General features: G+C 59.8%; 55 protein-coding genes, 1 tRNA gene and 1 riboswitch (2 of these 57 only partly in view). Of the genes, 14 read left to right on the top strand and 42 right to left on the bottom strand.

The genetic code is table 11. The annotated features are described in order from the left end of the window. The 8 genes from ACR0J0_RS02855 to ACR0J0_RS02820 all read right to left on the bottom strand — a co-directional run. Positions 1–1179 carry the 5' portion of a 3-hydroxyacyl-CoA dehydrogenase NAD-binding domain-containing protein gene (locus ACR0J0_RS02855; protein WP_480661180.1) on the bottom strand. The gene continues 1023 nt to the left of window position 1, outside the view, so the window shows 1179 of its 2202 coding nt (coding positions 1–1179); the start codon lies at positions 1177–1179; the stop codon falls past the left edge of the window. Then, positions 1172–1660, bottom strand: a complete 489-nt coding sequence (locus ACR0J0_RS02850) for a cupin domain-containing protein (RefSeq protein ID WP_480661179.1) — start codon at positions 1658–1660, stop codon at positions 1172–1174. The genes ACR0J0_RS02855 and ACR0J0_RS02850 overlap by 8 nt, the downstream gene beginning before the upstream one ends. Further along, the gene (locus tag ACR0J0_RS02845; protein WP_480661178.1) at positions 1660–2871 is read right to left on the bottom strand and encodes an acetyl-CoA C-acetyltransferase; all 1212 of its coding nucleotides are present in this window, start codon (positions 2869–2871) and stop codon (positions 1660–1662) included. Before ACR0J0_RS02845 ends, ACR0J0_RS02850 begins: the two co-directional genes overlap by 1 nt. 11 nt (positions 2872–2882) lie before the next feature. Then, complete coding sequence (locus ACR0J0_RS02840; protein ID WP_480661177.1) at positions 2883–3521, bottom strand: glutathione S-transferase family protein; 639 nt, start codon at positions 3519–3521, stop codon at positions 2883–2885. A gap of 135 nt (positions 3522–3656) precedes the next feature. Then, positions 3657–3869 carry a hypothetical protein gene (locus ACR0J0_RS02835; protein ID WP_480661176.1) on the bottom strand — a complete coding sequence of 71 codons (213 nt, stop codon included), beginning with the start codon at positions 3867–3869 and terminating at the stop codon, positions 3657–3659. A gap of 54 nt (positions 3870–3923) precedes the next feature. After that, entirely contained in the window at positions 3924–5705 is a 1782-nt protein-coding gene (locus ACR0J0_RS02830) for an acyl-CoA dehydrogenase C-terminal domain-containing protein (protein WP_480661175.1), read from the bottom strand. Positions 5706–5754: 49 nt separating this feature from the next. After that, on the bottom strand, positions 5755–6156 hold the full coding sequence (locus ACR0J0_RS02825) for a MerR family transcriptional regulator (RefSeq protein ID WP_170417747.1): 402 nt from the start codon (positions 6154–6156) through the stop codon (positions 5755–5757). Between the two features lie 285 nt (positions 6157–6441). Beyond that, the gene (locus ACR0J0_RS02820; RefSeq protein ID WP_480661174.1) at positions 6442–6810 is read right to left on the bottom strand and encodes a MerR family transcriptional regulator; all 369 of its coding nucleotides are present in this window, start codon (positions 6808–6810) and stop codon (positions 6442–6444) included. 117 nt (positions 6811–6927) lie between these two features. Between ACR0J0_RS02820 and ACR0J0_RS02815 the strand changes: the two genes are divergently transcribed. From ACR0J0_RS02815 to ACR0J0_RS02805, 3 genes are read left to right on the top strand one after another with little or no spacing between them, the layout of a single operon-like run. Then, positions 6928–7347: a PaaI family thioesterase gene (locus ACR0J0_RS02815; RefSeq protein ID WP_480661173.1), complete on the top strand. Its 420-nt coding sequence runs from the start codon at positions 6928–6930 to the stop codon at positions 7345–7347. Then, complete coding sequence (locus tag ACR0J0_RS02810) at positions 7347–7865, top strand: PaaI family thioesterase (RefSeq protein ID WP_480661172.1); 519 nt, start codon at positions 7347–7349, stop codon at positions 7863–7865. Before ACR0J0_RS02815 ends, ACR0J0_RS02810 begins: the two co-directional genes overlap by 1 nt. A 6-nt stretch (positions 7866–7871) precedes the next feature. Beyond that, positions 7872–9188: an MATE family efflux transporter gene (locus ACR0J0_RS02805; protein WP_480661171.1), complete on the top strand. Its 1317-nt coding sequence runs from the start codon at positions 7872–7874 to the stop codon at positions 9186–9188. On the opposite strand, the gene arsC is transcribed toward ACR0J0_RS02805, so the two are convergent. The 4 genes from arsC to ACR0J0_RS02785 are packed head-to-tail and all read right to left on the bottom strand — an operon-like array spanning position 9185 to position 11344. Beyond that, entirely contained in the window at positions 9185–9526 is a 342-nt protein-coding gene (gene arsC, locus ACR0J0_RS02800) for an arsenate reductase (glutaredoxin) (RefSeq protein ID WP_480661217.1), read from the bottom strand. The genes ACR0J0_RS02805 and arsC overlap by 4 nt on opposite strands. Further along, a complete protein-coding gene (locus tag ACR0J0_RS02795; RefSeq protein WP_480661170.1) occupies positions 9523–10581 on the bottom strand; it encodes a quinone-dependent dihydroorotate dehydrogenase in 1059 nt (352 codons plus the stop codon). Before ACR0J0_RS02795 ends, arsC begins: the two co-directional genes overlap by 4 nt. Further along, positions 10578–11009, bottom strand: coding sequence for a DUF1330 domain-containing protein (locus tag ACR0J0_RS02790; protein ID WP_480661169.1), 432 nt, complete (start codon positions 11007–11009; stop codon positions 10578–10580). Before ACR0J0_RS02790 ends, ACR0J0_RS02795 begins: the two co-directional genes overlap by 4 nt. Then, on the bottom strand, positions 11006–11344 hold the full coding sequence (locus tag ACR0J0_RS02785; protein ID WP_480661168.1) for a DUF952 domain-containing protein: 339 nt from the start codon (positions 11342–11344) through the stop codon (positions 11006–11008). Before ACR0J0_RS02785 ends, ACR0J0_RS02790 begins: the two co-directional genes overlap by 4 nt. Positions 11345–11452: 108 nt before the next feature. On the opposite strand from ACR0J0_RS02785, the gene ACR0J0_RS02780 reads away from it, so the two are divergent. The 3 genes from ACR0J0_RS02780 to mnmH all read left to right on the top strand — a co-directional run bounded on the left by ACR0J0_RS02780 (position 11453) and on the right by mnmH (position 14945). After that, complete coding sequence (locus tag ACR0J0_RS02780; RefSeq protein ID WP_480661167.1) at positions 11453–13030, top strand: bifunctional metallophosphatase/5'-nucleotidase; 1578 nt, start codon at positions 11453–11455, stop codon at positions 13028–13030. Between the two features lie 154 nt (positions 13031–13184). Further along, on the top strand, positions 13185–13850 hold the full coding sequence (locus tag ACR0J0_RS02775; RefSeq protein ID WP_480661166.1) for an SOS response-associated peptidase: 666 nt from the start codon (positions 13185–13187) through the stop codon (positions 13848–13850). 42 nt (positions 13851–13892) lie between these two features. Further along, positions 13893–14945: a tRNA 2-selenouridine(34) synthase MnmH gene (gene mnmH, locus ACR0J0_RS02770; protein ID WP_480661165.1), complete on the top strand. Its 1053-nt coding sequence runs from the start codon at positions 13893–13895 to the stop codon at positions 14943–14945. Here the strand turns inward: mnmH and selD are convergent. The 7 genes from selD to ACR0J0_RS02735 are packed head-to-tail and all read right to left on the bottom strand — an operon-like array spanning position 14936 to position 23028. Next, complete coding sequence (gene selD, locus ACR0J0_RS02765; RefSeq protein WP_480661164.1) at positions 14936–17095, bottom strand: selenide, water dikinase SelD; 2160 nt, start codon at positions 17093–17095, stop codon at positions 14936–14938. The two genes, mnmH and selD, sit on opposite strands and share 10 nt — an antisense overlap. 5 nt (positions 17096–17100) lie before the next feature. Continuing rightward, on the bottom strand, positions 17101–17487 hold the full coding sequence (locus ACR0J0_RS02760; protein WP_480661163.1) for a Na+/H+ antiporter subunit G: 387 nt from the start codon (positions 17485–17487) through the stop codon (positions 17101–17103). Positions 17488–17494: 7 nt separating this feature from the next. After that, positions 17495–17764, bottom strand: a complete 270-nt coding sequence (locus ACR0J0_RS02755; RefSeq protein WP_239336430.1) for a K+/H+ antiporter subunit F — start codon at positions 17762–17764, stop codon at positions 17495–17497. Continuing rightward, complete coding sequence (locus tag ACR0J0_RS02750) at positions 17761–18261, bottom strand: Na+/H+ antiporter subunit E (protein ID WP_480661161.1); 501 nt, start codon at positions 18259–18261, stop codon at positions 17761–17763. The genes ACR0J0_RS02755 and ACR0J0_RS02750 overlap by 4 nt, the downstream gene beginning before the upstream one ends. Next, positions 18258–19802 (bottom strand): monovalent cation/H+ antiporter subunit D, encoded by a 1545-nt coding sequence (locus ACR0J0_RS02745; protein WP_480661159.1) that lies wholly within the window; start codon positions 19800–19802, stop codon positions 18258–18260. Before ACR0J0_RS02745 ends, ACR0J0_RS02750 begins: the two co-directional genes overlap by 4 nt. After that, positions 19799–20158 (bottom strand): Na+/H+ antiporter subunit C, encoded by a 360-nt coding sequence (locus tag ACR0J0_RS02740; protein ID WP_480661157.1) that lies wholly within the window; start codon positions 20156–20158, stop codon positions 19799–19801. The genes ACR0J0_RS02745 and ACR0J0_RS02740 overlap by 4 nt, the downstream gene beginning before the upstream one ends. Beyond that, positions 20158–23028: a monovalent cation/H+ antiporter subunit A gene (locus ACR0J0_RS02735; RefSeq protein WP_480661155.1), complete on the bottom strand. Its 2871-nt coding sequence runs from the start codon at positions 23026–23028 to the stop codon at positions 20158–20160. The genes ACR0J0_RS02740 and ACR0J0_RS02735 overlap by 1 nt, the downstream gene beginning before the upstream one ends. Positions 23029–23249: 221 nt before the next feature. On the opposite strand from ACR0J0_RS02735, the gene ACR0J0_RS02730 reads away from it, so the two are divergent. Together ACR0J0_RS02730 and ACR0J0_RS02725 are read left to right on the top strand one after the other, a co-directional pair. Continuing rightward, complete coding sequence (locus ACR0J0_RS02730; RefSeq protein ID WP_480661153.1) at positions 23250–23723, top strand: rhodanese-like domain-containing protein; 474 nt, start codon at positions 23250–23252, stop codon at positions 23721–23723. Further along, on the top strand, positions 23720–24535 hold the full coding sequence (locus tag ACR0J0_RS02725) for a CE1 family esterase (RefSeq protein WP_480661151.1): 816 nt from the start codon (positions 23720–23722) through the stop codon (positions 24533–24535). The genes ACR0J0_RS02730 and ACR0J0_RS02725 overlap by 4 nt, the downstream gene beginning before the upstream one ends. Here the strand turns inward: ACR0J0_RS02725 and mdoH are convergent, their stop codons facing one another. From mdoH to cbiE, 13 genes are all read right to left on the bottom strand, one after another. Further along, positions 24536–26404 carry a glucans biosynthesis glucosyltransferase MdoH gene (mdoH, locus tag ACR0J0_RS02720; protein WP_480661149.1) on the bottom strand — a complete coding sequence of 623 codons (1869 nt, stop codon included), beginning with the start codon at positions 26402–26404 and terminating at the stop codon, positions 24536–24538. After that, on the bottom strand, positions 26401–27900 hold the full coding sequence (locus ACR0J0_RS02715; protein ID WP_480661147.1) for an OpgD/OpgG family glucan biosynthesis protein: 1500 nt from the start codon (positions 27898–27900) through the stop codon (positions 26401–26403). Before ACR0J0_RS02715 ends, mdoH begins: the two co-directional genes overlap by 4 nt. Then, positions 27897–29114: an OpgC family protein gene (locus ACR0J0_RS02710; RefSeq protein WP_480661145.1), complete on the bottom strand. Its 1218-nt coding sequence runs from the start codon at positions 29112–29114 to the stop codon at positions 27897–27899. The genes ACR0J0_RS02715 and ACR0J0_RS02710 overlap by 4 nt, the downstream gene beginning before the upstream one ends. Before the next feature lie 31 nt (positions 29115–29145). Beyond that, positions 29146–30516 (bottom strand): tetratricopeptide repeat protein, encoded by a 1371-nt coding sequence (locus tag ACR0J0_RS02705; protein WP_480661143.1) that lies wholly within the window; start codon positions 30514–30516, stop codon positions 29146–29148. A 181-nt stretch (positions 30517–30697) separates the two neighbouring features. Beyond that, positions 30698–31882, bottom strand: a complete 1185-nt coding sequence (locus tag ACR0J0_RS02700) for a CaiB/BaiF CoA transferase family protein (protein WP_480661141.1) — start codon at positions 31880–31882, stop codon at positions 30698–30700. Next, complete coding sequence (locus tag ACR0J0_RS02695; RefSeq protein ID WP_480661139.1) at positions 31869–33488, bottom strand: thiamine pyrophosphate-binding protein; 1620 nt, start codon at positions 33486–33488, stop codon at positions 31869–31871. The genes ACR0J0_RS02700 and ACR0J0_RS02695 overlap by 14 nt, the downstream gene beginning before the upstream one ends. Positions 33489–33566: 78 nt before the next feature. After that, positions 33567–34025 (bottom strand): DUF302 domain-containing protein, encoded by a 459-nt coding sequence (locus tag ACR0J0_RS02690; RefSeq protein WP_480661137.1) that lies wholly within the window; start codon positions 34023–34025, stop codon positions 33567–33569. 114 nt (positions 34026–34139) lie between these two features. Beyond that, positions 34140–34883 (bottom strand): precorrin-6A synthase (deacetylating), encoded by a 744-nt coding sequence (cobF, locus tag ACR0J0_RS02685; RefSeq protein WP_480661216.1) that lies wholly within the window; start codon positions 34881–34883, stop codon positions 34140–34142. Then, positions 34876–35604, bottom strand: a complete 729-nt coding sequence (cobA, locus tag ACR0J0_RS02680; protein ID WP_480661135.1) for a uroporphyrinogen-III C-methyltransferase — start codon at positions 35602–35604, stop codon at positions 34876–34878. The genes cobF and cobA overlap by 8 nt, the downstream gene beginning before the upstream one ends. After that, positions 35601–36923, bottom strand: coding sequence for a cobyrinic acid a,c-diamide synthase CobB (locus ACR0J0_RS02675; protein WP_480661133.1), 1323 nt, complete (start codon positions 36921–36923; stop codon positions 35601–35603). Before ACR0J0_RS02675 ends, cobA begins: the two co-directional genes overlap by 4 nt. Then, positions 36910–37704, bottom strand: a complete 795-nt coding sequence (gene cobM / locus ACR0J0_RS02670; protein WP_480661131.1) for a precorrin-4 C(11)-methyltransferase — start codon at positions 37702–37704, stop codon at positions 36910–36912. The genes ACR0J0_RS02675 and cobM overlap by 14 nt, the downstream gene beginning before the upstream one ends. Continuing rightward, entirely contained in the window at positions 37701–38069 is a 369-nt protein-coding gene (locus tag ACR0J0_RS02665) for a cobalamin biosynthesis protein (RefSeq protein ID WP_480661215.1), read from the bottom strand. Before ACR0J0_RS02665 ends, cobM begins: the two co-directional genes overlap by 4 nt. Further along, positions 38066–39265: a precorrin-6y C5,15-methyltransferase (decarboxylating) subunit CbiE gene (gene cbiE / locus ACR0J0_RS02660; protein WP_480661129.1), complete on the bottom strand. Its 1200-nt coding sequence runs from the start codon at positions 39263–39265 to the stop codon at positions 38066–38068. The genes ACR0J0_RS02665 and cbiE overlap by 4 nt, the downstream gene beginning before the upstream one ends. On the opposite strand from cbiE, the gene ACR0J0_RS02655 reads away from it, so the two are divergent. Beyond that, entirely contained in the window at positions 39264–39995 is a 732-nt protein-coding gene (locus tag ACR0J0_RS02655) for a cobalt-precorrin-6A reductase (protein WP_480661128.1), read from the top strand. The genes cbiE and ACR0J0_RS02655 overlap by 2 nt on opposite strands. On the opposite strand, the gene cobJ is transcribed toward ACR0J0_RS02655, so the two are convergent. The 8 genes from cobJ to ACR0J0_RS02615 form a co-directional block, all read right to left on the bottom strand. Continuing rightward, complete coding sequence (cobJ, locus tag ACR0J0_RS02650) at positions 39986–40750, bottom strand: precorrin-3B C(17)-methyltransferase (protein ID WP_480661126.1); 765 nt, start codon at positions 40748–40750, stop codon at positions 39986–39988. The genes ACR0J0_RS02655 and cobJ overlap by 10 nt on opposite strands. Further along, positions 40747–41475 (bottom strand): precorrin-2 C(20)-methyltransferase, encoded by a 729-nt coding sequence (locus tag ACR0J0_RS02645; RefSeq protein ID WP_480661124.1) that lies wholly within the window; start codon positions 41473–41475, stop codon positions 40747–40749. Before ACR0J0_RS02645 ends, cobJ begins: the two co-directional genes overlap by 4 nt. Further along, positions 41472–42101: a precorrin-8X methylmutase gene (locus ACR0J0_RS02640; protein ID WP_480661122.1), complete on the bottom strand. Its 630-nt coding sequence runs from the start codon at positions 42099–42101 to the stop codon at positions 41472–41474. The genes ACR0J0_RS02645 and ACR0J0_RS02640 overlap by 4 nt, the downstream gene beginning before the upstream one ends. Beyond that, positions 42101–43228 (bottom strand): precorrin-3B synthase, encoded by a 1128-nt coding sequence (cobG, locus tag ACR0J0_RS02635; protein WP_480661120.1) that lies wholly within the window; start codon positions 43226–43228, stop codon positions 42101–42103. Before cobG ends, ACR0J0_RS02640 begins: the two co-directional genes overlap by 1 nt. Then, positions 43225–46518, bottom strand: coding sequence for a cobaltochelatase subunit CobN (gene cobN / locus ACR0J0_RS02630; RefSeq protein WP_480661118.1), 3294 nt, complete (start codon positions 46516–46518; stop codon positions 43225–43227). The genes cobG and cobN overlap by 4 nt, the downstream gene beginning before the upstream one ends. 3 nt (positions 46519–46521) lie before the next feature. Then, a complete protein-coding gene (cobW, locus tag ACR0J0_RS02625; RefSeq protein WP_480661116.1) occupies positions 46522–47577 on the bottom strand; it encodes a cobalamin biosynthesis protein CobW in 1056 nt (351 codons plus the stop codon). Further along, complete coding sequence (locus tag ACR0J0_RS02620; RefSeq protein ID WP_480661114.1) at positions 47574–47954, bottom strand: DUF1636 family protein; 381 nt, start codon at positions 47952–47954, stop codon at positions 47574–47576. Before ACR0J0_RS02620 ends, cobW begins: the two co-directional genes overlap by 4 nt. A 94-nt stretch (positions 47955–48048) precedes the next feature. Beyond that, positions 48049–48257, bottom strand: a riboswitch (cobalamin riboswitch). 72 nt (positions 48258–48329) lie between these two features. Next, a complete protein-coding gene (locus ACR0J0_RS02615; protein ID WP_480661112.1) occupies positions 48330–49214 on the bottom strand; it encodes a LysR substrate-binding domain-containing protein in 885 nt (294 codons plus the stop codon). Positions 49215–49327: 113 nt separating this feature from the next. On the opposite strand from ACR0J0_RS02615, the gene ACR0J0_RS02610 reads away from it, so the two are divergent. Beyond that, the gene (locus tag ACR0J0_RS02610) at positions 49328–50284 is read left to right on the top strand and encodes an NAD(P)-dependent oxidoreductase (protein WP_480661111.1); all 957 of its coding nucleotides are present in this window, start codon (positions 49328–49330) and stop codon (positions 50282–50284) included. A gap of 43 nt (positions 50285–50327) precedes the next feature. On the opposite strand, the gene ACR0J0_RS02605 is transcribed toward ACR0J0_RS02610, so the two are convergent. Further along, a tRNA-Cys gene (locus ACR0J0_RS02605) sits at positions 50328–50401 on the bottom strand. A 227-nt stretch (positions 50402–50628) separates the two neighbouring features. On the opposite strand from ACR0J0_RS02605, the gene ACR0J0_RS02600 reads away from it, so the two are divergent. The 3 genes from ACR0J0_RS02600 (at position 50629) to ACR0J0_RS02590 (ending at position 53644) form a co-directional block, all read left to right on the top strand. Beyond that, complete coding sequence (locus ACR0J0_RS02600; RefSeq protein WP_480661109.1) at positions 50629–51282, top strand: protein-L-isoaspartate O-methyltransferase family protein; 654 nt, start codon at positions 50629–50631, stop codon at positions 51280–51282. A 95-nt stretch (positions 51283–51377) separates the two neighbouring features. Then, positions 51378–52796: a TolC family outer membrane protein gene (locus ACR0J0_RS02595; RefSeq protein WP_480661107.1), complete on the top strand. Its 1419-nt coding sequence runs from the start codon at positions 51378–51380 to the stop codon at positions 52794–52796. Positions 52797–52870: 74 nt separating this feature from the next. Next, complete coding sequence (locus ACR0J0_RS02590) at positions 52871–53644, top strand: hypothetical protein (protein WP_480661105.1); 774 nt, start codon at positions 52871–52873, stop codon at positions 53642–53644. Between the two features lie 3 nt (positions 53645–53647). Here ACR0J0_RS02590 and ACR0J0_RS02585 read toward each other — a convergent pair whose 3' ends face one another. Next, positions 53648–55105, bottom strand: coding sequence for a cobyric acid synthase (locus ACR0J0_RS02585; protein WP_480661103.1), 1458 nt, complete (start codon positions 55103–55105; stop codon positions 53648–53650). 60 nt (positions 55106–55165) lie between these two features. Here ACR0J0_RS02585 and ACR0J0_RS02580 point away from each other — a divergent pair, with 60 nt between their 5' ends. Then, positions 55166–55543, top strand: the 5' portion of a protein-coding gene (locus tag ACR0J0_RS02580) for a cobalamin biosynthesis protein CobQ (RefSeq protein ID WP_480661101.1). Its footprint extends 192 nt past the window's final position; only the first 378 of its 570 coding nucleotides appear in the window; its start codon is at positions 55166–55168; its stop codon lies beyond the right edge, outside the window.

Here is a 55543-nt window from a genome sequence, read left to right as displayed (position 1 = left end):
GGCCAGCATGGCTTCTTTTTTCTCAGCCGTGACCTTGCCGCGCTTCATACCTTTGTCCAGGTAGCTCTCGGTATAGGCCTTGCCCTTGTCCGCAGCCTCTTGGTCACGGTCGACCAGAACCACTTCCATTCCAGCCTGAGCCGACACCAGCGCGATACCGGCGCCCATCATGCCTGCACCCAGAACACCGATCTTCTTGACCGATTGGTCCGGAACGCCGGCAGGACGCACAGCGCCTTTTTCCAAAGCTTCCTTGTTCAGGAACAGCGACCGGATCATCGCGCCCGAGGATGGGTTCATCAGCACGGAAGTGAACCAACGCGCCTCGATTTTCAGTGCAGTGTCGAAATCGACCAGAGCACCCTCGTAAACCGCGCTCAGCAGAGCCTTGGCCGCAGGGAATGCGCCTTGGGTCTTGCCGTTCACCATCGCCGATGCACCAACGAAGTTCATAAAGCCAGCAGGATGGTAGGGGGCACCGCCGGGCATCTTGTAGCCCTTGGCGTCCCACGGCTTAACGATGTCTGCGTCCTTGGCGTTCAGTACCCATTCCTTAGCTGCGGCCATCGGGTCTGCCGCGATCTCGTCGATATAGCCAGCGCCCTTGGCTTTCTTGACGTCCAGCATCTTGCCTTCCAGCAGCAGCGGAGCCGCTGCAATCGCGCCAACTTTGCGGACCATCCGTGTGGTGCCACCCGCACCGGGGAAGATGCCGACCATGATCTCGGGCAGGCCGTATTTTGCCTTGGGGTTTTCGGCGGCAAAGATGCGGTGCGTGGACAGAGGCAGCTCCATGCCGATCCCCGCAGCGGTGCCTGGAAGAACGGTGGCAATCGGCTTGCCGCCCTTCTTGGTTTTGGGGTCCATGCCTGCCATCTCGATTTTACGCAGCAGGGCGTGCATCTGCATTGTGCCTTCGAACAGACCTTTTGCCGGGTTGTCGCCCGCCTGTTCCTTCATCACGGCCAGCAGGTTCAGGTCCATGCCCCCAGCAAATGAACCTTCCTTGCCCGAGGTGATGATGATGCCTTTGACCTCGTCATCGGCCAGCGCCTGGTCGATCTGATCGCTCAGCTGTGCCAGCCCGTCAAAGGACATCACGTTCATGGTTTTCCCGGGCACATCCCAGGTAATAATGGCGACGCCGTCCGCGTCTTTCGTCAGAGTGAATTCAGTCATTGTCATCTCCAATCTGGTCAGCCGTCAGCGGGCTGCCATCCTTGCGGGTGAAGGCGAATCCGTTCTCATCATCCTTCACCATCATGTCTATGTCGCTGTAATAGCCGGTCTCGGTCGGGGTCCGTGTGCCCACCACCAGAAAGGTCGCGGGCGCATCGGTTTTGTTCACAAGGTGGTGGCCATTGGCCTCACCTGCGGGCCAAGCGGCGCAATCGCCGGGCTGCATCTCATGCTCACCATCGTCATCAATCAGCACGCAGGTGCCGCTGAGCATGATGGCGAACTCGTCCTGCTCCATGTGGTAATGGCGCAGCGAAGACATGCCCTGCGGCTCAAGCCGCACGATGTTGACCCCGTATTGGGTCAGCCCGCCTGCATCACCGACACGCTGCACGAAACGACCTGCGGTCGCCTCGGCCAGCTTGCCGGGATAGGCCGAGCCGCCCTTGAACGGGATCTGTGAGAGATCCAGCTTGGGCATCAGACCCGCTCGATAATGGTTGCTGCACCCATGCCGGACGCGATGCAGAGCGTGGCCAGACCGGTTTCTTTGTCCTGACGCTCCAGCTCATCCAGCAGCGTGCCGATGATCATCGCACCGGTTGCGCCCAGCGGGTGACCCATCGCGATCGAGCCACCATTGGGGTTGACCAGCGCCGGATCCACGTCAAACGCCTGTTGGAAGCGCAGCACGACCGAGGCGAAGGCTTCGTTGACTTCGAACAGGTCCAGATCGCCGATCTTCATGCCGTTGTCGGCCAGGATCTTCTCGGTCACCGGAACAGGGCCGGTCAGCATGATGGTCGGGTCGGTGCCAATCTTGGCGGTTGCCTTGATGCGCGCGCGCGGCTTGAGGCCGTACTTCTCACCAAATTCCTTGTTGCCGATCAGAACGGCGGCCGCACCGTCCACGATGCCCGAGCTGTTGCCGGCATGGTGGATGTGGTTCACTCGCTCAAGATGCGGATATTTCAGCATCGCAACCTTGTCAAATCCGGGCATCTGCTCGCCCATCATCTGGAACGACGGGTTCAGCGCTCCGAGGCTCTGCATGTCAGTGCCCGGGCGCATGTATTCGTCGCGGTCCAGAATGGTCAGGCCGTTCTGGTCTTTGACGGTGATGACCGACTTTTCAAAACGGTTGTCGGCCCATGCTTCTGCGGCGCGCTTTTGCGATTCAACCGCCAGCGCGTCGGCGTCATCACGAGAGAAACCGTACTCAGTCGCAATGATGTCGGCCGAGATGCCCTGCGGAACGAAATAGGTATCCATCGCCAGCGAGGGGTCAACGGCAATTGCAGCACCGTCGCTGCCCATAGCCACGCGGCCCATCATCTCGACACCGCCAGCGATGTAGGCTTGGCCTGCGCCGCCTTTGACCTGGTTTGCGGCCAGGTTCACGGCTTCCATGCCGGAGGCGCAGAAGCGGTTGATTGCCAGACCGGGGATAGACTGATCCAGATCAGAGGCCAGAACCGCCGAGCGCGCAAGACAACCGCCTTGCTCCATCACTTGGGTGACGTTGCCCCAGATCACGTCTTCTACGGCGTGGCCTTCGAGGTTGTTACGCTCTTTCATCGCGTTCAGGGTCAGGGCGGACAGGCGCACCGAGGTTACCTCGTGCAGGCTGCCATCCTTGCGGCCCTTGCCGCGCGGGGTGCGCAGGGCGTCATAAATATATGCTTCGGTCATGGGTCTTCTCCTCAAGCTCGATCCGACGGGTTGCCGGGCATCAGGTCATAGGGGTGTTTCCAGCCAGGCTGCTCGGACAGACGAGTCAGCCAGGCGTCGATATGGGGCCAGTCGGCGCGGTCGAAACCGAATGGTTCGGGATAAAAAAGATAACTGCAACAGCTTAGATCGGCGTTCGTGACATCGTCGCCAACAATCCAGTCGCGGCCGTCCAGATGATCGTTCAACACTTGGTAAGCGGCCTTCAGGCGCCCCTGATTGAAAGCGATCACATCAGGATTGCGGTGCTGTTCCGGGAGGAAATTGATCAGGAAACGGGTCAGGCCGGCCATGGAGCTGAGCTTGTGATTGTCCCACAGCACCCAGCGCAGAATATCATAGTTTTCTTCCCGGGTCTTGCCGCCGAACTTGCCAGATTTTTCGGTCACATAGGCCTGAATGGCACCGGATTGACTGGTGCGAAAATCGCCGTCGATTAGAACGGGCGCTTCACCCATTTCATTGACTTCGGCGCGGTATTCGGGGGTACGTGTCACGCCTTTGAAGAAGTCGACAAAAACCGGTTCCCAATCCAACCCGGACATCTCCAGTGCCAAGGCAGCCTTGTAGCTGTTTCCGCTCTCGCCGAAGCAGTGAAGTTTTATGGTCATGTGATCGCCCCTCCCAAGGCGCATGGTGCGAAATCGAAACTCGCGTATTTCGAGAAAGACCAACCAATCGGCCATGTGCCGCCGGGGATGGTCTTGCCGAAAACACGCCCACCTAATTGCAGGTGGCTGATGTCCTTAACGTTTCCGATCGTCCAGTTCGGAATTGAAGATCCGTAAACGGTGGGTCAGATTGTCCTCGTTAATCACGCTTTTGAAGTTCTCGAACAGAAACGACAGTGCCTCTCCTTCGTCCAATCCAGCCTCGCGCGCGAATGCTTTGAGCTTGCGATACCCGTCCTCGGTCATTGCGACGGGAAAGCGGCGGGTCAGTCGAAAACGTTTTGGCATGTGGTTCCTCCGGTAAGTTGGGTCCGGGCAATGTTACCCGGACCCAGACTGTGATCAGAAGTTCGCTGCGTCCAGAGCCATGACCGTATCAGCACCCGTCTGGATGCGCGCCAGGTGCATCGCTGTCGCGGGCAGGCGGCGGGCCATGTAGAAACGGCCGGTGTTGATCTTGGTCTCGTAGAACTCTTTGTCCGAGGCTCCTCCGTCCAGGGCTTCCTGAGCGGCCTTGGCCATCTGCGCCCACATCAGGCCCAGGCAGACATGGCCGAACATGTGCATGAAGTCATAGGAACCGGACAAAGCGTTGTTCGGGTTCTTCATGCCTTCCTGCATGAAGTACATGCCAGCGGATTGCAGGTCCTTGGACGCAGCTTTCAACGGTTCGATGAACGCCTTGTCATAGGCTTCGTCCTTGCCACTGCTTTCCTTGCAGAAGGATTTGACCATTTCAAAGAAGGCCATGACATGCTTGCCGCCATCCTGTGCCAGTTTACGGCCGACAAGGTCCAGCGCCTGAACGCCGTTTGCACCTTCGTAGATCATGGCGATGCGGGCGTCGCGGGTGTACTGTGACATGCCCCATTCTTCGATGTAACCGTGGCCACCATAAACCTGCTGTGCCTGTACGGTCATGTCGTAGCCTTCATCCGTCAGGAAGCCCTTGATGACCGGCGTCAGCAGCGAGATCAGCCCGTCCGCGTCCTTGTCACCCGAGCGGTGCGCCTTGTCGATCATGGTCGCGCCCCACAGGATGAACGCGCGCGCGCCTTCGGTGAAGCTCTTCTGGTCCATCAGGTTGCGGCGGATGTCGGGGTGAACGATCAGCGGATCGGCGGGGCCGTCCGGATTCTTTGCACCGGTCACATCGCGACCCTGCAAGCGGTCCTTGGCGTATTCGACGGCATTCTGGTAGGCGGCTTCGGCCTGAGACAGGCCCTGCATGCCCACACCCAGACGCGCTTCGTTCATCATGGTGAACATGGCGCGCATGCCTTTATGCTCCTCACCCAGCAGCCAGCCGGTGGCTTCGTCATAGTTCATGACGCAGGTCGAGTTGCCGTGGATGCCCATCTTCTCTTCGATCTTGCCGACCGAAACACCGTTTCGTTCGCCTGGCGTACCGTCTTCATTGACGATGAACTTTGGCACGATGAACAGCGATACGCCCTTGATGCCCTCGGGGCCACCCGGGATCTTGGCCAGCACCAGATGGATGATGTTGTCGGCCATGTCGTGATCACCTGACGAGATAAAGATCTTCTGTCCCGAAATCTTGAAGCTGCCGTCACCCTGTGGTTCCGCCTTGGTGCGCATCAGGCCCAGATCGGTGCCGCAATGCGGTTCGGTCAGGTTCATGGTGCCGGTCCATTCACAGCTGACCATGTTGGGCAGGTACTTGTTCTTCTGCTCGTCGGTTCCGTGGGCGAGGATTGCCGACGCCGCGCCGTGCGTCAGGCCCTGGTACATCACGAATGCCTGGTTTGCAGCCGAAAACATTTCACCAACGGCGGTGCCCAGAACGTAAGGCATGTTCTGGCCGCCATACTCTTCCGGCATGTCGAGGCCAGTCCAGCCACCTTCTTTCATCTGCTCGAAGGCGTCTTTGAACCCGGTGGGGGTATAAACGATACCGTTTTCCAGACGGCACCCTTCGGTGTCCCCCACTACGTTCAACGGATGCAGAACGTTGGTGGCAACCTTGCCTGCTTCTTCCAGAACCGCGCCGGTGAATTCGGCTTCGAGCTCGTTGTAGCCCGGAACATCGGACTCCGAGACTTTCAGAACATCGTGCAGGATGAACTGCGTATCTTTGGTTGGCGCGTTATAGACGGGCATGTGAAGCTCCCTTTAATTCATATGTCCGGGTGGCAGGCAGGCGAGGGGGTTACTCGGCAGCCTTTTTGTCTTGTTTCATCGAGGCGATAACTTTTTCGCCCCAACGCAACTGTTCTTTCAGGTCGTCGATGGCTTGCGTGAGCTCTTCACGGCGCGCTTCCATATCCTCCAGACGTTCGCACGCGATTTCGTAGGTGCGGGATATCTGGGTCAGTTGCTGGTCGCCTACATGGTAGAGATCCAGAAGCTGGCGGATTTCCTCAAGGCTGAAACCAAAGCGCTTGCCGCGCAGGATCAGTTTCAGGCGGGCACGGTCACTTTTGGTGAACAGCCGTTTTTGGCCTTCACGGATAGGAAACAAAAGCTCCTTGGCTTCGTAGAACCGCAAGGTGCGCGGCGTGACATCATATGTCTCGCACATTTCGCGGATGGTCATCAGATCTTCGGTCATGGTCTTAGCACTCTCGTCACTGGCGTCTATGAAAGTCAGGTGCGCAGTCGATGCGCACGTTACAACACGTAGATGACGTTCACGTAATGCGAACGCTGCGTCACAAATTAAGTTTACGTAACATCCTCACGCGTCAAGGCGCGGATTGCCGACTTTTTTCGGGTTTGACGTAACGGAACTCTGGGCGAGGAAAGACGCGCCACGACGCTGGCGCACCCGAAGGTACACCCGGAGCTACCGGAGTTCGCGTCATTTTCTAGGTGCCAAAAGGCGGCGGGGTGAGAATCAATTCAGCGATTTGGCTGTCTGATCGCGCATGTGGGTCAGGGCTTCGATCGCTTCATCCAGCTGTTGCCTTTGCTTATTCAGCTCGACGATCTGTTTGTCTGCCACTTCAACAAAGGCCTGCATCTGGACCTCGTTGCCTTCGTTTTCATAGATCAGCAACCACTGTCGTATATCTTCCAGCGAAAACCCGTATTTGCGGCCGCGCAGGATCAAGGTCATGCGCGCGCATTCCCTGGGGCCATAAAAACGCGACCTGCCTTCCCGGTCGGGCTGCAGCAGCTCGATGTATTCATAGTAGCGCAGGGTACGCGGAGTCACGTCGAACTCAGCGCACATCTCTTTGAATGACAAACGGTTGTCGGACATTCCTGATCTCCTCTGCGGCAGCCTATGTTTTGTCCGCGGCAAGCGCAACCGGTGGGCTTGCTCTTTTGGCGGACACAGGCTCATAAAGGGATAAACCAAATTAACGGATTCAAGTACATGGTCGACAAAGCCGCAATTGCGCGCCAGTTCATCGAGGCGATCCCGCATGCCAGGGCATTGGGTTTGAAGCTGACCACAATCGGCAATGGCGAAGCCGGGATAACTATGCCCTACAGCAAGGAGTTGGTCGGTGACCCGCGAACCGGCGTTATTCATGGCGGCGCGGTTTTTGCAGCTTTGGATACCTGTTGCGGCGCAGCGGTCATGAGCCACCCTTCCGCCCCTGGCGGTACGGCGACAATTGACCTGCGGATCGACTATATGCGCGCTGCAACACCGGGGCAAACCATCACGACGCATGCGACCTGCTATCACATCACCCGGAACGTCGCCTTCGTCCGAGCCACGGCGATGGACGAAGATGAGGGCCTTCCGGTGGCCACCGCTGCGGGCTCATTCACTGTGGAGGGCTTGTGATGGCGCGTCCTCGTCCCGAACCCGTTCAGGTCGTCAAACAGCGCCGGGATGCGGCGTTGAATGCGATTGTCGAAGGCGTGCCTTACATTCGTTTCCTCGACATCGGCTTTGACCGCCGGGGCGATGAATTAACAGGCGTTTTGAACTTCGACGAAAAGCTGATCGGAAACCCTCTGCTACCCGCGCTGCACGGCGGAGTCACAGCGGCCTTCCTCGAGGTCACGGCTGTTATCACGCTCAGTTGGGACTATTTCCTGCCAAAAATTGAAAGCGGTGAGCTGGATGCCAGTGACATTGCCGGATATGAGCGGGTGCGCTTTCCCAAGACAGTCGATTTCACCGTCGATTATCTGAGATCCGGCTTGCCGCGAGATGCTTACGCCCGCGCATTCATCAGTCGGGCAGGGCGGCGTTATGCTTCGGTGCGCGTTGAAGCCTGGCAGGACAATCACTCGCGGCTGTTTGCACAGGCTTCGGGGCATTTCCTGATGCCGCAGCCGAAACCCACCGACAAGTAGGGAAAGATGCAGGACGCCTCGGCACCCATCACGCATAAGCGGGTGCTCAAGATCGCAGCACCGATCGTCTTGTCCAATGCGACGGTCCCAATTCTGGGCGCCGTGGATACGGGTGTCGTAGGGCAGATGGGCCAGGCCGCTCCGATCGGCGCCGTCGGTATGGGTGCCGTCATTCTGGCGACGATCTACTGGGTCTTCGGGTTCCTGCGCATGGGGACCACGGGACTTGCCGCGCAGGCGCGCGGGGCGGGGGACACGGCCGAAACCGGTGCCCTTTTGATGCGCGGGCTGCTGCTGGGCGGAGCAGCAGGTGCGTTCTTTGTCCTGACACAAATCTGGGTGTTTTGGGGTGCATTTGCCCTGTCGCCGGCCAGCGCCGAGGTCGAAGCGCTGACCCGCGCCTATCTGGAAATCCGCATCTGGGGCGCGCCGGCCACGATTGCGCTCTATGCCGTGACCGGTTGGCTGATCGCGGTCGAGCGTACAAAAGGCGTGTTCGTTCTGCAGGTCTGGATGAACGGGCTCAACATCCTGCTGGACCTTTGGTTCGTCCTCGGTCTGGGTTGGGGCGTCGAGGGTGTTGCCATTGCGACGCTGATTGCCGAGTGGACCGGACTGGCACTTGGCCTTTGGTTGTGCCGCGATGCGTTCAGTGGAAACCAATGGCGTGACTGGCCAAGGATTTTCGACGCTGCCCGCCTGCGCCGGATGATGCAGGTGAACGGGGATATCATGGTGCGGTCGGTCCTGCTGACCGGTTCGTTTACGACGTTCCTGTTCGTCGGGTCCGATCTGGGGGATGTCAATCTGGCAGCCAATCAAGTGCTGCTGCAGTTTCTTGAGATTACGGCCTTTGCCCTGGACGGCTTTGCTTTTTCTGCCGAAGCGCTAGTGGGCGGCGCGGTTGGGGCGCGTGACCGCGTTCAGGTTCGTCGTGCGTCCATCATGGCGTCGCAATGGGGCGTTGGCGGAGCCTTTGCGCTGGGTCTTGTTTTCTTCCTTGCCGGACCGGCACTGATTGATGTGATGTCAACCTCGCCTGAGGTTCGGGTTGCCGCGCGCGAGTTCCTGTTCTGGGCTGCGCTTGCCCCGGTGATCGGCGTGGCCAGCTGGATGTTCGACGGTATCTACATCGGCGCGACTTGGACGCGTGCCATGCGGCAGGCGATGATCCAGTCCGTCGCGATCTATGTCGTGGCCTTGTTCGTGCTGGTCCCTACTTTCGGTAACCACGGCCTCTGGGCCGCGCTGATGGTCCTGAACATCGCGCGCGGGGTCACGCTGGGTTGGCGGTACCCCCGACTGGAAGCGCAGATTGCTTAAAGCAAGGCCATCAGGTTCTCCGGCGGCCGACCGATTGCCGCTTTGTCGCCGGCAGTGGCCAAAGGGCGCTCGATCAGGATTGGATTTTCGGCCATCGCCTTGATCAGATCATCCTCGGACGTGGTTTTCGTCAGGCCCAGTTCCTTGAACCGCTTCTCGCCGGTGCGCATCATACCTATTGCGGGAATGCCCAGTTGGGATAGTACGGCGCGCAGCTCATCTGCAGATGGCGCGTCCTCCAGGTACTTACGAACTTCGACAGATGCGCCGTTCTCTTCCAGCAGCGCCAGACCGGCGCGGGACTTTGAACAGCGCGGGTTGTGCCAGTATTCAATCACAGCCAATCCTCTCGCTTACTGCCAACGGCCTGATCGACCGATGAGAACCCGTCCTTAGCCAGCAAGTCGTCCAGCCCCCGGGCAATCTCGGCCGCCAGAGATATGCCGCCGTAGACCATTGCCGTATAGAACTGCACGGCTAAAGCTCCGGCGCAAATCTTGTCATAAGCCTGCTGGGCAGAGCTGATCCCACCGACCCCGATCAACGGGATTTGTCCGTCGGTCAGCTGACTCAGGTGCGCCAGAATACGGGTCGATTTCTCGAACAATGGCGCGCCGGACAGCCCGCCAGCCTGATCCTTGTGGACGCTGCGCAAACCGTCGCGGGACAGGGTTGTGTTGGTGGCAATCACCGCATCCACATGCGTTTCGCGCGCCACTTCGGCGATGTCTTGCAGCTCAGCTTCGGTCAGGTCCGGCGCAATCTTCAGAAAGATCGGCAAAGGCCGGGGCAAGGCGTCGCGCGTCTCGATCACGCCCCCCAGCAAGGCACCCAGCGCGGCCTTGCCCTGAAGATCACGCAGCTTTTCCGTGTTCGGGGACGAGACATTGACCGTGGCAAAATCCAGATGTTCGGCGCAATGGGCAAGCACTTTGGCAAAATCACCGGGGCGGTCATCGCTGTCCTTGTTGGCCCCAAGATTCAGACCGATCACTGCGTTTTTGGGGCGGTTGGCCAGACGGCGCGCCATGACCTCCATGCCTTCGTTGTTGAACCCGAAGCGGTTGATCGCAGCCGTATCTTCGGTCAGGCGGAACAGCCGTGGCTTGGGATTGCCGGGTTGTGGCCGCGGGGTCACGGCACCCACCTCGATAAAGCCAAATCCGGCCTGTGACAGAGGCGTCAGAACCTCTCCGTTTTTGTCAAACCCTGCGGCAAGACCAACTGGGTTCGGCAGGTCCAATCCTGCAACTCGCGTGCGCAGCCGAGACGACGTAACCGGCCCCGGCGTTGGGGCCAGCCCGGCCTTCAGTGCCTTGATAGACAGCCCGTGCGCGGTCTCGGGGTCCATCCGGTGCAGGGCGCTCAGGCCCAGTTTTTCGATCAGGTTCATCCAAAAGCCTCTCCGCCCCGGGCGGGGGTACAACGAATAAGGCGCGAGGTCGCCACAGCCGCCTGACGGTGAACAACGGCCTTTTGATAATCGGGGTCTGTCACCATTTCCAGAAAGGTGTGCGCCGTAGGATAGCTGGCGACAAAGACCTCGTCCCACGTTTCGTCCTGAGGTCCGATCAGCGTCGTCTGAAACGCGCCGCGCCACAGGATCGAGGCGCCAAGACGGGCAATGATCGGGGCGGTCTCTGCCCCATATTTGCCATACGCCTGCGCGCCGGTCAGACCCGCGCCTGCAAGTTCGTGATCTTCGGGATACTCTGCGTTGTCGCGGAATTTCACCAGATTCAGCATCTCGATCGGGTGGTCGCGATCCAGCCCCTTGAACGCCTCGAACTGTGCGCGGTCCGGGTCGATGAAGGCGGTCATTTCATATCCTGCGGGAACTGATGTGCGGTTCCGTCAAAGGGCAGGGCGCGCGACCAGACGACGTCTGTCATTCTGATCTGTCGATAAAGATGCGGGAACAAGGCGCCACCCCGCGAAACCTCCCATTTCAGGTCGTCGCCCATCGCGTCGGCGTCGCAGGCCAGCAGCGTCAGCCCCTCGACACCAGCGAAGTGTTTGGCCGCCGTTTCCTCGGCCTGTTCGGCCGTCGAGAAATGCACATACCCGTCGGAAACATCAATCGGCGCCCCATCTGATGCACCTTGCGCTTGCAGCGTTGCCCATTCGTCGGCACGGAAAATTTTGTAAATCAGCATGGGGTCGTGATGCACCGGGCCACGGGTAGAATCAAGCCGGATTTCCCCCTTTGACTCTTGGCGTTGCGCGTCGCAACATCGCCGCAATGAACAATAGGGAGTTAAACTATGCTCACCCGTCTTTTGACATCAGCCGCTGTACTGAGTTTGACATCAGGCATGGCGCTGGCCGAGTACAAGCTGACGATTCTGCACACTAACGATTTCCACTCGCGTTTCGAGCCGATCAACAAATATGACAGCGGTTGTGGTGACGAGGACAATGCTGAAGGCAAGTGTTTCGGCGGTTCCGCGCGTCTGGTTACCGCAGTAAACGACGCACGTGCACGGGCCGAGAACTCGATTCTTGTCGATGGTGGGGACCAGTTCCAGGGATCGCTGTTCTATACCTACTACAAGGGTAAGGTCGCGGCCGAGTTTATGAATAAGCTGGGTTATGACGCGATGACGGTGGGCAACCACGAATTCGACGACGGCCCCGAGGTTCTGCGCGGCTTTATCGACTCGGTCGACTTCCCGGTACTGATGTCCAATGCGGATATTGCCGATGAAGAGTTGCTGACCGACAAGATCAAGAAATCGACCGTTATTGAAGTCGGTGGCGAAAAGATTGGCCTGATCGGCTTGACACCAATCGACACTGATGAGCTCGCCTCGCCCGGTCCAAACATCACGTTCTCGGATCCGGTTCCTGCGGTTCAGGCCGAGGTCGACAAGCTGACCGGCGAGGGCATCAACAAGATCATCGTGCTCAGCCACTCGGGCTATGGGGTGGACCAACGTGTCGCGCAAGAGACGACCGGAGTTGACGTAATCGTTGGCGGTCACTCGAACACCTACCTGTCGAACACCTCGGACAAGGCTGCGGGCCCGTACCCGACCGTAGTCAACGGCGTCCAGATCGTTCAGGCCTATGCCTACGGTAAATTCCTGGGCGAACTGAACGTGACCTTCGACGATGACGGCAATGTCGTTTCAGCAGCGGGTGAGCCGCTGATCATGGATAACACTGTCACCGAGGATCAGGCCGCTCTGGACCGTATCGCCGAGCTGGCCGTGCCTCTGGACGAAATTCGCAACAAGGTGGTCGCAAACGCTGCTGACGCTATCGAAGGTGATCGCGCAGTTTGTCGGATTCAGGAATGCCAGATGGGCAACCTTGTGGCCGACGCCATGCTGGCGCGGGTCGCGGATCAGGGTGCTCAGATCGCAATTGCCAACTCGGGCGGATTGCGTGCCTCGATCGATCCTGGCGACGTGACCATGGGTGAAGTGCTGACCGTGCTGCCCTTCCAGAACACGCTTTCGACCTTTGAGATCACCGGTCAGGTCGTGATCGATGCGCTGGAAAACGGCGTCAGCCAGGTCGAAGAGGTCAAAGGTCGCTTCCCGCAGGTTGCTGGGCTGACCTTCACCTGGGATCCGAGCGTTGCGCCGAATGAAGGTCGTATCCAGGAAGTTATGGTCGCCGAAGGTGACGGGTTTGTTCCGATCGACCCTGCAGCAACTTATCTGGTCGTAACCAACAATTACGTCCGCAACGGCGGTGACGGGTACAAGATGTTCGAAGGCGACGACAAGAACGCCTACGACTTTGGCCCCGATCTGGCTGATGTCACGGCAGAGTATCTGGCAGAGAACGCGCCATACCAGCCGTACCTGGATGGGCGCATCAAGCAGAAGTAATTTTGCTTTGACAAACAACCCAAAAAGGCCGCGTTCGACGCGGCCTTTTCTATAGTAAAGTCGGATGTGATCCGAGTGCGTTCGAATAGCTTTGAGCCCGGTCAGGCTGCGCGGGCTGTATGAATCTGAAAGCAATGAAACAGGGGCAATGGCCATGTGCGGACGGTTTGCTGTTACGCTTCCCAACGATGCGATGGCGCAGCTGTTTGCGGCCCGTCCGGCGAACACTCTGCCGGCTGTGCCAAATTTCAACGTTTGCCCGACCAATCAGGTCCATGTGGTTCGGGCTGGAGAAAACGGTCGCACGCTTGATCCTCTGCGCTGGGGATTTCTGCCGCATTGGTACAAGGCGGAAAACGCCGGCCCATTGCTGATCAATGCGCGGGCTGAAACGCTGGCCGAAAAACCAGCCTTTCGCGCCGCATGCCGCGAGCGCCGCTGCCTTATCGCGGCTACCGGGTTTTATGAATGGACCAAGACGGAGCAGGGCGACAGGCTGCCGTGGTACATTTTCCGTCAGGACGAGGCACCGATCGCTTTTGCCGGTGTCTGGCAGGATTGGGGGCCCGAGGAGGCGCGACAGGGCACCTGCGCCATCGTGACGACCGCCGCCAACCGTCACCTCAGCGCGATTCATCACCGCATGCCACTGATCCTTGAGCCCGAAGACTGGGCACTATGGTTGGGGGAGGCTGGAAAAGGGGCCGCGCGTCTGATGCGGCCGGGGGCCGAGGATATCCTCAGCTTTCACCGCGTCGACCCGACTGTGAACTCGAACCGCGCCAGGGGGCCGGAGTTGATTGAACCGATCCAGGACTAGCCCCGCCTTTTCATTCTCAGCTTTGCGGGATAGACCACTGACATGGTTCTGAAATTCTCCAGCCTGCCTGATCTCTATGCGCATGACTTCGACACGGTAATCGATGTGCGCAGCCCGGCGGAATACGCCGAGGATCATCTGCCCGGCGCCATCAGCCTTCCCGTTTTGGACAACGAAGAACGCGCCCGCGTTGGTACGATCTATGTACAGGAAAGCCCTTTTCTGGCGCGTAAACTGGGGGCCGCGCTGGTGTTTCGGAACGCGGCCAATCACATCGAGAACAGACTGTCCCATCACGAAGGGGCGTGGCGGCCTTTGGTCTATTGCTGGCGCGGTGGGCAAAGATCGGGGTCGTTCACGTGGATGCTGCAACAGATCGGCTGGCGCGCCGAAGTGGTTGAGGGTGGTTATCGCACCTATCGTCGGTTGGTGAACCGCTACCTCTATGATGATCCGTTGCCGCATCGGCTGGTTGCGCTGGACGGTTATACGGGGACGGCCAAGACGGAATTGTTGGCACTCTTAAGAGAGCGCGGCGTTCAGGTTCTGGACCTTGAGGGGCTCGCCAATCACCGGGGGTCTCTGCTGGGCGAGATGCCCGGTGGCCAACCCAGCCAAAAGGCTTTCGAATCCGCTCTGGCCGCAGTGCTCTGCCGTCTGGACCCGTCGCGCCCCGTCGTGGTCGAGGCCGAGTCGTCCAAAATCGGGTCTTTGATCCTACCGCCAACGCTTTGGACCGCATTGCGCAATGCGCCGCGCATAGTGATTCAAGCTTCCACTCGGGCGCGCTCGGCCTATCTGGTGTCGGCCTACGACGATATCCTCTCGGACAAAGATCGCTTGCGCGACCGCCTTTCACCTCTGCGTTTTCACCGAGGCAATGAGGTCGTCGACAACTGGCTGGACCTGATCGATACCGGAGACAAGCGGGCACTGACCCAAGCCCTCATCGAGCAGCACTATGACCCGGCGTATGCCAAATCCAGCCGTACACGCCGCGCGGACGTAATCGCGCAGATCGACGCGCCCGCACTGGATGAAATTGGCTTGAATCAAACGGCCTCACGAATCCAAAGCTTTCTGGATCAGCTTTGAAGGCGCAGCCCCGGTGCGTCGGTCATCTGTCCGATGATCGTGGCCGAATATCCGGCTTTTCGCAGCGCGTCGCACACTGCGTGCGCCTGGTCTACCGGAACAGCTGCCAGTAAGCCGCCAGCTGTCTGCGGGTCGTATAGCAGGTCCGCTTTGCCGCCTGTCGGTAATTCAGGTACGACCGCGCGGTTGTCGTCGAATAAGGTTGAACGGATACCTTTCGCGCAAAGCTCCAGCGCTCCGGCCATTACAGGAATAGAGCCCAAATCAAGCGAGGCTCCGCAACCCGAGGCCTCGGACATGCCCAATAGATGCCCCGCCAATCCGAAACCGGTAACGTCTGTCATCGCGTGTGCGCCTGCCAACAAACCCGAGGCCGTGCCCTGCGGTTCAACCATTAGCGACAGGGCCGCCGCCACCCATTCGCCATTCGCCTCGCCAGCCATTTCTGCGGCCATCAGGACGCCGCTGCCCAATGGTTTGGTCAGGATCAATGCATCACCCGGCTGCGCCCCGGAAAGGGTGATTGGGTCATGCTCGCACAGGCCGGTGAGGGTAAAGCCGATCGTCATTTCATCGCCCATCGAGCTGTGACCGCCGACAATCTCGGCACCGGCCTGACGAATGACCTCATGAGCGGTGTGCATGATCTCGGCCATCGTCCGACGCTGAAGAGCAGGTGACATACGCGGCAGGATCACGGTTGCAGTGGCCGCTTGCGGATTGGCACCCATCGCCCAAATGTCGCCCAGAGCGTGAACGGCCGCGATGCGGGTCATCAGGACCGGGTCGTTGACGAAACTGCGCAGATGATCCGATGTCATGACCTGCCGCGTGTTCCCAAAGTTCAACAAGGCAGCATCATCGCCGGGCAACGGCGTGACGTCGGAACGCGTAGGGGCGGGCAACTCGCTGAGGACCGATTGCAGCGCGCCGCGCCCGACCTTTGCGCCACAGCCGCCACACATGGGTTTTTCGCCCAACGCGTCATCCATCCCATCCGCGTGGTGGCGCGGCAGTGCCGGCGCTTTCATTTGAGGCAGATCGCGGAACTTGTTCATAAAGCTTTGATCGATATGATTTTTCCACTTCCACATCAACGGTCCGCTGAATGAAGTGCCCAGCCGTTCGGCCAGTGCCGATTTGCCGCCCAGCGAGATCAGCTTCAGGTAATCCTTTTGCGGTTCATAGCGTCGCAGAGTTCCGGCCCCCAGCGTGGCGCGTAGGTTGTTGAACAGAACAGGGGCTTCTCGCACCGCATAGACCCCGGCCTTGGGGCGTGGGTTTTCGTTCAGATGCGCGCAGTCGCCTGCCGCGAAAATCACCGGATCGCTGGACTGCAGACGAGCGTCTACGCGGATGAAACCGTCTTTCAACTCTAGCCCGGTATTGGCGATCCAACCATATGGCTTTGCACCGGCTGCTCCAGTCACGAAACTGGCCTCAATCTGGCGTCCATCCTCCAGCACCACCTGGTTTGCCGAGATGTGCGAAATCGTTGCCCGTTCGATCACCTCGATTCCCAGATCGCTCATCGCCTTGCGAATTGTTTCCGCCGACTTGGGCTTTGTCGCCGTTAGCGCCTCAGCATTGTCGATCAGGGTAAGCTGCGCCGCGCGGTTCTTTTTGCGTAGCGCGTGGGCCATGGCCATAACCAGTTCTGCCCCGGCCACACCGCCACCAATAACTGCGACGGATGCGAGACCCGTCCCATTCAGATAATCGGCCCATTTTGCGGCGAACGGTCCCAGCGGTTTGGCCGGAACCGCATGTTCGGCAAAGCCGGGCAGAGCGGGCATGTCCGAAGTGATTCCGACATTGACCGAAGCGACATCAAACGCCACCGGCGGTCGGCCAGGTACGTGGACTACGCGCGTGTCAGGGTCGATCCCGTCGACCGAGCCCAGAATGACACGTGCGCCAGCAAAGCGAGCCAGTTTTACCAGATCGATATCGAGTTCCCAGCGTGCATAATGACCGGCGACGAAGCCGGGCAGCATCCCCGAATAGGGTGCAGTGGGGCCGGGGTTGATGATCGTCACTCGCGCTCCGGGCAATCGGTTCATACCCCATTTGCGCAGCAGCAGCGCATGGGTATGGCCACCGCCAATGAGAACCAGATCGCGGGTCAGGGGCAGCGGTGGGTGGTGCATGTAATTCAGGTCTTGCTGTGATCAGGAACGTCTTCGACCTGCTCGACCGCGTGGGTGGCCCAAAGCTCATCCTCGCCCGCGTCCGGTAGATCGCTGGGCTTTTCATGGCGGTGAATGTGCCATTTGGCAATGAACAGGGCCGTGATCGGAGCTGTCAGAAAAAGGAACAGGGTGATCAGAAGCTCGTGCAAGGAAAGGTGCTGTTCGATCAGGACGGAATGGCATATCGACGCCAGCAAGACGCCGCCAACACCTAGTGTCGTTGCCTTGGTAGGCGCGTGCAAGCGGGACATGGGATCTTTCAGCTTTATCATGCCGTAAGACCCGACAAAGCCGAAGATGCCGGACACGATCAGGAAGAAGGCGATCAGAAATTCGAAGACAAAACCCATACCATCCTCACTCGATAATGTTGCCGCGCAGCATGAAGCGCGCATAGGCAACGGTTGAGACAAAGCCAAGCATGGCGATGATCATGGCGGATTCGAAGAAAATCTCGGTTCCCAGATTGAGGCCATAAAGGATCATCAAGGCGATCGTGTTAATGACCATCGTATCCAGCGCCAGAACGCGGGTGCCGACGCCGTCTGCGGTGATGATCCGCCAGAGGCACATCATGATCGCCGCTCCGAAACAGGCAAACGCAAACCAGATTGCAAATTCGATCATTCGAAAATCTCCTTCAGGCGGCGTTCGTAGCGGTGTTTGATCTGATCGCGTACCGCGTCAGGATCGGGCGCGTCGAGGCAATGTACCAGCAGGTTATGCCCCTGCGCGGACAGATCGCTGCTGACCGTGCCGGGGGTCATGGTGATGGTGCCTGCCAGCACCGTAATCGCCTCGGGCGTACGCAACTCAAGCGGGACGCAGATCCAGTTGGGTTGGCGATCCGCGTCGCGTTTAAACAGGATGATCCGGGCCACTGTGATATTGGCGATCACGATATCCCACAGCACGACAAGGATGTACTCGACAACCATGGGCCAATTGCGCAGTTTTGGCCGGTCAGGCCAGTAGGGCTGCGTGATGAACGGGATGATAATCCCGAGGATCAGGCCGAATACCACCGAGTTCAGAGTCAGGTTGTTGGCCAGCAACACCCAGACCACAGTCAACAGGAACGTCAGGTGCGGGTGCGGGAAAACCCGGTGCAGTAGTCTGATCATGCGTCGCCTCCCAATACGGCCGAGATGTAGTTTTCGGGGGTGAACAACTGCTCGGCCGTTTTACTGGTGTACTCCAGAGCTGGCCCCGCAAACAGCGTCAGCAGGACTAGGCCCATGGCCATCACGAATACAGCGGTGAATGTCAGACCCGGGTTGGGCTCGGGCGCGGGTGCAGCCTCGGCTTCTTCTTCGTTTTCCGGGTCCATTTCCGTGTTGTGCTGGGCGTCGTGGCTTTTCCAGAAGACCAGAGAGCCCGCACGGGCAAGGCCGACGATGGTGATGAACGACCCTATCAGGATCACGGCCCAGATGGCGTTTGCATCCTGCGCCTCGCGCGCGGCGTCCAACACCAACAGCTTACCGATGAAGCCTGACAGCGGCGGCATTCCGGCCAGGGCAATTGCGCCGACGAAAAACAGGGCTGAGATCAGACCGCTTTGCGGCATGGGCGCTGTTGGGGCGATGGCGCCGCCCCGGCGCTCCATTACCAGATCGGCCACAAGGAACATCAGGGCCGTGGCCAGTGTCGAGTGATAGATATAGTACAGAGCAGCCGCAGTGGCGGTTTCGGTGAATAGCGAAATGGCAATCAGCAGTGTTCCCATCGACGTAATCGCGCAGAACGCCACCATTCGTGCGATATGCTGCGCGCCGAGAATACCTATCGCACCAATGGCCAGCGTTACCATTGCTGCCGGCTGCAACCACGTCCCGACCAGGCCCTGCGTTGCTTCGACCTCGGGGCCGAAGCCAAGTGTATACATCCGCAGGATCGAATAAGCGCCGACTTTCGTCATGATTGCGAACAAGGCTGCCACGGGTAAAGGCGCGTTGGCATAGCTTGCTGGCAGCCAGAAATGCAGCGGCAATACGGCGGCCTTGATGCAGAATACCAGCAGCAAAAGCACAGCACCAACGCGTAGCAAGGCGGTGTCTTCGGCGGGTAATTCGGCAACACGCAGTGCCATGTCGGCCATGTTCAGCGTTCCGGTCACGCCATAGAGCGTGCCCAGTGCAAACAGGAACAGTGTGGAGCCAAGAAGGTTGTAGGCCACGTACTGGACACCCGCCTTGAGCCGGACAGATCCGCCCCCATGGGTCATCAGGCCGTAGGAAGCGATCAGCAAAACCTCGAAAAACACAAACAGGTTGAAAGCGTCGCCAGTCAGAAATGCCCCGCAGACACCCATAAGCTGAAAGTGAAACAGGGCGTGAAAATGTTTGCCCCGGTCATCCCAGCCGGAGGCAATGGCATAAAGCACAATCGGCAAAGCCAGCAGGGCGGTCAGAAGAACCATCATGGCCGACAAGCGGTCCAGCACCAGAACAATGCCAAAAGGCGCGGGCCAGTTGCCCAGCTCATAAACCTGAATATCTCCACCAGCAGCCTGCGCTGTGATGGTCAGAGCAATACCCAGCAGTCCAACGACACCTGCGACCGAGAAGATACGCTGCAGGTCCAGATGGTATCGCAGCACCATGATGATGAACGGAGCCAGGATCGCGGGCAGGACGATCGGCGCAACGATCCAATGGTTCATGCGTCTTCTCCCGGCGCATCCACGCTGTCCTGCGCGGTCATGTCGATATGGTCATCCTTCGAGGACAGGTAAGCGCTGAGTGCGATCATCACGATCACGGCTGTCATCCCGAATGAGATCACGATGGCTGTCAGCACCAGCGCTTGCGGTAGCGGATCAGTGTAAGGCACGTCCTTGTACTTGTTCAGAACCGCTGGCGCGTCCAGCGCCAGCCGCCCGGTCGCGAACAGGAACACGTTCACCGCGTAGGTGATCAGGGATAGGCCCAGAATGACGGGGAAGGTCCGGCGGCGCAGGATCAGAAATATCCCGGCAGCGGTCATGACGCCTACGGCAGAGGCTACGAGCGCTTCCATCAGGCCTGCTCCTTTTCTTGCTCTTCTTCCGGCGGATCATCCCGTAGCGGGTTGATATCCATCGGGAATTCCTGTGCCATGCCCGGCTGCCAGGCAAACCGAGACAGGCTGTCGAGCGCCAGCATTACAGCACCCAGAACGGCCAGGAAGACGCCCGTATCGAACAGAATGGCCGTGGCCCATTCGAACTCTTCCAGCGGCGGCCAATTGATATAGCCGAAATCGCTTGTCAGGAACGGGCGCTCGTTGAACCAGGCTCCCAGACCGGTAGCCGCGGCGATCAGGACGCCCCAGCCTATTGTGCCGTGATAGTAGAACCGCTGGCGTTCGATGGCCCAGGTATAGCCACTGGCCATGTATTGCATCAGGAACGCGATCGCGACGATCAGACCGGCGATGAAACCGCCTCCGGGCTGGTTGTGGCCACGGAAAAAGATGTAGGCCCCGACCATCAGGGCGATGGGCATCATCATCCGAGTCACGACCACCATCATCAGCGGGTGCGAGTCCCCTGATTGCGGCCAATGCGGTTTCCGGTTCAGCAAGTAGCTGCGGACATTGGTGCTCAGAACGGCTTCGGTCAGGGCAAAGATGACCAGCGCGGCAATACCCAGAACGATGATCTCGCCAAAGGTATCAAAACCCCGGAAGTCCACCAGGATCACGTTGACCACGTTGGTGCCGCCACCACCTTCATACGAGTTTGCCAGATGGAAATCCGAAATTGTCGGAAAGGCAAAGTCCCGCAGTAGTATCGCATAGACCAGCGCGCCCGAACCGATCCCCGCTACGACCGAGATCGCAGCGTCCCGCCAGCGTCGCGCGGCGCTGCTGTCCCACGGGGTGTCTGTGGGCAGGAAGTTCAGAGACAGCAGCAGCAGGATCATCGTCACCACTTCGACCGAGATCTGCGTCAGCGCCAGATCCGGAGCCGAAAGGTAGTTGAACGCCATCGATACGATCAGGCCGACCACGCCGATCAGCACCAGCGACAGCAAGCGGTTGCGGTGGAACCACATGATCGCCAACGTAGCGCCCACAAGGCAGATCCAGCCGATGACAGGGATGGTCTGGATCGGCAACGGCTCGCGGGTCTGGGGGCCGATCGTGCCGGTCGTATAGGCATAGTATCCCAGCGCCAGGGTGAAGCCGATCATGATGATCGCATAACGGCTGAGAACGCCGTTGTGCAAAGTGTCGGTGATCAACCGGCTGAGTTTTGTCAGCACTCCGATCACCGCCTCAAAGATCACCTTGGCCTCGGGGCGGGGCAGCGCATTCCACACCTTTTCTTCGTGCCGGTGCAGGCTGAGCAGGAACAGACCGCCAAGTGTCGCCACTGCGGACATGTAAAGCGCAGGTGTCAAACCGTGCCACAGCTTCAGCGAATAATAAGGAAGCTTCTCGCCCCCGATCACTGCGCTGGAAACGACGGCAACCAGAGGCCCGACAATGGCGTTGGAATACAGTCCGATCAGAACTACCAGAACGACGAGGAAAGCCGGGGCCAGCCACAACCCGACCGGGGGGTCATGCGGATGCGCGGGATAGTCGTGGCGCTCCGGCCCGAGGAAGACGTGGCTGATAAAACGGAAGGAATAGGCTGCTGAAAAAAGCGCCGCCAGCAGTGCCAAGCCAGGCACCAGATAGTGCGAGTTCAGCCAAGTGGTGTGAACGGTCTCTTCCAGCATCATTTCCTTGGACAGGAAACCGTTCAGCGGTGGAATACCGGCCATCGACAGTGCAGCGATGGTGCCAATCGTAAAGGTAATCGGCATCAGGTGTCGCAACCCGCCCAGCCGCTTGATGTCGCGCGTGCCCGTCTCGTGGTCCACGATCCCGGCAGTCATAAACAGGGCACATTTGAAAGTCGCGTGGTTGATGATGTGGAAGACCGCGGCAACGGCGGCGATCTTTGTGCCAAAGCCCAGCAACATGGTGACCAGCCCCAGATGCGATACGGTCGAAAACGCCAGCAGGGCCTTCAGGTCATCTTTATACAATGCGATCACTGCACCGATCAGCATGGTGATCAGTCCAGTTGTGGCTACTATATAGAACCAGGCATCCGTACCCGCCAAAACGGGCCACATCCGCGCCATCAGGAACAGCCCGGCCTTCACCATCGTGGCCGAGTGCAAATAGGCCGAAACGGGCGTCGGCGCCGCCATTGCGTGGGGCAACCAGAAATGGAACGGGAACTGGGCAGACTTGGTGAAACAACCCAGCAGGATCAGGATCAGCGCGGGCAGATAGTATGGCGACCCCTGAATGAGTTCCTTGTTCTGCAGAATGACGCTCAGGTCATAGGATCCGACGATATTGCCCAGGATCAGCATTCCGGCAATCATCGCAAGCCCGCCGCCGCCGGTCACGGCCAGCGCCATCCGGGCGCCCTGGCGCCCTTCGGGCAGGTGTTTCCAATACCCGATCAGCAGGAATGAACTCAGCGACGTAAGTTCCCAAAATATCAGCAAAAGCAATATGTTGTCCGACAGAACAATCCCGACCATCGCGCCCTGAAACAGCAGCAAGTAGGTAAAGAACTGCCCCATCGGGTCTTCGCGTGAAAGGTAGAACCGCGCATACAGGATGATCAAAAGTCCGATACCCAAGATCAGGCCGGCAAACAAAAATCCCAGCCCGTCCAGCATGAAATTTGCGTTCAGCCCCAACCCCGGAATCCAGTCGAACCGGGCTGTCACAACGTCTCCGCGCATGACCGAAGGGATGTGGATTAGTAGACCTGCCAAAGCGAGAAAACTGGTCAAACCTGCCGCGGAAGCGGCTGCATTTCGTCCTGCCCTGATCAGGAGGGCTGGGAAGACAGCGCCGAGAAAGGGAAGGGCCGCGATTAGGAATAGGGACAAGTGCGATACTCCGTTCTTGGCGGTCAAGTGGTACTGATTTTGTACGGATAATTTTCTTACTGTCCAGCTATTACAATTTATTTGTCGCGCACTACTGCCGTCAGACAACGGTGATTTTTGACAAAAAAAATGACGTGAACTTGATCCGCCGGGGCAAAATCGGCGCGGATTTGAAAATCGCGTTGTGATAGAACCGTCCCGTCAGGTCAGGAGGGTGCGACGTGGCCCTAAACGCAAACCGATCCCGCAGGTGGATCTTGATCGGAGGTTCCGCTGCAGCGGTGGGCGGATTTGCGATACGCGAGTACCGCCTGATCCCCCCTGATTACGCCGGCAAACAGCTGAGTGTTCAGGCTGCGCACAAGCAGGCCGTTTCCGGCGACATATTGTTGTTGGACATTCGCACACCCAGGGAATGGCAGGCCACCGGCATCGGGGAAGGTGCCCATTCTCTGGACATGCGTCGCGAAGACTTTGTTCCTGCACTGGCGCAGCTTTCTCAGGGCAACAAAGGGGCGGCGATCGCATTGATTTGCGCGCGCGGCGTCCGTTCGGCCCGGCTGAGCAACAGGCTGACCGAGGCAGGTTTTACAAACATCATCGATGTACCGGAAGGTATGTTGGGCTCGGCCGCCGGGCCGGGATGGGTGCGCGCCGGATTGCCGGTCCGCGATTACGACAGGAGTGCAGGATGATCCGGGAACTGACTCTGGCAACGAGTTTGGCATTTATCGGGCAGGCGGGCCTTGCCGCATGCGCTGATCAGAACGGTATGTGCGAGACCGCCTCGGGCGGGTACCACATCGAATTGCCCGAGGTCGAGAACCCGCCGTTGGTTGTCTTCCTGCACGGCTATGGGGGAACGGCCACAGGAACCTTGAAAAACCGTGGGATGGTCGAGCCGTTACTGACGCGCGGCTATGCCGTGATGGCACCAGAGGGTTCGGAGCGCAACGGGCGGCAAAGCTGGAACTTCTTCCCGGGGTGGGAGGGGCGCGATGAAACGGCCTTTTTGACCGAGGCCGTGCAAGACGCCGCAGATCGGTTTGGTGTCGATGCGGATCGGGTCGTTCTGGGTGGGTTCTCGGCAGGCGCCTTTATGGTCTATTACCTCGCCTGTGCCGCGCCTGAGACGTTCTCGGCCTACGTGCCAGTGTCTGGAGGTTTTTGGCGGCCACATCCCGAGGCCTGCGACGGTCCGGTGCGCCTGTTCCATACCCATGGCTGGACGGACAACGTCGTCCCGCTGGAGGGGCGGTTGCTGGGCGGCGGGCGGTTCCATCAGGGCGATATCTTTGCCGGTCTTGAGATCTGGCGCGAGGCCAATGAATGCGTCGACACAAAGCCCACCGGTTTTAGCACGACCGGCGACTTCATGCGTCGCAGGTGGACCACATGCGCCGATGGCAGCGCGCTGGAATTCGCGCTGTTTCCTGGCGGTCACAATGTCCCCAAAGGCTGGGCAGACATGATGGTCGATTGGTACGAGGGCCTGCCGGGCGGTTGATCACTCGGCAGGGGTCAGGATGCCTTTACCCTCGATCACGTTCTTCAACTCATCTCGATAACGACGGGCCGAACGCGTAATGGCGGGTTCCTTGAAGTCCTCCTTCATGCCGACCATTCGACGTGCAGCGCCGGCCGAGACACCGCTGAGCGCGGATAGAGGGATTGCCAACGCAAGGCCAATAGCAATCGGGGCCAACCAGATCGAGACGAGGCCGGAAAGAATACCCACGCTTAGTGCGATGCCGCTGATTGTCTCGACCGAGTGGCAGAGGATCAGCGTCCGCAGGCTGTAGCTGCCACCATCGCGCGCTTGCGGCGACCAGCCCTTCTGGATGCCAAAGGCAGTGCGGAAGACGGCGATCACCTGCTGCACCATCAGGATCGGGGCGTAGAGGATGGAAAGAACAACCTCGGCCAGGAACGAGGTCAAAAACTTGAACCATCCGCCAAATTCCGCGTACCGCACACCGCTGAGCGGCAAAGCCAGTGCTCCAAGAACTTTCGGCGCCAGCAGCATCGCGTACATGACGAGAATAATCAGCACATGCCGCGTTTCCGTCATCTCGGGCCATTGCGGAAACATCGGATTGTCCGGGCTGAAATAATGCAGGACCGAGGCGTCCTCACCCTGTCCGATCAAAGCCCACATCACCAGCAGGGCAAACCACAGCGGCGACATCAGATATCCGACAGCGCCATGGAACATATGGAATCGTGATACCGGCTGAAATCCGGCGGACCGCAACAGTTTTAGGTGTTGCAGGTTGCCCTGACACCAGCGCCGGTCGCGCAAGGCGTGGTCTATGAGGGTCGGAGGGGTTTCTTCGTAGGAACCTCGAATGCGAGGCAGAAACCGCACGGCCCATCCGGCACGGCGCAACAGTCCGGCTTCGACAAAATCATGGCTCATGATCAGTTTTTCCTGACCATTCAGTGCCCGCAGCTTCGGCAACCCAGCACAATTGGCGAATGCCTTGGTGCGGATAATTGCGTTATGGCCCCAATAATTACCCTCTTGTCCGCACCAGCGCGCCAGACCTTCGGCAAAGGCAATCCCGTAGACTCCATTGGCAAACTGCTGCATCCGGGCAAAGACCGATTGCGCACCGATCAATTGCGGATAGCTCTGGATCAGCCCCGCGCCGGGGTCTCGTGCCAGCGCGTCCGTCAGACGGGTGATGGCACGACCTGTCATCAGGCTATCGGCATCCAGCACCAGCATGGCATCCCAATCCGCGCCCCACCGGCTGACCCAATCTGCGATGTTGCCAACCTTGCGGTCGGTGTTTTGTTCGCGGCGGCGATAATAAAGCTCAAGACCGGGCGCGAGGGTCGTGCGCAGCGCCTCGATACTGGCCTGTTCCTGTGCTGCGATCTCGGGGTCACGAGTATCCGACAGGATGAACATGGCATAGTGATGCTGTCCGCCCCGCGTCTGCAGATCCTCAAGCATCGTTCGGGCATTGCCCAGCACGTTCCAGGGAACCTCGTTATAGACCGGCATCAACAGCGCCACGCGCAGCGGTTGCGACCGCGCTTGGCGGATTGGACGCTCTTGCCGGGACAGCGACACCATGCCCAGCAAGACAGTACAGACCGTGAAGGAAATCCAGAAGAAGTTGAAGGAGATCAGGGCAAGCAGAATGCCCTCGATCAGGTTGATGCCTTCCGCATCGAACCAATCGGTCATAACCCAAAGCAGGCCAAGCGTCGCTACCATTGCCGGCGAAAACGCCAGCGCGCGCCAGAACCCGGCCGAGGGGCGCTTGCCGTCCGGCACCTGCGCATCCCGAAAACCTGCGCTGAAATCCTGTGCAGGCATGGCCAAAGGCGCCTCGGGGGGCATGATATGCAGATCTCGTTTCATGAGGTCCAACGGTAAAGCCAGACCTCAGAGGCCGGCTGTTTGTCTTTCAGCAATTGCGCGCGCAGCTCGACATGGTCGCGGTCACCGGGCTCGAATGAAAACGCCAGCCGTAGCCCGCCGGTGTCCGGGTTGCGCTGCAGCACACCTTCAGATGTTTCGGCATGAGGGGAGTCCACGAAAATGGTCATCGCCTCTGGGTCGTCGAACAACTCGCTTTCCTCAAAGTCGATGACGGCCAGGCGCCCTTCACCAAAGGTGTTGTCGCCCATGGCCGTGTTGATCACGCGTGCCATCGGGGTGCGCTGGGGCTCGTCACCCCAGATCAGGCGATAGGACAGATCGACCTGGCTACCCGTCGCATAAGGTTCAGCTGGGCGCCAATAGGCGACGATGTTGTCGTAAATTTCCTGATCGGCCGGAATTTCAACCAGCGTGACCGAGCCTTTGCCCCAATCCGCTCCGGGTTCGACCCATAGGCTGGGGCGCTTGTGGTAATTCGCCTCAAGGTCCGCGTAATCCGAGAACTCACGTTTCCGCTGCATCAGGCCAAAACCGCGCGGGTTCGTGTCGACGAACGACGAAATCTGCAAGCGGGTCGGGTTTGCCAATGGCCGCCACAGAACTTCTCCGGCACCGTTGCGGATCAGCAGGCCGTCGCTGTCATGGACGGCAGGGCGAAAGTCATCAAACCGGCTGTGGTTGGTCTGATCGAACAGGAACATCGACGTGCCGGGTGCGATGCCCACATGGCTTAGTTCCTCGCGCGGGAACAGGGTGGCTTCGATGTCCATCACGCAATCCGCACCGGCGGTGACGTTGAATCGGTATGCACCGGTCACACTTGGGCTGTCCATCAACGCATGGACGACCATATCGCGCTGTCCGGGTTTGGGACGCTCTAGCCAGAAACGGATGAACTCGGGGAATTCCTCACCATCCGGGTCGCCGGTTTTCAGCGCCAGACCGCGGGCGGACAGGCCGTAAACCTCGTGCAGGCCGATGGCGCGAAAATAGCTGGCCCCTTGCCAGACGCAGAACTCATCGGTTTTGCCGGGACGATGCATTTCGGTGCGCAGGCGCAGGCCGGAAAAGCCCAGTGTGTCGTCAATGGGTAGTTCCGGGACCTCTTCGGACTTGTCGAACATAGCCAAGTCGAAAGCGACCGGAGTCGCCATTCCGTTCTCAACGGTCGACACTTTGACCGCGCGCGGGAAGTACAGACCCGGGGTAAAGAAATCGACATTGAAGGGCGTCTCAGTTTCGTACCAAAGCGCTCGGTCCAGCCGGAACCGGATCGAGCGGTATTGCTGGTACGTCAGGTCCTGCCATTCCTGCGGCACCATTTCGCGTTCGGCGTAGGGTTGGCTGGCCAGTTCGCGGGCCAGCGCTATGACGTCGTTGCGGTCAAACGGGGATTCCCCACCGGTGGCAAATGTGGCCGGCGCGAAGGCAAGCGCCGAAGTCGAGGCCAAAAATGCGCGACGTGTAAAATTCATTTCTTTGACTTCCAGGGTTGTGACTTAAACCAAGCGGCCATGTAAGCCACGCCGATGATCATCGCAAAGCCAATCATGTTGGCGACGAATACACTGGCAACATCCCGCCCACTCAGGTCCAGTCCGACGCCGATAAGTCGTGCGGCTGCCATCGAAAAAACGAACACTGCCAGTGATTGCTGCCCAACTTTTGTGATGACGGTCAGCAGGAACTGCCAGATTTTGGCAGCCATTCCATGACCGGTGGCGATCAGACGGTGGCCGTGTTCCCCCGCAACGACCCAGCCCAGATAGGCTAGCGAAAGGAAGTGCAGATAGCGGAACAGGCCGAAATCGGTCTTGTCGCGAAACTCTGTCGTCACGGGCCAGACTTTGCGGATCTCATCCGCCAGATCAGGGGCTGCGGCGTTGATCCAGGTGAACACTTTCCACGACCCGAACGGCATCGAAAAGATCAGGAACAGTGCGGCCGCCCAGATCAGGGTTTTTGATACCGGCGGTGCGGGAATCCATCCCCGCATGAAGGCAAAACCAGTGAAGAACAGCAACTGCCAGCCGAAGGGGTTGAAGAACCATTGGCGTTCCGACCATGGCTCGGCGGGTAAGGCCAGCGCGCCGGTCTGGGCGACCAGCCAGATCGCGACAGAGGCCGCAGCGACGGCCCAGAAGCCGATCCGTGACAAGCCCATGAACAGCGGCATCATCGCCAGAACCACCAGATACATCGGCAGGATGTCAAAGTAGTTCGGCACATAGGTCAGCGTGAACAGACCGACGATCTGCGGGGCAGGGTCGTTGAAGAAATGCTGCAGGTTCAGGGAGGAAATATAGCTTTTCTCGAACAACCCGCTCTGATCCAGCGCGGCCATCGACATGGCGACAAAGAAGAACAGCGCGATATGTGCCCAGTAAACCTGCCAGATACGGAAAGCTACGCGGGCAGTGCCCATCCACCAGCCCTTGCGCAGGAAGGCTCCGCCAAAGGCGATCGCCGAGGCCATGCCCGAACAGAACACAAAGATTTCAGTCGCGTCCGAGAACCCGAACCGCGCGGGGATCCATTTCGCCCAGGGGTCATTGGGAATGTGCGCGATCAGGATGATGAACATCGCGATACCGCGATAGAAATCCAGACGCGGGTCGCGCGTGCGGGCAGGGGCCGCCACAGAGGCAGCCACCGGCGCAAAATCAGAAGCGGGCGAAACTGTCGCCATACGAATTCTGTCCTTCTTGGTCTTGTTTTTGTTATTCAGCCGGGACGCTTTGTGCGTCTCCGTTATCACGTGCCGCATCGATCAATGCGCGGCGCGCTAGAGCGTAATTGTCTTCGCCCCCGGCTCTTTTGGCGCGGCGGTCGTCGAGGATGCGCTCGACAGCATCCAGACGGCCGGCACGCAGGCCGGAATCAATTGTGATGCGCTCGAAAACATCACGTTGGGCGTGGCTGCCCCCTGCCAATTGCATGGACCCGCGGGCCGTCGACAAAAAGTCGAAAGCTGCGCCATAGAGGCCTTCGCCAAAGGCCTCAAGCCCTTTGGCCGCCGCAACGCCCGGATCGGACATGCGGATCGGGGTGTCCCCCTGATTACGTTGTGCATCCTTCTGAATACGCTTCAACATCTTACCGGTTGCGTCCGAGCGGTTGTCACCGGTCAGCGCCAGCAAATAGTGAAGGTCGGCAAAGATCAGGCAACCATCTTCGGTACGTGCGGCGCTGAGGTCAGCCAGCTCTTCCCAGCGGTTGCCCACGTTGACGCCTTCAAGCTCAAGCCGAGACAACAGCGAAGTTGCGTTTGATATATCGCGGTAGTCGTCGGTCTTGTCCTGACGGATGTACTGGTCGTAAAGCTCAATGACCTGATCGACCTGACCCAGATCCAGATGCATCAGCGCCTTGTGCCACCAGACGTGATAGCGGAAGTTGTTGCAATGCGCCCAGGCGGCCTCGCGCCCGGCCAGCCAGTCGAGGCCCAGTTGCGCGTTGCCCGTCATCTCATGCACATGCGCCACGGCATGCAGGCCCCAGGCATCGTCCGACACCATCCACAGCGCCTGACGGCCGGCTATCTCGGCCTTTTCATACGAGCCGGTTTCCTCCAGCGCGAAGGAATGACATCCCAGCAGGTAACCCCGGCCCGCATGGTCGGGCTCATAGGCGGGCAGGACGCGCTCGATCGAGCGGCGCATCCCCTCTGAGTCCCCCAGCACAAAGCGTGTCGCATGGCTGAGTTTCATCGCCAGCGTGTCCTGCGGGTGGGCCCGGAGGACTTCTTCGAATTTCTGAATGGCCTGCGACGGAAGATCGGCAAGGTACAGCCCCAAAGCCTCGACATATAGCCGTTCCCGCTTAGAAACCGGCTGACGTTCCATGGCGCTGTTGGCGGCGGCTAATGCCTCGACCGCAACGCCCATCATTTCGCGGCGGCCGAGCAGAACCATGAACAATCCTTTGACCGCATGGCCCAGGGCAAAATCGGGCTCAAGCTCAAGAACTGTGCCAAGATGCTGCGGCGTTACGGCGGCATGGGCCATGAACCCAAGCAGAACATCGTCCCACGCCTCGACGCTTGCCGGATGGCTCAGGGTGTTCATCTGTCCGAAAACGTCTTGCTTCATGTTCATGTTCCGATCCAATCGAGAATTTCTACAACAACTGATGTAGCAGAGACTCTGAGAGCGTCGTATCAGTATCGGCTCTGCTCTCGAATTGGTGAAATGTTGTGTGGACAAAAATTGAAAAAAACCGCCGATTCAAGGGCATGTTTCAGCAACATGCCGCCTAAACAGGCAGAGTGTTTCAATCGTCAAAGGGGTTTTCAGCGCTCAATACTGCCTGAGTGTCTGCTCCGAAGACGGGCGGAGCCGCACGATATGTTACAGGTGTTCGCGACAGTTTCAGCGGATTTCCGATCAGTTGAACTTCGCCCGGATCGGCCTGCATCGCGATCTGCATTTGGCGAGCATCGACCTGATCGGTGGAGAAAACCTGATCCAATGTCTGCACCGGACCAACGGGAACCTTACGGGCCTCAAGCTCGGCAATAACGGTCGCTGAAGTTCGTGACTTGACAGCCGGGCGCAGCACAGCGTTCAGCGCGTCACGATTTTCCAATCGGGCAGGATTGGAGGAAAATCGCGGATCATCCGCCAGATCGGGGTGCCCAATGAACTCACAGAACCGGCGGAACTGGCTGTCATTGCCAACGGCCAGAATGACATGTCCGTCGGCCGTTTCGTAGACGTCATAAGGCACGATGTTGGGGTGTCCGTTGCCGCGCCGCTGCGGGACGTTGCCCGAGGTCAGGTAATTCACGCCCTCGTTGATCAGCCACGCGATCTGCGCATCTACCAAGGCCAGATCGATCTGCTGACCCTCGCCGGTCTGATCGCGGTGGCGCAACGCAGCCAGAATGCCAACGCTAGCATACATCCCGCACATCACATCCGCGATGCCGACACCAACCTTCATTGGCGAACCTTCCGGATCACCGGTCAGGGACATGATCCCGCCATATCCCTGGGCCATCAGGTCGTAGCCGGGCTTGGACGAATTGGGCCCAGTCTGGCCGTAACCAGAGATCGAGCAGTAGACGAGGCTCGGAAATTCCTGCGACAGGGTCGCATAGTCCAGGCCGTACTTTGCCAACCCACCAGGTTTGAAGTTTTCGATCAGGATATCAGCGTGCGAGGCAAGGCGTCTGACTTCAGACTGTCCCTCGGGGGTGGTAATGTCGATTGCAACGGATTTCTTGTTGCGGTTTGCCGCCATGAAGTAAGCGCTCAGATCGGATCTGTTGCCTTTGGCATCTTCGACATAAGGAGGTCCCCATTGCCGGGTATCGTCCCCTCCGGTTGCGGGGTTCTCGATCTTGATGACGCTGGCGCCCAGATCGCCCAACAACTGCGTGCAGGTCGGGCCAGCCAGAATGCGGCTGAGGTCCAGTACTTTGACGCCCTTCAGCGGTCCTTCAGATCCGGCCATCGTAACCTCCACGGTCGATTTCGGCGGCAATAACGGTGAAAGTGTCGGCCTTCATTGCGTCATTCAGGGCCGCGCGCAGCTCTTCGCGGTTACGCACCGTGTGCCCGTTGCCACCAAAGGCACGTCCCATGGCCGCAAAGTCATGACGGTCAAAGTCCACACCCATATTGCCCATCTGGCGTTGACGCTGTTTCAGCTCGATCAATGCAAGGCTGGCATCGACAAAGACCAGAAAGATGGGGTTTCCGCCCATCTCGGCTGCGGTCGACAACTCTCCGGCGACCATCAGGAACCCGGCGTCTCCCGAGAAGCTGATGACCGGACGATCCGGTTCGGCAAGCTTAAGGCCAATCGCCATCGGTATCGCGCAGCCCATCGTGCATAGGGCCGAGGACTGGATCAGCCCGCGCTCTTCGGAACATTCCCACATCTGGCTCAGCAGGATGCGATGTGCGCCGCTGTCGGCCGTGGCAAGCGTTTCAGCGGGCAGGGTGACGCGGGTTTCGGCGATGACAGCGGCGGGTCCCCATTCATCGCTCGTCGGGAAGGCCTTCGCCAACGCGGCTTTGACTTGCGCGGGTTCGCCGTCTGGCCATGTTTCGCGCGCGGCGTTGCCCTTGGCCATGGCCTCCAAGGTGGCACCTGTATCGGCCACCATATTCAACCCGGCCTGATGCATGTAATGGTCATTGACCACGGCCGAGATATCGATGACGCGCTTTTCCTCTGGGTCCCAGATCTCACGCCATCCGGGGCGCATTTCGATGGGGTCGTAGCCCAGGCACAGAACCAGATCAGCCTGTTCCACCAGCGGCAGCAGGTGCTTATCGGCCAGAGGCGACAAACCAGCGCCCCCAAGGCACAGCGGATGATCTTCGGGTACGACACCTTTTGCCTTGTACGTGGTGACAAACGGGATGCCGAAATGTTCCAGAAACGCCTGCACGATATTGCGCGATCCGTCATAAAGAACATCGAGACCAACGATGGCGATGGGACGTTCTGCGTCGGCCACCCAGCGGCGGGCTTTTTCAAGGCAGTTGCCTTCGGGCGCAACGGCGGCAATCGGGGCGCGTCGCCGCACCTTTACGCCCGACACTCGCGTATCCGCGACCGAGATAGGTACGTCGATATGCACAGGGCCGGGGCGCGGTTGATTGGCAAGCGAGACAGCTTTGTCCGCGACGACATCCGCGCCTTGTGCGGTCAGCACAAACGTCCCCTTGGTGATCGACCGATAGACTTGCGCGTGATCCATCACCTGATGCGTGTAAGTCAGTGCCTCATCGGAATCGACGCAGCCTGTCAGCACGATCATCGGCACCCGATCCTGCAGCGCGTTGGCGACAACATTGATCCCGTTCATCGCCCCGGGGCCGAGCGTGGCCACCAAAATGGCAGGCGCTCCGTCGCGATGATGCACCGCCTCAGCCATAAACCCGGCGGCGTTTTCATGCTTGGTCAGATGAAAGGTGATCCCCGCCTGTTCCAACGCATCCACCAGCGTCAGTACCTCGCCGCCTGGCATGCCGAAGGCGTGGCGGCAACCGGCCTCATACAATCTTTGCGCCAAAAGGTCAGCGGCGCGGGGCGAGAGGTCCTGCATCAGTCATGCTCCGAAATAATACGTCACTGCAGATTGCGGAGGACGCGTCCGGACGCAAGCAGGTTCACGTCAGTGTGACTATTTGACGGCGGATTCCGCCACTACCTGAAACTTTGTGTCAAGTTCCTGGGCAATATCACGCAGGGGCTCGCCACCCTCATACACATAAGGCGCGAACACATAGCTGGGTGTTTTATAGGACAGCGTGGCTGTTCCGTCCTCGTTCTCGGTCACATAAAACCGGATAGGCGCCTCGATCATCGCGCTGACTGACGTTTCCAGAACGCGCACGGCATAATCGTTGTTGAAAGCTCCAATCACCAGATTGCCCGGAATGACAATGCCTCGTGCCGCGGCGGCCTTGGTCGGTCCGGCCTGTGTGACCACGATCAGGCCGTTTTCCTTAATGGCTGATTTGGTGTCAGCGACCAGCTCATCATAACTTTTGTCCGTCGGATGAACGGCCCAACCCGTGAGCGGTTCTTGCGCAACGGCGGGCAGGGCCAGCAAACACAGTACGGTCGAGACAGCCTTCATCGCACGCTCCTATTCATCAGGGATGCGTGATTGATGCCAGAAACCGGAGTGCAGCGCACTCACAATCGCGTGCGCCTTCGGGACTGAAATCGCTGTGGTAAAGCGGCGGTCGGATCAATTTGTACGCTTTTTCAGCAAATATACATCCATGATCCAGCCGTGATCCGCCCGCGCCTGTGCCCGCGTCTCCAGAATCTGGTCAGCCACGTCGGTCAGAGCGCCTTTGATCAGAATTTCTTCCTTCATACCCACATAGGCGCCCCACCAGATGTCGTAATCGGCCATCTTAAGGCTTTGAAAAGAACATTCCCCATCCAGCATCACCGCGACTTTCGACACGCCGTTTGGCCAGCCTTCATCACGTATGCGCCGTCCGGTCGTAACCACGTATGGCGCGCCCAGATCATTGACCGGTATCGCATGCGCCGCCGTCAGTGCCTGCAGGGCGGTAATGCCGGGAATCACTTGGGTGGCTGGTTGTGGGTCCAGCCGCGACGCGATCCGCAGGGAGCTGTCATATAGCGACGGATCACCCCAGATCAGCAAAGCAACCTGGCGCGCATCAGGGTGAGCCTCGATCGCCTCGTGCCAGCGAACAGCAATCGCGTCATGCCATTCGTCAACGCCCCGCAGGTACCCATCATCAGCGCGCCGCTTGGGAATGTCGAAATATGCGATCTTTGGGGGCGTGTCGGTGACCTGCGCGATAATCTCTTCGCGTAACCCGGCCAGATCGGCTTTGTTTTCACCCTTTCGCGGGATCAGGATCAGGTCCGCATTCCGAATGGCCTGCGCGCCTTGAAATGTCACATGGTCCGGGTTGCCGGTGCCAATACCGATCAGCGACAGCTCATACATCATCGAACTCTGCCAGTGGCCCATAGAGGATCAGCGCTGGCGCCGTTCCGATTTCATCCGCCAGCTTTTCAGCCAACCCGCCAATCGTGGATCGGTGCAAAGACTGATCCGGCGTCGAGACCGCCTCGGCCATCAGTGCCGGTGTGTTCAAAGGCAGACCGTGTTCATGCAAGGTGCTGACCAACAAAGGGAAGGTGCGTTTGCCCATGAAGACGACGGTTGTGGCGTCCGGATCGGAGAGGGCGGCCAGGTTCAGATCGTCGGGCAGCTTGCCGCTGACGTCGTGGCCTGTGACGAACTGGACACGTCTTGCCGTCAGGCGCCGGGTTAGCGGAATACCTGCCGCCGCGGCCGCTGCTACGGCCGAAGGGATACCCGGGATGATCTCGTACTCGATCCCTGCCTCGCGCAGTGCCACCAGTTCTTCTTCCAGCCGTCCGAACAGCCCGCCGTCGCCGGATTTCAAACGCACCACGCGGGCACCGGTTTTGGCGTAATCCACCAGCAAACGGCTCACATGATCCTGCTTGGGCGAGGGGCGTCCGGCGCGTTTCCCAACTCCCACCAGATCGGCGTCCTCATGAGCGTGGCTCAGGATCGGGCCGCTGCTGAGGTCGTCAAACAGCACAGCATCCGCCTTTTGCATCCGGTCGACAGCCTTGAGCGTCAGCAATTCCGGATCACCCGGTCCAGATCCAATGAACGAAACAAAACCGCTCATGCCTGTGCCTCTGCGATCAGATGAAAGAATGTTCCGGTCACGTTGCCGCGTACCGAGCCTGTTTGTGGGCCTTCAACGCCTTCGGCATCATATACACGTGCCAAAGGCGCATCCGGTTGTTCTATGATGGACGAATAGTGGAACTCGTGGCCGCGCAAGGTCGTGTCAGTGGCGTAACCCGGCATGGGGGTCAGCAATTGCGCCTTTCGATATCCAAGGTTGAACTTGCGCTTTTCATATGACGTCACAAGCCCAAGCAGGCCTGCCATCCGATGTCGGACACCTTCCTTGTCGATCAGGGCCTCACCCAGCGCCATGTACCCGCCGCACTCGCCATGTACGGGTTTTGTTTCAGCGTGCTTGCGCAGGCCAGTCAAGAAGGTATCGGCAGAAGCCAGAGTGCCAGCGTGCAGTTCGGGATAGCCGCCCGGCAACCAAACCAGATCAGCCTCCGCTGCCGGGGCTTCATCGGCCAGCGGTGAAAACGGCAGAATTTCTGCCCCGGCCGCGCGCCAGCCTTCCAGCAAATGCGGATAGGTGAATGAAAAAGCGGCGTCCCGGGCCAACGCGATCCGTTGGGCGGGCGGCCGCGGCAGTGCGGCTGACGATGGCCCCTTGGGGCCTGAGGAAGCCGCAGCCTTGATCGCTTCAAGATCCACGTGCTCACGCAGGAAAGCGGCATACCCGGCAATAGCGCTTTCCAGATCGGGATGCTCAACCGCCTGAATCAGGCCGAGATGCCGTTCCGGCAGGGTCAAATCTCCACGCCGGGGCAGAACGCCAAGAACTGGCAGGCCCGCGCGTTCCATACCCAATCGGGTCAGGCGCTCGTGTCGGGGGCTGGCGCAGCGGTTCAGGATCACACCGGCAAAGGGCAGGTCGGGATTGTACATCCGAAATCCCAGCGCGGTCGCCGCCGCAGATTGCGCCTGACCGCCGACATCCAGCACCAGAACCACAGGCCAGCCCATGCGCTGGGCGGTTTCCGCGCTGGACCCATGGCCCAGCTCCCCCGGCTTGGCCACGCCGTCAAACAACCCCATCGATCCTTCAGCCACTACGATGTCTGCACCCTCGGCTTGCGAAGAAATCGCATCTAACAAGGGTTCGGCCATTGCCCAGCTGTCCAGGTTGAACGACGCCCGCCCGGCGGCGGCCCGATGAAAGGCCGGGTCGATATAGTCTGGCCCGCTTTTGAACGGCTGCACGGTCAGGCCGTCCTCTGCTAATGCGCGCAGCAGGCCCAGCATCACGGTGGTTTTGCCGGTGCCGGAAGACGGCGCAGAGATCAGAATTCCCGGTGGGTTAGTCATCCCCATGGCTCCAGCTTGACCAAGCGCTATCCGCGCTTTGCGGGCGATAGCGGCGGTCGTAATCTTTCGAATAAAGGCAGCTTTCGTCGAACCCTTCGCCAGCCAGTGCTGGTCCCACCAAGATCAAGGCGGTGCGAGAGATGCTTTCATCCAGCGCCTCTTTCAGGGTCGCCAATGTGGCGCGGATGATCCGCTCGTCCGGCCAACTGGCGCGATAGACGACGGCGACCGGGCAGTCCGCGCCGTAAGCGGGGGTCAGGTCGGCGATCACCTTGTCCAGATTCCCAATCGACAAGTGAATCGCCAGGGTTGCACCGGTTCGAGCAAAGTTCTCCAGCGTTTCGCCCTCGGGCATCGACGACGCACGGCCAGGGGTTCGGGTCAGAACAACCGATTGCGCCAATCCGGGCAGGGTCAGTTCGGTTCCCAACGAGGCCGCAGCGGCTGCAAAGGATGGAACGCCAGGCGTTACGCTGATCGGAATACCCATTTCTTTTAGACGTCGGATCTGCTCACCCATGGCGGACCAGACCGACAGGTCACCGGAATGCAGGCGGGCCACGTCCTGACCTGCCTTATGGGCAGCTTCGATCTCGGCCATGATCTGATCCAGATCCATCGGCGCGGTATTCACGATTTTTGCTCCTTCGGGGCAGTGGCCCAGAATCTCTTCCGGTACCAGCGATCCGGCATACAGACAGACCGGGCAGGACGCGATGATATCGCGTCCGCGCAGGGTCAGCAGGTCGGCGGCACCCGGTCCGGCGCCAATGAAATGAACGGTCATATCTGTCCTCCGATGGCGACGGCGCAGGTTGCAAGCCGGTCGTCCGAGATCTGTCTGGGAGAGGTCAGCCGCGCGCCGGGACCGGCGGCGGCAAGGGCGGATGCTTCGGCCACACTGCCAGTGCCATATGTGGCGCGGCTGCGGTTCGAGCAGGTGAGAGTGCGCTGTCCGGCAAGATCGGCTGGCGCGATGAAATGCAAGGGCAGGGCCGTGGCTGAGGCGAATTCAGCCAGCGCCGCGTGGCCGTTCTTGTCCGCAACCGTGGCCAGCGCGTCCACATTTTGACCGGCGCTTGCCGTTTCAAAGGCTGTGCGCAGGCTGTCGACGGTGGCTGTCGACGAGAATCCAAGCCCCGCCACGATCATAAGGTCACGCTCCACTGCACGACCGGATAGGCGGATTTCCAGCCACGCCGTGGACCCAAGGCCGAGGCTTGCGCCAGTTCGATACGCAAAAGTTCTCCGCCCAGCTTGTCCTGCCACTGCGCCAGCACGGCCTCGCTTTCCAATGTCACGGCGTTGGCGACCAGCCGTGTGCCAGCTGGCAGAGATGTTTGCAGCCATTCCAACAAGTCAACGCTCAGACCGCCTCCGATAAAGACCACATCCGGCAGCGGAAGGCCGTCCAGCGCGTCCGGAGCGGTGCCATGCACCACGCTCAGACGATCCTGCCCCAACGCATCCGCGTTACGACGAATGCGCTCTGCACGATCCTCAAGGGGTTCGATCGTAGTTGCGGTCAGGGTCGGGTCACACATCAGCCATTCGATGCTGATCGAGCCGGTTCCGCCGCCGATGTCCCATAGGTGTTCCCCGCGCTTGGGGGCCAGCGCCGACAGGGTCAGTGCGCGTACAGGTCGCTTGGTGATCTGTCCGTCGGTTTCGAAAATCTCGTCCGGCTTGCCGGATGCTTTTGGCAGAGCCTGACCTTGGCCAGCAACCTCAAGCCCGACGCAGACCGGGTGGTCGAACCCGCCCAGCAAAGCCTCGGTCAGGGTCACACTGCGCGACCGTTCACGCGGGCCGCCAAGGGCCTCCATGACGTGCAGCTGGGTATCGGCAAAGCCTGTTTCGTTGAGGTACGTCGCAAGCTCGGCAACAGCCGCCCCATTACGCAGCAGCAGAATGGCGCGCAACCCGGGTGCCAGATGGGGCCGCAGTCGCGTAAGCGGTGCTGCGTGCAGGCCAAAGGTTTGTGTGCTTTCCAACGGCCAGCCCAGACGGGCGGCTGCCAGCGAAAAGGTGGATTGACCGGGCAGGGCGACCCACTCTCCGACGTCGAAATTGCGGGCAATCACAGACCCGGCACCGAACCAGAACGGATCGCCTGAGGCGAGAACAACCGTCGGTCGCCCCCGAAATCCGGTCAGAATCGGCAGCCCGTCGGAAAAGGGCACCGGCCATTCCACGCGCTTGGCACCTGTGTCTGGGATCAGAGACAGGTGCCGCGGTGGACCCATGATGATTTCAGCGCGTTCCAGCACTTGACGGCTTGCGGGCGGCAGTCCATCCAGTCCATCTTCGCCCAAGCCCAGAACGCTTAGCCACGGAGCCTCATGCATGACCAACCTCCTGATCCTTGGCGGCACGACCGAGGCTAACGCGCTGGCCAAAGCCGTGGCCGAACAGGGTATTCCGGCGACCTATTCCTACGCCGGGCGCGTTGAAACCCCGCGCCCGCAGCCCTTGCCAGTGCGCGTCGGAGGGTTTGGCGGCCCCGAAGGGCTGGCAAGCTTTTTGGAAGACAATGCGGTTACGCATGTTGTCGATGCCACTCATCCCTTTGCAGCCCAGATGAGCCGGAACGCCGTTGCGGCCTGCCGTAAGACCGAAGTACCGCTGGCTGCGCTGACCCGCCCGGTTTGGCGCGCGCAGGAGGGTGATCGCTGGCATCACGTTGCCGACATTCAAGCCGCCGTTGCCGCCTTGTCCGGCCCGGCCCAGCGCGTCTTTCTGGCCGTGGGTCGGATGCACCTTGAGGATTTTACCGCCCAGCCCCAGCACCACTATCTGTTGCGGCTTGTCGATGAACCGGATGGCCTGCCGCTGCCGCATTGCGACGTGGTTGTCTCGCGTGGGCCGTTCACCGAGGCCGACGACCGCGCGCTGATGAAGCAGCATGGCATCGAACTGGTCGTGTCCAAGAACGCGGGCGGCACCGGAGCACGCGCCAAGCTGGATGCCGCGCGGGCGTTGGGCTTGCCGGTGCTGATGATCGACCGTCCGGCCCTTCCGCAAAGGACCGAACTGTCGAGTGTGACGCAGGTTCTGGACTGGTTGGCTCATTTTTGATCCTTGGCCGGAGTGAACCTCGGGGTATAGACGATCGGGGTGCTGTCGCGTTCGATCACGCGGGTCAGGGATGAACCCACAATGACCACCGTCTGCATGTCGGCCATGTCCGGTGTTGCCTCTGCGAGGGTTGAAATGCGGATCGCCTGATCCGGACGTGACACCGCGCGGGCGAACAGGATCAGACGCTCGGGCTCGCATTCTTCGCGCAGGATTTCCAGTGTTTTGACAAAACCTTCGGGGCGGGACTTGGACCGCGGATTATAGAACGCCATCGCAAAGTCGCCTTGCGCCGCCAGGCGCAACCGCTTTTCGATCAGGGACCAGGGTTTGAGATTGTCGCTGAGGTTGATGGCGCAGAAATCATGACCCAACGGCGCACCGGCTCGCGCCGACGCCGCCAGCATCGCGGTGATCCCGGGCAGTACGTCAATGGGGATTTCGCGCCATTCAGCCGGGCCATTCTCCAGCGCCTCAAATACTGCCGCTGCCATCGCAAAAACCCCCGGATCGCCGGAGGATACGACGACCACCCGTTTCCCTTCGGCTGCCATCTGCAGCGCGTGCTGAGACCGGTCGATCTCAACCCGGTTGTCGCTGGCGTGCAGCGTCAGGCCGGGGCGTTCCGCCACACGCGCGACGTAGGGGATATAGCCGACCACATTCGTAGCCTCGGCCAGCGCGGCCGAAACTTCGGGCGTCACCAGTTCTTCGTTGCCGGGCCCAAGGCCCGCAATCTTGATCCAGCCGCTCATGGCCGCCGACCCTGACCATGCACGATGATGATCGAGAAATAAGGAGTGACCTTGTCGCAGGCCTCGGACAGTTTTGTCACCGTCTGGTTCGGCATTTGCGCGAACTCCACTATCCATGCGCGGTCATACAGACCGGCCGTTTTCAGGGCCCGCTTCACCTTGTCGATATTGCGCCCGATCTTCATCACCACCAGCGCGTCCGTCTGCGCCATGCGCCGTGCCAGATCGTCCTCTGGCAGGGTGCCGACAAGTACGGTCAACACGTCATCGCCCCATGTGATTGGGTCGCCGGTCGCCGTCCACGCGCCGGACATGCCGGTGATGGCGGGAACAACTTCGACTTCAGCTTGATCGCGCAAGCGGCTGTAAAGGTGCATGAAAGACCCGTAGAAGAACGGATCGCCTTCGCACAGGACCACAACCGCCTCGCCCTGATCCGACAGCGATTTCAGATGCGCTGCGCATTCCTCATAGAATGCCGACAGCAGCTCGTTATAGCGCGGGTCGGTTACTGGGATTTCGGTGGTCACGGGGTATTCCATCGGGAACTCCACCGCATCTCCTGGGATCATGCCGTTGACGATTTTTCGTGCCTGGCCGCTGCGACCCGGTTTGCGGAAAAAAGCCACGTGACGCGCGTTTCGCAATAGCCGGTCGGCACGAACGCTCATCAAGTCCGGATCACCGGGGCCGAGGCCCAACCCGTATATCTTGCCCGCGCTCATTCCGCGCGGCTCGCGATGGCGTTGATGGCTGCAACGGTGATGGCGCTGCCGCCCAGACGGCCTTTGACGATGCAGGACGGCACGGGTTGTGCTTCCCACAGCGCGTCTTTGGACTCGACTGCGCCGACAAATCCGACCGGGCAGCCAATGATGGCGGCGGGGCGCGGGCAGTCGGGGTCTTCCAGCATGTTCAGTAGGTGGAACAGGGCAGTCGGTGCGTTGCCGATAGCCACCACCGCTCCTTCCAGTTGCGGACGCCAAAGCTCCAACGCGGCGGCCGAGCGGGTGTTGCTCATTTCGGCGGCTAGCGGACGCACACGCTCGTCATGCAGGGTGCAGACCACCTCGTTGTCTGCGGGCAGTCGGAACCGGGTCACGCCTTCGCTGACCATTCGCGCGTCGCATAGGATTGGCGCGCCGTTTTCCAGCGCGGCACGAGCTGCCGTCACAAAGCCCGGCGAGAAATGCAAGAACTCTTCCAGACCGACCATTCCGGCGGCGTGGATCATGCGCACAGCGACCTGTTCTTCGTCGACGTCAAAACGAGCCAGATCAGCCTCGGACCGGATCGTGGCAAAGCTCTGTTTATAGATCGCCGCGCCATCGGTTTCGTATTCATAGGGCATCAGGTCAGGTCCATAGTCTTAAGTGTTTCGGGGCTTAGCCCACGCTGGGAGGGCTCATCCCCCGCGCGGCCGTTTTTGACAAGATCAAATCGTCCGTGATTGCCGACCAGAGTGACATTTGCGGGTCCCATGCGGGCACACCCTTTGGAGCAACCAGAGACATGCAGGCTGCCTGCGACCCGACTGGCCAATGCACGCGCAATAGCGCGGGTTTCCACCTGCGCCTGCGGGCAGAACGGCGCCCCGGGGCAGGCGTCGGTCGTCATTAGCGGGTCGGTGCCTTCCGTGACAAAGTCAGAGGCGGGTATCGCCGCCCCGCCTTCCAGCAGGAACAGCCGCCACGGTGTGACCCGCAGGGCAGAGGCACCGCTGTCTTCGATCAGCTCATGCAGCTTTCGTGCAGGCAATTGCCCGAACGCGGCACCATAGAGGGCCCCCAGCGGGCAAACAGTCGGTTGTAGCGGGTTGACTGTCGGTCCGGGAGCACTGCCTTGCCAGATTTCTGGCAGGTCCGTGGCGGCGACAAGTCGCGCCATTCGACGGGTATCAGGGGGGTGGTTTTCGGCAAACCACCGTGCCAGTTCGATCAGTTGGTCGATGGCCTCGGTTTCTTCGACAGCTCGTCCCGTAGTTGCGCCATCGGCACGCAGCACCAGCCCATCCACACCGGTTTCCAGTCGGATATCGGCCGAGTCTTCTGATAGCAGCCGCGCGGGGCCGGTGTCGATTGCGAACCCGAACTTGGCCGGCAGTGCGGGCAGTTCGCCCAAACGGTCGATCAACTCCTGCGTCAGCCGTGCGGTGAGGTCGCCCGATTGATACAGTGGCGAGACAAGGATGTTGCGGCGCACTTCAATGCCCGGCTCGGCATCCAACAGGTAGAGCGAGGCCAACTCCTCAAGCAACAGTTGGTGGTCGTCTTCCTTGACCCCGCGCAATTGCAGATTGGCCCGATTGGTCAGGTCGATGGTGCCGTTGCCAAAGCGTTCAGCCAGGTCACACAGGCCAAGCGCCTGTGCGGCACTAAGCCGGGCTAGGCGCGGGCGTACCCGAACAACCAACCCATCGCCCGACATCATCGGTCTGTGGGCACCCGGGCACCAACCCTGGACAATGGGGGCGCTCATCCCAATCCCTCCAGATCGGCTCGGATCGAGTTCCGGCGTGTGTTCCAAAGTCCTGCCTCCAATAGCGCGCGGAACCGGTCCTGCATGGCCTGATGCGCTTGCGGGTTGGCCTCTTGCAGGAAGGCATCCACCTCGGCGTCGCCCAGCGTGGCGTCGTGGTAAAGATCGAACAGGTGCGGCGCGACCGTGCCGGACAAATGCGCGAACGACGCCATGTGATCCAGTGTTGCGGCGATCTCAGCCGCCCCCCGGAATCCATGCCTTTGCATTCCTGCGATCCAGCCCGGATTGGTGGCGCGGGCGTGGACGACGCGGCTGATCTCTTCGGGCAGGGTGCGGGCGCGCGGGTTTTCGGGGTTGGTATTGTCCAGATGATACAGTTGCGCGGTGCCACCGGTGATCTTCTTGGCAGCCGCAAACCCGCCCTCATGGGTGGCATAGTCATTGGCCAGCAGTAGGTCGGTTTCAGTCAGGTCCTGCAGGTGGACGAAACTATCCGCATTGGCGACGCGCTGAGTGATCCCGTCCTTGTCCTGCGCGATATGCTCACCTTCCAGCGCGAAGGAACTGGCGTCCAGCCAGGCCTGCCCGGCCTGTTCGCGCGCCTCGTCGGTGTAGGTTTCAGACAGATGCGTCATGTTCAGGCCATAGCTGCCCGGCGCCGGGCCATAGACGCGAGCTGCCGGAACCTGCCCCGCATAGGGGTTCCAATCTGGCGCCTCATCACGTTCGCACAATGCGCGAACCGCCTGTCCATAAAGCGCCGAGAGCGTCGGAAATACGTCCCGGAACAGGCCCGAGACACGCAGCGTGACATCCAGACGTGGGCGGCTGAGATCGGTGATCGGCAGTATCTCGATGCCGGACACCCGCTCGGATCCCTTGTCCCAGACCGGTTTCGCGCCCAGCAGGTGCAACGCCATTGCGAATTCCTCGCCAGCCGTCCGCATGGTGGCAGAACCCCACAGATCGACAATCAAGCCCTTGGGATATTCACCTTCTTCCTGCAGATGTCTACGCACTAGTTCCTCGGCCAGTTTCACGCCTTGGGTATATGCGGCGCGAGTAGGCACCGAACGCGGATCTGTTGTATAAAGGTTTCGTCCTGTGGGCAGCACATCCGAGCGGCCCCGATAGGGCGAGCCCGATGGTCCGGCCTCGATCCGTTTCCCGGCCAGTGCATCGATCAGGGCGCTGCGTTCGGCATGGGCCGAGGGCGCAGGGTCGAAATTGCCCGTCACCTCTGGCACGCGGCCAAAGATATGTAGGCCGTCGCCGAATTGGCTTTCCTTTATGTCGCAGACAAATCGGTCGATGCGGGTGATTGCCTCGGCGGAGCAGGTGGCCTGGTCAAGGCCAAGATCAGTCTCCAGCCCGATGGCCTGCGCCTCGTCGCGGATATCCTCTTGCAGGCGGTCGCGGCGTTTGGGGTCAAGCCCGTCGGCGTTCGAGAACTCATCCAACAGCGATTCAAGCCGCACCATCCGATCCGGCGTGCCGCTTTCTTTCATCGGGGGCGGGATGTGACCCAGCGTGACCGCCCCTATCCGGCGCTTGGCCTGAGCGGCCTCGCCGGGGTCATTGACGATGAAGGGGTAGATCACAGGCAGATCGCGGATCAGCGCTTCGGGCCAGCATTCGTTGGACAGGGCGACCGACTTGCCTGGCAGCCATTCCAGCGTTCCGTGGGCCCCGATATGGATCAGCGCATCGGCACCAAGGTCTTTTCGCAGCCACATGTAAAAGGCGACATAGCTGTGGCGCGGGGTGCGCGACAGGTCGTGATAATCGTCATCGCGCAACTCGGGCGTGCCGCGTTCGGGTTGCAGCGCGACCAACGCTTTGCCCCGACGTACCGCGGTGAAGTGGAATGCGCCATTCGCAAAACTCGGGTCGTCTTCGGGCTTGCCCCAGACGGTTTGCAGATCGGTTCGCAATTGGACCGGCAGGTCAGCTAGCGCGCTGAGGTAATCCCGCAGCGGCCACGAAATTTGGGCGTCCAACAAAACATCCGCAATCGGCTCTGCCGGGGCGGTGTCATAACCTTCGCACTGCAGATCGGCCAGCATCGCCTCGGCCGAGGCCAGCGCATCGAGGCCGACTGCATGGGCCATCTGCCAATCCTTGCCTGGATAAGTGGACAGCACCAACGCCGGGATTTGGTCGGACTTTGGCTTTTCGTTCAGGTTCAGCCAACCAGTCACACGATCGATAATCGCTTCGATCCGTTCAGGCTCAGCCCGGTGGGCAAAACGGGAATACTCCAAGTGCGGATCGCGTTTCCCGGGCTCTTTAAAAGAGGCGATCCCGGCCGAAATCCGACCGTCCACTTCGGGCAGCACCACATGCATGGCAAGGTCGGCGGGGGACAGGCCTCGCTCCGCCTCAGCCCATGCTTTGCGGCGCGAGGTCGCCAGAGCAACCTGAAACACCGGCACACCTGCCACATCGAGCGGAGAGGTTCCAGACGCGCCCTTGCCCGAGAATGAGGTGGCGTTGATGATCGCGGATGGGCTCAGGTCAACGATCTGTTCGCGCAGCCAGTCGGCTGCTGCAGGGGCTTTCAAAGATGGCGCGAACAGCCCAACCGCGTCCAGACCACGGTTCCGCAAGTTGCGGATCAGGGCTGCGACTGGCGCGGTATCCGCCGAGGTCAAGTAGGCCCGATAGAAGCTCACAAGGATGCGCTTCGCGTCGCCCGAGAACGCCTTGTCCACCGGGATGACGCCACGATCCGGGCACCACGCGCCACATTCCGGCAGGGTTTTTGCACCCATCACCGGCCCGGCATAAAGCCCAGCCGCCAGAGCCATTTGTGCCAAAGCAGCTTGCGCAGCAACTTCTCCGCCGGTGTCGCAAAGATGCGCCAGCCGCCTCAGGGTCGAGACAGGCAGCGTCGAATAGTCGTCAAGCCGTGGGTCTTCCCGCCCGTCGGCTGGCAGAACGGCGAGGGCGATGCCTTTGGCCTGAGCCAGCGAAAGAACCTGCTGCAGGCCGTAAGACCAGTAGGGTACGCCACCGATCAGACGGATCAGAATGCCTTTGGCCCCGTTAAGCGTCTGCTCGAGATAGGTGTCGACGGACAGCGGGTGCTTGAGTGCCGTCAGGTTGGCCAGCCGCATCGTGGGCATCTGCCCCTCGGGGCCGCCACCGCGGTGCCAGCCTGCTGCGAAAGCGCCGAGGTCGCTGTCCGAAAAGGACAGCACCACCAGATCCGCCGGGCTCTGGCCCAGATCGGTTGGGGTCTCGGTTTCTTCTAACCCGTGGCTTTCGCGGAAGACGACGTGCATGGCTTACTCGGCGGCCTCGGCTACACCCACGAGAATATCGCGGATTGCGGCCTCTTTGATGTCGTCATGCTCGGCGATCACGACCAGACGCGAGCGGCGCTCTTCGCCGGGTTCCCATGGGCGGTCGTATTGGTGACGTACACGGGCACCTACAGCCTGAACCAGCAGACGCATCGGTTTGCCCTGAACTGCGGCATAGCCTTTGACGCGCAGGATGTTCAGCTCGTTCGCAAGACGTTCGATATTGGCGACCAGCGCGGTCGGGTCGGTCTGTTCCGGCAACTCGACAATGATGCTTTCGAAATCGTCATGCTCATGATCATGGTGGCCGTCGTGATGCGACGGACGGGCGTCCATGTCATCCTCGGCGGCGGCCTCAAGGCCTAGTACGACGCGGACGTCCACGGCACCTTCAGCCACTTCGACCACGGGTAATGGACGCGGAGCCTCGGCTGCGATGATCTCCTTGGCCTTGGCCACGCCTTCGGGGCCAGCCAGATCGGGCTTGGTCAGTAGGATGATGTCGGCGCAGGAGATCTGGTCTTCGAATACCTCAGACAGGGGCGTTTCGTGGTCGATCGAGTCATCGGCAAGACGCTGCGCGTCCACCGCTTCGACATTTGGCGCAAAACGCCCAGCAGCTACAGCCTCGGCATCTGCCAGAGCGATCACGCCATCCACGGTGATCTTGGACCGGATGTCGGGCCAGTCAAAGGCCTTCAGCAGCGGCTTGGGCAGAGCAAGGCCGGACGTTTCGATCAGGATGTGATCGGGGCGCGGCTCCAGCGCCATCAGCGCCTCGATGGTGGGGATGAAGTCATCGGCTACGGTGCAGCAGATGCAGCCGTTGGCCAGTTCCATAATATTTTCCGCCGGGCAATCCGGGATCGCGCAGGATTTCAAGATGTCGCCATCGACGCCCACATCGCCGAACTCGTTGACCACCACGGCCAGACGCTTGCCCTGTGGGTTCTGCATCAGATGCTTGACCAGCGTGGTCTTGCCCGAGCCCAGAAAGCCGGTGATCACAGTGACGGGGAGTTTTTCGAGATTGCTCATTTCAGGGCTCCAATCGGGGGAATACGGGCCGCACAATTTTTGCGGAAGTGTTCGGGGCGTTCACGCCATTTCACCAGGCCATCTTCCGTGGCGAGATACTTGGTTGCACCGTCAACAATGGTCTCGACATGATCGGTTTCGTTGAGGTGCTCATAGACAAATGTCCAACGGTCCGGGCCTCCGCGCAGCACGATGGAGCAACCCTCATCGCAGTTTGACAGGCATTCAACGGCTTTCAGAGTGATGCCTTCGGGCAAGTCGGCCTGTTCCAGCGCTTTGTGCAGCAATGCGCCGGGTCGTTGCGCATCGTCTTCGACAGGCAGGCCACGGCGGCACGTGGTACAGACCAGCAGCTCGACCGGTGCGGTCGCGGTCATGTCTCTCATCCCCCCAAATCCTCTTCGTGGGGGACGGGGTTTCATGCGGGCCACGTGTTGCGACATGGACCCGACACCGGAACACCCCGTCCGGTTTCATCTACGGGCGCTGGCAGGTCTCCCGGCTTGCAGATGTCAGGGCTTCGGCCCTGTCGGATGTCCCGCCTTCCCGGCCTTTTGGGCCAGTGGCTTTGGGCACCCTCTCCGGTCACGGTCGCGGGGGCGGCTGTGCTTGGCGGTAGATCCGCTGCACATTCCCTTTTCATCCATCCGAAGATGGACACCAACGAAAGGGACATGCGGCACGGGCAGGGGGCTTGTCAAGCGCGAGCAGGATGCAGAAAACGCGCAGGTCGGAAAAGCGACAAGCCAGTGTCAGTCAGCGGCATCCGCAGCCAGGCGATCACGCAGCCAGGCACAAAACACACCCGCTGCGGCGGATGAGCGCGTGCGCCCGGGCGCGGTGATCAGATAGTGCGATTGCGCAAACGGAATCGCTGGGCCTGCAATTTCTATCGGCGCGCCCTGAGCAATGGAATTTTTAGCGAATCTTTCCACAATGGTCGCGCAGCCTGCACCGGCCATCACCAATTGCAATGCGGCGACGGATGTATCGACCGAATGAAGGGATGTTTGCTTGGGTGGCTCCATATCATGAGCGTGAAAGTAGCCTGCCCAGTTGTCCTCGTATCCGAGGATGTGAATCAGCGGCCCTTGCCGGAGGTCCAGCAAGCTTGGGTAAGCCTTTCCGACTCGGCAAACCGGCACCAGATTCTCATCGGTCAGCTTTTCGGAGATGACCCCCGGCCAATCGCCGTAGCCCATCCGAATTTCGACATCCACATCGTTTGGCGCGATGCTGTCATTCCAGATGTGCGATACCAGCCGAACGGGAATGTCCGGGTATTGCGCGTTGAACGCGGGCAGTTCAGCGGCAATCCAATAAGTTGCCGTGGAAATCGCGGCCCGAACTGTGAGCGTTTGTCGGGACGCAGGACCAAACAAACTGTTGGTGGACAGCGCGATGTCACCCAAGGCCCGCCGAACCGTCAAAGCATAGGATTGCCCCAGCTCGGTCAACTCGAGCCGTCGTGCATTTCTGGTGAACAGGTTTTGACCAAGTTCCGCCTCGAGGGATCGAATGTGCAGAGATACGGCTGTCTGGGTCAACCCAAGTTCCCGTGCCGTGGTGGTGAAATTCAGGTGCCGAGCGGCGCATTCAAAGCTGCGCAGCCATGCAGGGTTTGGAAGCCGGTCCATTTATCACCAAAAAATTTTTGCCATAAAGCGGATTATTATTCGTTTTGCTTTTGAAATTGCAACGTCGATACTCGGTTAACAGCATCGCAGACGCACACTTTCGGGAGGGAAACATGAAAGTCGGCTTTATCGGATTGGGAAACGTTGGCGCAAAACTGTCGGGATCGCTGCTACGCAACGGCGTGGACCTCTCGGTCCATGATCTTAACCCGGATCTGGTGCAGAGCTTCGTGGCCAAAGGTGCCAAAGCAGCCGAAAGTCCGGCGCAACTGATGCGGGATTGTGATGCCGTCATCACCTGCCTTCCTTCCCCTGCAGCCTCTGACGCCGTGATGCGGGAAATGTTGCCCGAAGTTGGCCCCGGCAAGATCTGGATGGAGATGTCCACGACGGACGAGGCCGAGGTAAAACGACTGGGCGCGATGGTGATTGAACGCGGCGGTGCTGCTGTCGATTGCCCGGTTTCCGGTGGCTGTCACAGGGCCGCAACGGGTAATATTTCGATCTTTGCCGGCTGTGATCGCGCGACGTTTGACAAAATATTGCCATTCCTGACGACGATGGGGCGGCGCATCCTGCACACGGGCGAACTTGGGTCCGCGTCTGTTCTGAAAGTCCTGACGAACTATCTGGCAACCGCAAACCTGATCACTTGTGCCGAAGCACTGGTGACCGCCAAGGCAGCAGGCATGGACCTCAACACGACGTATGAGGCAATCAAAATCTCGTCGGGCACATCGTTCGTACACGAAACAGAAAGCCAGGTAATCCTGAACGGCTCGCGTGATATCTCGTTCACCATGGACCTCGTGAAAAAAGACATCGGCCTGTTCCAGGAAGTCGCGGACCGTGCGGGAGTGCCCCTTGAAATAAACCCGGTGATGATCCGGATCTTCGAAGACGGAATCGCCAGGTACGGGGACCGCGAACTTTCGCCCAATATCATCAAGCGGCTTGAGGAGGCGACGGGTCTGGACATCCGCGCCCCGGGCTTCCCGCCCGAAATGCTGGACGATGAGCCGGAAGAGGCGGGCTATGAGGTTGTGCCGCAGGGACGTGAGGCCGTGTGACGCACGTCACCTTTCACTGGAAAGTCCCATCTAATCAGGAGAGTGGAGGCGAGTACCGGAATCGAACCGGTGTACACGGATTTGCAATCCGCTGCGTCACCACTCCGCCAACTCGCCTTTTCAAGTAAAATCAAATACTTGCCGTGGTGTGACAGGCGTTTTAGCAGCTTTCGGCAGGGGCGTCCAGAGGGGCAAACGCAAATTTCGGGGTCGGGCGTGAACTTCGTCTTGGGTTGCGACGTTATATCTTGCGATAATTGGAAAGTTTCGGTGTCGGAGCCGTTGCCGGTTTTCCAAGGATGTGGCAAAACTCGATCACCTAAGGGAACAGAACGAGCGATCCAATGACAGATTTCGCAGCCCGGCGCCGGACGATGGTTGATACGCAGGTACGCCCCTCTGATGTTACCAAATTTCCTATCATAGATGCGATGCTGACCGTAAAGCGCGAGAATTTCGTGCCGGATGCGCAGCGCGAAGCGGCTTATGTCGAGGGGGTGATCGATCTGGGTGAGGGTCGCTGCATGCTGGAACCCAGAACACTGGCCAAAATGTTGGACATTCTGAATATTTCCAACGACGAAGCGGTTTTGGATATCGCCCCTGCCATGGGATACTCGACCGCTGTTGCCGCGCGAATGGCACAGCTTGTCGTTGCCGTCGAGGAAGATGAAAACCTGGCTGCCGAATCTCAGTCGATTCTGCTGGAAGCCGACGCCGACAACGCGATTGTCCACGTTGGTCCGTTTGAACAGGGTGCGCCCGAGCATGGCCCATATGATGTCATCATGATTCAAGGTGGGGTTGAACAAGTGCCGGACGCATTGCTCGCGCAACTCAAGGATCATGGTCGTATCGCGTGCCTTTTTGTCGAGGGAGAGCTGGGTACGGTCCGGATTGGCCACAAGTTTGGTGATCGTGTGACCTGGCGGGACGCGTTCAACGCCAATGCGCCGATTTTACAGGCATTTTCCACGAACCGTGCATTTTCGCTATAGTTTGGCGGCAGATTGTTCTGCCGTCTTGATTAGTTGAACACAAACGCGCAAACTGTCGTCAGGGCAGCGTAATTTTGATTTGAGAGGATTTCGTTATGAGTTCTATGGCGGGAGGGAAGCTGGTCAAGGCGCTGGCGGTTACGGCAGGGGTCGCACTCAGCATGGTACCAGGGCGTGCGGTTTGGGCGGATAACATTACCGACGCATTTATCGGCGCGTACAACACCAGCGGTTTGCTGGAACAGAACCGTGCGTTGCTGCGTGCGGCAGACGAAGATGTCGCGATCGCATTGTCGGCACTTCGGCCGATCATCAACTGGACGGTTCGTGTCAGCAGTGACTATACCCGACGGAACATCGACAATGTCGTAACCAGAACCGATCCGAACAATTTTTTCACCGGACTGACGCTCAGCCAACTGCTCTACGATGGCGGTGCTGCTGTATTGGGCAAGCAATCGGCGCAGGAAACCGTTCTGTCCACACGGCAGACCCTTCTGGATATTGAACAGCAGGTCTTGTTCCGGGGCGCAAACGCTTATCTGGAGGTTCTTCTGCAGGAAGAAACGGTTCAGATTCGACTGAACAACGTCGATGTTTCGGCGGAGGAACTGCGTGCGTCGCAGGACCGGTTTGACGTAGGCGAAGTGACACGAACAGACGTCGCGCTGTCTCAGGCGCAGCTTGCAAGCTCGCAAGCGGATCTGGCGGTGGCACGCGGTAACCTGGACACAGCGCAGGCAGAATATGTGAACGCTGTTGGCAAATCGCCCGGACGGACCGCTGGTCAGCCGAGCCTACCGAACCTGCCAGGCTCGGAAGCGCAGGCCGTCAGCCTGGCACAACGCAATCACCCGGCCATTCTTTCGGCACAGCACCAGGTGCGTGCCTTCGATCTGATCGTTGCCCAGCAGCGCGCCAACCTTGGTCCGAATGTCAGCCTTAACGCTGATGCGGGGATCACGGAAAGCTATGACAACGATGACAACATCGAGGACGCAACGGTTTCTCTGGATTTCACCCAGCCGATCTATGCCGGTGGTCGTCTGGCCGCAAATGTGCGCCGGGCAATGGCGACACGGGATGCATCGCGCGCAAACCTGCTGAACGTGCAGAAAGACATCACTCAGGGCGTTACCGAAGCCTACGCTCGCTTCCAGGCCGCAACTGCAAGTCTGCGGGCGTCGACCGAGCGGGTTCGCGCATCGCAGGTTGCGTTTGACGGTATCCGCGAAGAGGCAACCCTGGGCGCACGAACCACGTTGGACGTCCTAAACGCTCAGCAGGACCTTCTGGACGCGCAATTGGCCGAGGTTGCATCGCGGATTGAACGGTCGCGGGCAGCTTATCAGCTGCTGCAGGCGCAGGGTCTTCTGACGGCCGAGCGTCTTGGACTGGCCGTACAGATTTACGATCCGACGCTGTACTACAATCTGGTCAAGCGCGCACCGGCTCAGGTTAGCAAGCAAAGCAAGGACCTCGATCGCGTTCTCAAAGCATTGCGCCGCGACTAAGGGCCAATACTCCCTGTTGTTACGCCCGTTATGTTTGGCTACACTCAATCCTGAGGATAGAGCGGTAGAGAACAATGACGGATAAAGTCGCAAACAGCGGAGTGGAGGACGTGCTGTCCTCGATCAAACGGCTGGTCGGTGAAAAAGGTCAAAAAGCCTTGGATACGATGCCCCCGTCAATCGCCCGCAAGCCCGGGCGATTGGTGCTTACAGATGCATTGCGCGTTGGCGGGACGTCCAGTGTTCAGGACGGACCAGAAAACGAGGCTGAGGCCAAAGAGGGCTACGCCGCCGACGCGTCGGTCAAACCGATGCTCCTGCGCGCATGCGACATCGTTAATCGCGAAGATCCCGCCAACAAAGAACCGTCCGAGTCCGAAGCTCCCAAGGACCCCACCAACAGTCTGAGCGCTAAGATCGAAGCCCTTGAGGCCGCGATTGCCCGAACCGAGGATCAGTGGGAACCCGATGGCGACAGCGAAGATGAGTATTCCGGATTTCCGGCGAAATCCCTTCATTTCAGTGCGCAGACCGAATTCGCCGACGCCGTGCAGGAACCGGCAAAAGAAACTGCCGTAGAAGCTGAGGCGAATGAGGTCGTCGCCACCACCAAAGCGACTTTTGTTCGTGACCCCGAGGTAACCGCCGCGGCCCCGGCGCCATCCAAGGAAGACGCCTCGGAAGACCTTGCGTCAATGGAAATGGACCAAGAGGCCCTTCGCAAACTTATCGCGCAGGTTGTGCGCGAAGAATTGCAGGGCGGGCTTGGCGAACGCATCACCCGGAATGTGCGCAAGATGGTACGGCGCGAGATCTACAAGGCACTGGCCGAGCAAGAGCTCGAGTAACCCTCATGTCCTTCGGGGCGTCTCGGCAAGCGCCAGCAGGCGGTCCAGATCCATGTTCTTTTCCAGGTGGTCCGCCAGCGCGTCCAACGTGTCTTCGACATCGTCGTCATAAGCCAAGTCCGACACGACACCGAATTGCGTCAGGTAACTGGCCCGGAACGCATCCGAGGTGAAAATACCGTGCAGGTAACTACCGCGAATGCGACCAGAGGCATTTGCGGCACCTTCAGGCCGCCCATCGACTTCCAGCCAGGCACGGGCGCAATCGGGGCCTTCGGTTCGACCCATGTGGATTTCGTAGCCCGACACCGGCTCTCCACCCTCAAGGGCGCGGGCCGAGGTCAGAGTCACCTGTTTCCTCCCGGCCATAATGGTTTCAACATCCAAAAGACCCAGTCCCTCGACAGTACCCGGCCGTCCATCGACCCCATCAGGGTCCGCGATGCTTTTTCCCAACATCTGATAGCCGCCGCAAAGCCCCAGGACATGGCCGCCCCGGCGGACATGGGCGTACAGATCCACGTCCCAGCCTTGCGCGCGAAAGTATGCCAGATCTCCGATCGTGGATTTGCTGCCAGGCAGAAGAACCAGATCCGCGTCGCCGGGCAGGGCGCGGCCCGCCGGGACAATCTCGACCGTTACTCCTGGTTCGGCCGATAGCGGATCAAGATCGTCGAAATTGGCCATGCGTTCCAGTTGAGGAACCACGACCTTACAGGCCCCACCGCTGTGCGAGCGGATATCCATCATATCCTCGGCGGGCAGCTTCCACGCGTCGTGAAACCATGGCACGACGCCCAGACAGGGCCAGCTTGTGCGCGCGGCAATGTCATCGCGCCCTTCGTCGAACAGGGAAACATCGCCTTTGAACCGATTAACGGCAAAGCCCCGGATCATCTCGAGATCACTCGGATCCAGAACCGCCTGAGTGCCCACGATCTGCGCAATCACGCCGCCCCTGTGAATGTCTCCAACGAGAACAACAGGCACGCCTGCTGCGCACGCGAATCCCATATTGGCGATGTCGCCCTTGCGCAGGTTTGTTTCTGCCGGGCTGCCCGCGCCTTCGATCAGGACCAAATCCGCATCGCTGCACAGCCGGTCGAAACTTTCGAGCGCGGCGCCTAGAAGTTTGGATTTGTCCTTTCGGTAATCACCTGCTTTCATCGTGCCCGCGCGCTGGCCCTGTACGATAATCTGAGCGCCGGTGTCTGTTTCCGGTTTTAGGAGGATCGGGTTCATGTCCGTATGTGTTGCACGCCGTGCGGCGCGGGCCTGCAACGCCTGCGCGCGCCCGATCTCGCCCCCGTTTTCTGTGACAGCGGCATTGTTCGACATATTCTGTGGTTTGAACGGTGCGACCCGCAAACCGCGCTGCGTATAAGCCCGGGCCAGACCGGCCACAAGAACCGATTTCCCGACATTGCTACCGGTGCCCTGAATCATGATGGACCGAACCATGGCCTGTCTCCTATGTTGACGCGCAGATGACCTGATTTGCAGGCAAAGGAAAAGCCCAAGTTGAACACGCCAGCGCATCTTTTGATCGGGGCCGCTGCCTTTGCCCGTCCGGCCCATGGGCGAATCCTTTGGGCGGCGCTGTTGGGTTCGCTGTTGCCCGACCTTTCGCTATATGTGATGGCGAGCACATCCCTGTTCGTGCTCGGCATCCCCGAAAGCGTTGTCTTCAACCAGCTCTATTATTCCCAAAGCTGGCAGACGGTGTTTGCGATCGACAACTCCTTTGTTCTTTGGGGATTGGCGCTGTGTGTTGGTTTGTGGCGGGGCTGGACCGTATTGACCGTCGGAGCGTCGGCTGGACTTTTGCATCTTTCGATGGATTTCCTGCTACACGCAGGGGACGGGCGGCCTCAATTCTGGCCGTTCAGCGACTGGGTG

The organism is Ruegeria sp. BF12 (assembly GCF_056538705.1).
Note: the sequence above shows the minus strand (reverse complement) of the source record. Positions and strands in the feature narration are given on the sequence as shown.

What these genes read in the sequence shown, in the direction of transcription:
- ACR0J0_RS02850 (WP_480661179.1), bottom strand. Translation starts at nt 1,660, where the DNA reads ATGCCCAAGCTGGATCTCTCACAGATCCCGTTCAAGGGCGGCTCGGCC.
- ACR0J0_RS02845 (WP_480661178.1), bottom strand. Translation starts at nt 2,871, where the DNA reads ATGACCGAAGCATATATTTATGACGCCCTGCGCACCCCGCGCGGCAAG.
- ACR0J0_RS02840 (WP_480661177.1), bottom strand. Translation starts at nt 3,521, where the DNA reads ATGACCATAAAACTTCACTGCTTCGGCGAGAGCGGAAACAGCTACAAG.
- ACR0J0_RS02835 (WP_480661176.1), bottom strand. Translation starts at nt 3,869, where the DNA reads ATGCCAAAACGTTTTCGACTGACCCGCCGCTTTCCCGTCGCAATGACC.
- ACR0J0_RS02830 (WP_480661175.1), bottom strand. Translation starts at nt 5,705, where the DNA reads ATGCCCGTCTATAACGCGCCAACCAAAGATACGCAGTTCATCCTGCAC.
- ACR0J0_RS02825 (WP_170417747.1), bottom strand. Translation starts at nt 6,156, where the DNA reads ATGACCGAAGATCTGATGACCATCCGCGAAATGTGCGAGACATATGAT.
- ACR0J0_RS02820 (WP_480661174.1), bottom strand. Translation starts at nt 6,810, where the DNA reads ATGTCCGACAACCGTTTGTCATTCAAAGAGATGTGCGCTGAGTTCGAC.
- ACR0J0_RS02815 (WP_480661173.1), top strand. Translation starts at nt 6,928, where the DNA reads ATGGTCGACAAAGCCGCAATTGCGCGCCAGTTCATCGAGGCGATCCCG.
- ACR0J0_RS02810 (WP_480661172.1), top strand. Translation starts at nt 7,347, where the DNA reads ATGGCGCGTCCTCGTCCCGAACCCGTTCAGGTCGTCAAACAGCGCCGG.
- ACR0J0_RS02805 (WP_480661171.1), top strand. Translation starts at nt 7,872, where the DNA reads ATGCAGGACGCCTCGGCACCCATCACGCATAAGCGGGTGCTCAAGATC.
- ACR0J0_RS02795 (WP_480661170.1), bottom strand. Translation starts at nt 10,581, where the DNA reads ATGAACCTGATCGAAAAACTGGGCCTGAGCGCCCTGCACCGGATGGAC.
- ACR0J0_RS02790 (WP_480661169.1), bottom strand. Translation starts at nt 11,009, where the DNA reads ATGACCGCCTTCATCGACCCGGACCGCGCACAGTTCGAGGCGTTCAAG.
- ACR0J0_RS02785 (WP_480661168.1), bottom strand. Translation starts at nt 11,344, where the DNA reads ATGCTGATTTACAAAATTTTCCGTGCCGACGAATGGGCAACGCTGCAA.
- ACR0J0_RS02780 (WP_480661167.1), top strand. Translation starts at nt 11,453, where the DNA reads ATGCTCACCCGTCTTTTGACATCAGCCGCTGTACTGAGTTTGACATCA.
- ACR0J0_RS02775 (WP_480661166.1), top strand. Translation starts at nt 13,185, where the DNA reads ATGTGCGGACGGTTTGCTGTTACGCTTCCCAACGATGCGATGGCGCAG.
- mnmH (WP_480661165.1), top strand. Translation starts at nt 13,893, where the DNA reads ATGGTTCTGAAATTCTCCAGCCTGCCTGATCTCTATGCGCATGACTTC.
- selD (WP_480661164.1), bottom strand. Translation starts at nt 17,095, where the DNA reads ATGCACCACCCACCGCTGCCCCTGACCCGCGATCTGGTTCTCATTGGC.
- ACR0J0_RS02760 (WP_480661163.1), bottom strand. Translation starts at nt 17,487, where the DNA reads ATGGGTTTTGTCTTCGAATTTCTGATCGCCTTCTTCCTGATCGTGTCC.
- ACR0J0_RS02755 (WP_239336430.1), bottom strand. Translation starts at nt 17,764, where the DNA reads ATGATCGAATTTGCAATCTGGTTTGCGTTTGCCTGTTTCGGAGCGGCG.
- ACR0J0_RS02750 (WP_480661161.1), bottom strand. Translation starts at nt 18,261, where the DNA reads ATGATCAGACTACTGCACCGGGTTTTCCCGCACCCGCACCTGACGTTC.
- ACR0J0_RS02745 (WP_480661159.1), bottom strand. Translation starts at nt 19,802, where the DNA reads ATGAACCATTGGATCGTTGCGCCGATCGTCCTGCCCGCGATCCTGGCT.
- ACR0J0_RS02740 (WP_480661157.1), bottom strand. Translation starts at nt 20,158, where the DNA reads ATGGAAGCGCTCGTAGCCTCTGCCGTAGGCGTCATGACCGCTGCCGGG.
- ACR0J0_RS02725 (WP_480661151.1), top strand. Translation starts at nt 23,720, where the DNA reads ATGATCCGGGAACTGACTCTGGCAACGAGTTTGGCATTTATCGGGCAG.
- mdoH (WP_480661149.1), bottom strand. Translation starts at nt 26,404, where the DNA reads ATGAAACGAGATCTGCATATCATGCCCCCCGAGGCGCCTTTGGCCATG.
- ACR0J0_RS02715 (WP_480661147.1), bottom strand. Translation starts at nt 27,900, where the DNA reads ATGAATTTTACACGTCGCGCATTTTTGGCCTCGACTTCGGCGCTTGCC.
- ACR0J0_RS02710 (WP_480661145.1), bottom strand. Translation starts at nt 29,114, where the DNA reads ATGGCGACAGTTTCGCCCGCTTCTGATTTTGCGCCGGTGGCTGCCTCT.
- ACR0J0_RS02705 (WP_480661143.1), bottom strand. Translation starts at nt 30,516, where the DNA reads ATGAAGCAAGACGTTTTCGGACAGATGAACACCCTGAGCCATCCGGCA.
- ACR0J0_RS02700 (WP_480661141.1), bottom strand. Translation starts at nt 31,882, where the DNA reads ATGGCCGGATCTGAAGGACCGCTGAAGGGCGTCAAAGTACTGGACCTC.
- ACR0J0_RS02695 (WP_480661139.1), bottom strand. Translation starts at nt 33,488, where the DNA reads ATGCAGGACCTCTCGCCCCGCGCCGCTGACCTTTTGGCGCAAAGATTG.
- ACR0J0_RS02690 (WP_480661137.1), bottom strand. Translation starts at nt 34,025, where the DNA reads ATGAAGGCTGTCTCGACCGTACTGTGTTTGCTGGCCCTGCCCGCCGTT.
- cobF (WP_480661216.1), bottom strand. Translation starts at nt 34,883, where the DNA reads ATGTATGAGCTGTCGCTGATCGGTATTGGCACCGGCAACCCGGACCAT.
- cobA (WP_480661135.1), bottom strand. Translation starts at nt 35,604, where the DNA reads ATGAGCGGTTTTGTTTCGTTCATTGGATCTGGACCGGGTGATCCGGAA.
- ACR0J0_RS02675 (WP_480661133.1), bottom strand. Translation starts at nt 36,923, where the DNA reads ATGGGGATGACTAACCCACCGGGAATTCTGATCTCTGCGCCGTCTTCC.
- cobM (WP_480661131.1), bottom strand. Translation starts at nt 37,704, where the DNA reads ATGACCGTTCATTTCATTGGCGCCGGACCGGGTGCCGCCGACCTGCTG.
- ACR0J0_RS02665 (WP_480661215.1), bottom strand. Translation starts at nt 38,069, where the DNA reads ATGATCGTGGCGGGGCTTGGATTCTCGTCGACAGCCACCGTCGACAGC.
- ACR0J0_RS02655 (WP_480661128.1), top strand. Translation starts at nt 39,264, where the DNA reads ATGACCAACCTCCTGATCCTTGGCGGCACGACCGAGGCTAACGCGCTG.
- cbiE (WP_480661129.1), bottom strand. Translation starts at nt 39,265, where the DNA reads ATGCATGAGGCTCCGTGGCTAAGCGTTCTGGGCTTGGGCGAAGATGGA.
- cobJ (WP_480661126.1), bottom strand. Translation starts at nt 40,750, where the DNA reads ATGAGCGGCTGGATCAAGATTGCGGGCCTTGGGCCCGGCAACGAAGAA.
- ACR0J0_RS02645 (WP_480661124.1), bottom strand. Translation starts at nt 41,475, where the DNA reads ATGAGCGCGGGCAAGATATACGGGTTGGGCCTCGGCCCCGGTGATCCG.
- ACR0J0_RS02640 (WP_480661122.1), bottom strand. Translation starts at nt 42,101, where the DNA reads ATGCCCTATGAATACGAAACCGATGGCGCGGCGATCTATAAACAGAGC.
- cobG (WP_480661120.1), bottom strand. Translation starts at nt 43,228, where the DNA reads ATGAGCGCCCCCATTGTCCAGGGTTGGTGCCCGGGTGCCCACAGACCG.
- cobN (WP_480661118.1), bottom strand. Translation starts at nt 46,518, where the DNA reads ATGCACGTCGTCTTCCGCGAAAGCCACGGGTTAGAAGAAACCGAGACC.
- cobW (WP_480661116.1), bottom strand. Translation starts at nt 47,577, where the DNA reads ATGAGCAATCTCGAAAAACTCCCCGTCACTGTGATCACCGGCTTTCTG.
- ACR0J0_RS02620 (WP_480661114.1), bottom strand. Translation starts at nt 47,954, where the DNA reads ATGACCGCGACCGCACCGGTCGAGCTGCTGGTCTGTACCACGTGCCGC.
- ACR0J0_RS02615 (WP_480661112.1), bottom strand. Translation starts at nt 49,214, where the DNA reads ATGGACCGGCTTCCAAACCCTGCATGGCTGCGCAGCTTTGAATGCGCC.
- ACR0J0_RS02610 (WP_480661111.1), top strand. Translation starts at nt 49,328, where the DNA reads ATGAAAGTCGGCTTTATCGGATTGGGAAACGTTGGCGCAAAACTGTCG.
- ACR0J0_RS02600 (WP_480661109.1), top strand. Translation starts at nt 50,629, where the DNA reads ATGACAGATTTCGCAGCCCGGCGCCGGACGATGGTTGATACGCAGGTA.
- ACR0J0_RS02595 (WP_480661107.1), top strand. Translation starts at nt 51,378, where the DNA reads ATGAGTTCTATGGCGGGAGGGAAGCTGGTCAAGGCGCTGGCGGTTACG.
- ACR0J0_RS02590 (WP_480661105.1), top strand. Translation starts at nt 52,871, where the DNA reads ATGACGGATAAAGTCGCAAACAGCGGAGTGGAGGACGTGCTGTCCTCG.
- ACR0J0_RS02585 (WP_480661103.1), bottom strand. Translation starts at nt 55,105, where the DNA reads ATGGTTCGGTCCATCATGATTCAGGGCACCGGTAGCAATGTCGGGAAA.